The sequence below is a fragment of the Citrobacter sp. Cpo071 genome, assembly GCF_030332765.1.
In the GTDB taxonomy this organism is placed as follows: Bacteria; Pseudomonadota; Gammaproteobacteria; order Enterobacterales; family Enterobacteriaceae; genus Citrobacter; species Citrobacter portucalensis.
Map to the genome: position 1 here is coordinate 1 of NZ_JAOWHE010000070.1, position 57,671 is coordinate 57,671.

The window sequence follows — 57,671 nt, forward strand, 5'->3', positions numbered from 1 at the left end:
GAGCTGCGCGCCGGGGTTATCAGCGATGAAAACCGGCAGTGGCTGGCCGGGTGCGGCCTGACGCCGGAACAGATGGCGGCGCAGATGGAGCCGCTGCCGGTCCCGGAAAGGACGCTTCATCTGTACCACTGCGACCACCGGGGCCTGCCGCTGGCGCTGATACGCCAGGACGGCGCCATCAGCTGGCGCGCGGAGTATGACGAATGGGGCAACGTGCTGCGGGAGGATAATCCACATAATCTGCAACAGCTTATCCGCCTGCCGGGCCAGCAGTATGACGACGAATCCGGACTGCACTACAACCGCCACCGGTACTACAATCCGGGACTGGGGCGGTATATCACCCAGGACCCGATAGGGCTGATGGGGGGGTGGCATTTATATCAGTATTCTTTTAATCCAATTCAATTTATAGATCCACTAGGCTTGGCTCAAATTTGTACAAGACCCCTTAAAGGTTCGCGAGGTTTCAGGACAAATGGCATGACAGGTCTCGACCTTGGTATTTTCCATGCACACATATTCTTTGATGATGGTACTAATATCGGCTATGGTGGTGATAGTGGGGTATTTAGTGAACCTAAAACTAATGATTATACCTGTAACAAAGAAAAATATAACGATGAAATAATGAAAAAAGCAGTCGATATAGTCAAAAATGAACCAGATAACTTATTATTTCCGAAAGGAAGTAAACAATATGAAAATGATAACTATGGTTTTATAGTAAATAACTGTCAAGACTTTGTAAGCGATGTTCTGGATGAATACAACAACATAGAAAGTGCGAAACAATGAGCCGTTTTCTGGTAAGAATTTTTATCGTTGATATTTTTATATTATCAATTCAGGCTGCATTGCTACTTTACCATCCATTTCGCTCGCAAAAAAATGATGTAATATCTGATTTAATTATTCACTTAACGTTTACTATAAAAAATGATACTGTCTTATTTCTAAATCCGCCCTTATTAATTTTTTTATATTACGCACTATTTTTTTAACAAATAAAACTGGTGGATTGATACTGAGATTATTCGTACCAGGGATTTTAAATTTCATTACTCTGTATTGTTTTTCTTGGATTGAAATGCTTCTGTTAATAACCAATGACGTTAGGGTATAGCAGTACGAATACAGTCACCTCCGTGAGGATGATTTTAGTTAAATGGACATGCCCCGTATTAGCACCTAGCGGGACAACTGGAGGAGTACCTACAGGATAGGAAAGTTCATCTATACCACTGCGACCACCGGGGCCTATCGCTGGCGTTGGTCAACGCGAAGGGGAAAGTGGACTGGTCGGCAGAATATGATGCTTGGAGTAATGTGCTGCGTGAGAATAATCCACACAATCTGACGCAGCTCATCCGTCTGCCGGGACTGCAGTATGACGACGAATCCGGACTACACTACAACCGTCACCGGTACTACAATTCGGGACAGAGACGGTATATCACCCAAGATCCGATTGGACTGGAGGGCGGATAGAACCTATGTTCATACCCGCTAAATCCTATTAAGAATTAAGGAAAATATGGTTTAGACGAAAAAATCATCTCCAACTACAATCCTTCGTAATGGGCTTTACAGATGATTACTTATCTACAATTGTAACAACCCACAAGGAATGACACATTTCCCTAGAGATATGGAACATCTTTTGCCTGTCATCCCGTCTAAGCCTCCGTATCATTAGGCGGCGAATTAATCGGGTACGGGTCAATGACATTCAGAGATTTTGAGGCGGAAGAAAAGCTCTTCCAGCGGCGTGTATTGGTGGCCTTTGGCCTGGTAGTCATCTGTTTTGGCATCCTGATTTACAATCTGTATAACTTACAAATCTGTCAGCACCAGTATTACACCACCCGGTCGAATGCAAACGACATCAAAATGCTGCCCGTCGCCCCAACGCGTGGCATGATTTACGATCGCAACGGCATCCCGCTGGTGCGCAACGTTACCTGGTACGATATTTCCGTTACGCCGTATAAAATCAGCGATATGAATGCGTTACTCCAGCAGCTCACGCCGATCGTTGACCTCACACCTGATGACATAGACCAGTTTCGCCATGAGCTGAAAGCCAGCAGCCGCTATCGTCCTGTGGTGCTAAAAAATGCGCTAACCGATGTCGAAATCGCCCGTTTTTCGGTAAACCAGTTTCATTTTAGCGGCGTCAACATCAATAGTTACGAAGACCGCCAGTATCCCTATGGCGCGGCGCTGGCGCATGTCCTGGGTTATGTTTCAAAAATCAATGACAACGACCTGAAAGCACTGGTTCAAAAGGGCCTGGCGGAGAACTACGCCGCCGATCACAACATCGGTAAGCAAGGTATTGAGCGCTATTACGAAAACGAACTGCATGGAAAAACCGGCTATCAGGAGGTGGAAGTAGATAACCACGGACGCATCGTACGCCTGATCAAAGATGTGCCGCCCGTTGCCGGAAAAGATATCCATCTGACGCTGGATTTACATTTACAGCAATACATTGAGAGCTTGTTGGCTGGCCAGCGTGCCGCCGTTTTGGTTGAAGATCCACACGACGGTTCCGTACTGGCGATGGTCTCAAACCCCAGCTATGACCCTAATCCGTTTGTCAAAGGCATCAGCTATCAGGACTATAACAAGTTACTCCAGGATAAAGACCTGCCATTAATCAACCGCGTCACGCAGGGATTGTACCCTCCCGCTTCAACGGTCAAACCGTATATGGCTATGTCGGCATTACTGAACGGGGTAATCACGCCGCAGACCAGTTTCTTCGGCGCCCCTACCTGGACGCTACCCGGCACCGAACGACATTACCGTGACTGGAAAAAAACGGGCCACGGTATGCTGGATGTCACCAAAGCGATAGAAGAGTCTGCCGATACGTTCTTCTATCAGGTGGCGTATATGATGGGGATCGACCGGATTAACAGCATGCTCAGCCAGTTTGGTTACGGTAAACCGACCGGCATCGATCTTGATGAGGAGTATAACGGCCTGCTCCCGAGCCGCGAATGGAAGCAAAAAGTGCACAAAAAAGCCTGGTATCAGGGGGACACTATTTCAGTTGGCATCGGTCAGGGCTACTGGATTGCCACACCTATCCAGATGGTAAAAGCCATGGTCGCACTGATTAACAACGGCAAGGTTATCGTCCCTCACCTGCTGCTCGATGAAGAGAGCGGCAAAACCATCACGCCGTATCAGGCTCCAGAAGCACCGTCACAAATCGCCTCAGCCTCATCGCCCTACTGGGGACTGGTGCGTCAGGCGATGTTCGGCATGGCGAATGAACCAAATGGTACAGGTTATAAGTTCTTTCACACCGCGCCATACGGCATTGCGGCAAAAAGCGGCACCTCGCAGGTCTTTAGCCTTAAAGAAAATCAGACCTACAATGCGAAGATGATCCCTGTCCGCTTGCGCGACCACGTGTTCTATACCGCATTTGCACCCTATAAGAACCCGAAGGTCGCGGTGGCGTTAATTCTGGAAAACGGCGGCAGCGATGGTGTCACCGCCGCGCCGGTTATGCGTCAAATCATGGATCATCTGTTTGCCCCGCAGGACAATACGGTACAAACAGTGACGACTGAACAATCAGGACCGATAGCGGTATCGCCATCGAATACCGATATCAAAAATACTTTCGCAAGTATTCGGTAAGGCACAGCATCGCCATCGCCTGTCCGTAAGGCATGGAGGTCCGAGGGATGTTGCGGTAGAAATCGAGATTGTGTCCCATCCCGGTACCAAACGAGGTGTGCAGCAGTTCACCTTCCGGTGAAATATGCTGCACAATGCCGCGAATGGCTTTTTCGGCTACCGGCGCATACTCTTGCCCAACATAGCGTTTACGTACTGCTTTGAGGATCCCATAGGCAAATCCGGCAGTTGCCGATGCTTCCAGATACGACTGCGGGTCGTCCAGCAAGGTATGCCACAACCCACTTTCATCCTGGCATTTCGCCAGCGCCGCGATTTGCGCGTTCAGGACCTGTACCAGATAGCGGTGAACAGCATTGCTTTCCGGGAAATCAAGTAATTCGAGGAAGTCCGGGATCACGATAGTTAACCAACTGTTGCCACGCGCCCAGCGGGCATTAGCAAAGTTATGATTTCCTTCATAGCTCCAGCCGTGGAACCACAGCCCCGTTTCTTTATCCATCAGGTTTTGCACGTGCAGCAGGAACTGATACGTTGCCTCTTCGATGTAGTCCGGGCGATTGAGTAGCTTGCCAATCTTCGCCAGCGGTAAAACCGTCATCATCAGCGTGTCATCCCACATCTGTTGATGGTTTTCTTCCGCCAGCGTGATGTGTTGCATACCACCAAATTCGGTACGCGGCATCTCATGCATTGCCCACTCAGCCCAGCTGTCGAGCCACGGCAGATACGCTGGATTACGCGTCTCTTCATAGCGATACGCCAACGTTAAAAATGGCGCCATGGTGTTCACGTTTTTAGTGGTTGCACCTTCAGCAAAGCGATCGGCAAACCAGCTATCGATGATATCGCGCATCGTTTCATCGCCGGTTTGCAGATAGTACTGATACATCCCGTACAGGCCGACGCCGTGTGTCCACTCCCATCCCGCCCAGCCTTTAGTATCAATTACGCGTCCATCGTCCAGACGCAGCAAGAACTCGCCGGTTTCGTCATGAATATTGACCAGGTTATGCGTCACCTTTTTGATCAGCGTTTTTAATTCATCCCTGGCAATAAAATGTTCTGGCTGGCGCAATAACGGGCTATGTTTAACCGGGTAAACAATCATTTACTAAACCTCTGTCAATGTCGGATTCAATGCTGTGACCTGCCCCTGTTACGGCGCAGCAGCTTTTTTGGAGGCCCCGCAATCCTCGCTTTGACAATGGGCATCCTTATAGGGTCACAGTAAAAGCTAACAGGAAGTGAAACCTTTCTATTTCTGCCAGAAGGATTCGTGAAATGGCAAGAATACAAAGAGTCCGGCAACGTACGTCACTTATTTTATAAAACGGCGTTTCTATTTAATTGAATGAGAGACTGGAATGTTGAAGCAACCAGCAGTTTCAACTGCTGGTCTGAATGACGGAGGGTGTTAACGGTAGTTCACAATCACCTGATTGCTCTGAATGCGTAACGCGGGGATCAGGCGACCACCGCCGGGGACCTCCCAGACAAAATGCATCGGTTCAATGGCCGGAACGTTATTGAACCCGTTGGTGGTCCCACTTTGCCCGTCCAGTTCGACACAACGGGACTGAGAACATAAACGCACCCGCAAACCTGCGGGCGTTGGGCCATTCAGCTCATAGCGCCAGGCCACCAGCGTCATCAAGCCTGAGACCGGCTGGCTGGGAACCAAAGGATCAGACGAGGCTGACTGGCCACGGTGATTTAAGGTGATCCCCATGCCACTTGCCTGCCAGGCCCCTTCTCCGGCGGCCTGCGCCACCAGAGGAAAAAACAACAACCACAGTAACTTACGCATTATTTACCTCCAATGGTCGCCGTCATGCGGATATGGCGGTTATCGGAAAGCTCCATATTCGATAACACCACCAACTGCGGGATGCTGCGGCGTAAAAACCGCGCCAGTAACGGACGTAACGCGTGATTAACCAGCAAGACCGGCGGCGCGCCCAACATTTCCTGCCGGGACAGCGCTTCCTGAGTCTGGGCCAGCAGTCGGTCTGCAAGCCCAGGCTCCAGGCCGCCGCCCCCCTGCAGCGCTTGCAGCAGCAAACGCTCGAGCGGAGTATCAAGACCGATAACCTGAACCTCTTCATTACCCGGGAACCACTGCTGAGTGATGGCGCGTCCTAACGCAACACGGACGACCGCGGTAAGCTCATGCGGATCGTTTTGCAGCGGCGCATGTTCCGCCAGCGTTTCAAGAATGGTGCGCATATCGCGAATCGGTACTTTCTCGTCCAGCAAGTTCTGCAGCACTTTATGCAGCGTGGTGAGCGTCACAACGCCCGGCACCAGATCTTCCGTCAGCTTTGGCATCTCCTGCGACACTCGATCCAGTAACTGCTGCGCTTCCTGACGGCCAAACAGCTCAGCGGCGAACTGCCCAATCAGGTGGTTTAGATGCGTAGCGACAACAGTACTGGCTTCAACCACCGTAAAGCCCTGAATCTGCGCCTGTTCCTTCAATGCGCTTTCAATCCAGATAGCGTCCAGTCCGAACGCCGGATCGACCGTTTTCTCACCCGGCAGCGACCCGGCGGCAGTACCCGGGTTAATGGCCAGCCAGCGTCCCGGATAGGCGTCACCGCTGCCAATTTCTACCCCTTTCATCAAAATTCGATAGCGGGCTGGCTGCAGATCCATATTGTCTCGAATGTGTACCACCGGCGGCAGGAAGCCCATATCCTGGGCAAATTTCTTACGAATACTGCGAATTCGCCCCAGTAACTCGCCATCCTGCTGAAAATCCACCATTGGGATCAGGCGGTAACCTACCTCCATGCCCAGCGAATCTTCCAACTGCACGTCGTTCCACGTGGCTTCCACCACGGAGTTGTTTTCCGGCATTTTCACCGGCTGCGGTTCATCTGGCGCTTTTCGCTCACGACCGCGCATCCACCATGCCAGAGCCAACAATGCGGCAGTAAACATCAGAAACACCAGGTTCGGCATGCCCGGAACCAGACCCAAAAGTCCAAGTACCGCCGCACTGAGCAACATGACGCTGGGGTTGCTGAACAGTTGGGTCACCATCTGTTCGCCTACGTCCTGGTCGGTACTCACGCGGGTCACGATAACACCCGCCGCGGTAGAGATAACCAGCGCAGGAATTTGTGCCACCAGCCCGTCACCGATGGTCAGCAGGGTATAACTTTCCGCAGCGCTGCCCATGCTCATACCATGTTGCAACACCCCAACTAACAGACCGCCGACCACGTTGATTACCATGATCAAAATACCAGCGATGGCATCTCCACGGACGAATTTACTCGCACCGTCCATTGAGCCGTAAAAATCCGCTTCCTGGGTCACTTCCGAGCGTCGTTTTTTAGCTTCATCTTCGCCAATCAGACCGGCATTTAAATCTGCATCAATCGCCATCTGCTTGCCGGGCATACCATCCAGAACGAAGCGCGCGCCAACCTCGGCGATACGCCCTGCACCTTTGGTGATTACCATAAAGTTAATGATGACGAGAATCACGAAGACCACGATGCCGATCGCGAAGTTACCGCCCACCAGGAAGTGGCCGAAGGCTTCAACCACCTTCCCCGCCGCCGCCGCGCCGGTGTGTCCTTCCATTAAAATGATACGGGTAGACGCGACGTTCAGCGCCAGACGTAATAATGTGGTAAACAGCAAAATCGTCGGGAATGCGGCAAACTCCAGTGTACGCTGGGTGAACATCGCCACCAGCAGCACCATGATCGACAGCGCAATGTTAAATGTGAACAGCAAATCGAGGACGAAAGCCGGCAGCGGCAGCACCATCATCGACAAAATCAGCAGGATGAGGATCGGTCCGGCAAGGATTTGCCATTGCGTGGATTTCAGGTTGCTGGGCAGACGCAGCATCGCGACCAGATTAGCCATCAGTATTCTTCTCGTTCATGAAATCCAGTGCTTCTGGCACCGGAAGGTTTTCAGGTTGTGGTGGACGTTTGCCGCCAGCCAGACGCCAGCGTTTTAGCTGCCATACCCATGCCAGTACTTCGGCAACGGCGGCGTATAATTGCCCCGGTATTTGCTGACCAATTTCAGCATGGCGATAGAGCGCACGCGCCAGTGGCGGCGCTTCTAATGTCGGGACACGGTGCTCTGCGCCAATTTCACGAATGCGCAACGCAACCAGCCCGGCCCCTTTCGCAACAACTTTCGGCGCACTCATTTTGTTCTCGTCATACTTCAACACCACTGAGTAGTGCGTAGGGTTAGTGACAATAACGTCTGCTTTCGGCACATCCGCCATCATGCGACGCTGAGCGGCCGCGCGCTGCATTTGACGAATTTTGCCTTTAACGTGCGGGTCACCTTCGCTTTGCTTAAATTCATCGCGGATATCCTGACGCGACATACGTAGCTTTTTCACATGGCTATAGATCTGGAAAAAGACGTCAAACCCCACCATCGGAATAACGCCAAGTACCACCAGTAGTGCACACATACCGACTAAATCCAGGGCGTTGCCCATCGCCGTAATCGGTGACTCCGCCATCAGACGCATCATCGCTGGCCAGTTATGCCAGAGATAAAATCCGGCCACGCTTCCCACTAACGTGGACTTCAGTATCGCTTTGAGCAGTTCTGCGCCGGTTTGCGCGGAAAACATGCGCTTAATGCCCGGCAACGGATTCAGCTTAGAGAATTTGGGTTGCAGGGATTTACCGCTGAAAATCAAGCCGCCAAGCATCACCGGGGAAATTAAAGCCACCAGAACGACGCCGGTAATCAACGGCAACAGCGCAATCATCGCGTCTTTAATCAGCAGGATGATTTGGCTGAGGATCAGATTCGGGTCGTTAACCATACTGTGGTCAAAACGTAATCCGGCCGACAGCATGCCAGCCAGCCTGCGGGCAAGCGACTCCCCACCAATCCAGATAATGCACACACCCACCAGCAAAATAAGCAGTGAGGTTAGCTCTTTGGATCGGGGGATCTGCCCTTCTTCCCGCGCTTTTTCAAGTCGGTGGGGTGTGGGGGCTTCTGTTTTGTCGTCGTCGCTTTCTTCTGCCACGCATCAGACCCTGGATAGAGATATAGGCGAGAATGATGCCAGAACAGCTATCCAGCAATGGGAAGAGTAAGCGGTAAAAAAGACGGGATTTATGGCTTTAAGCTGAATTGCGTGTAAGCCGGATGAGAGGCCCACGCCTCACATCCGGCAAATACGCATCAGAACCCGAGGCTATCCAGCAGGTCGTCAACCTGATCCTGACTTGCCACTACACCGGCTTTCGAGGCGTCAACCTGCGGGCCGTTAAGCAAGCTTTCGTTTTCACGTTTTGGACGAGCGCCCTGTTCCGGAATGTTTTCCAACAGAACCATCAGCAGCTGACGTTCAATTTCCTGGATAACATCCATCATGCGCTTGATGACCTGACCGGTGAGATCCTGGAAATCCTGCGCCATCATGATGTCCAGCAACTGGGCATTGGTAAAGCTGGTATGTCCAGGCACATCACCAAGGAACTGACGGGTATCGGTGACCAGTTCACGAGCATCGGACAGTTCGATCGGATTTTCGAACCATTCATCCCAGCGTTTAGTCAGGTCTTTGGCCCCTTTTTCCATCGCGTCCTGATGCGGCTGCGAAGCTTCTACGCTGTTTAGCGCGCGCTCTGCCGCCTGCGCGGTCATCTGTACAACATAATCGAGACGATCGCGGGCATCAGGAATCGCTTCTGCCGCTTCGGCAATGGCCTGATCCAGCCCCAGTTCACGCAGGCTGTCGCGCAGCATTCGGGTCAAACTGCCGATGCGCGCGATGATGTCCCCTGCAGAGTGTTCGTCAGCAGGTTTAATTTGTGGTTGCATCATCATCACACCCTCACATGCCCAGTTTCTCAAAGATTTTATTCAGTTTTTCTTCCAGCGTCGCCGCCGTGAACGGTTTCACGACATAGCCACTGGCACCTGCCTGTGCTGCCGCAATGATGTTCTCTTTTTTCGCTTCTGCCGTGACCATCAGCACCGGCAGAGAAGCCATCCCGCCATCGGCACGGATGGTTTTCAGCAGTTCCAGTCCATCCATGTTCGGCATGTTCCAGTCAGAAATAACAAAACCGAATCCCCCAGCCTGCAGCTTGTTCAGCGCATCCACGCCGTCTTCAGCCTCTTCAACATTGTTGAATCCCAGCTCTTTAAGCAGGTTACGCACGATGCGACGCATGGTGGAAAAGTCATCCACAACCAAAAACTTAAGCTCTTTATCCGCCATAAAAATAAACTCCTGATTCAAATACGTATTGCCTGTCCGGCACTAATTTTCACCAGCATTTGCTGGCTCACCTGGCTAAGATCGACCACTTCGCTTACGCCACCCATATTGATGGCCTCGCGCGGCATGCCGAACACCACACAACTTGCTTCGTTTTGCGCAATGGTCCAGGCTCCCGCCTGATTCATCGCTAACATTCCGGCTGCGCCATCGTTGCCCATACCGGTCAGGATCACCCCGACGGCATTGCGCCCCGCATGTTTCGCCACCGAATGGAACAGCACATCCACTGAGGGCCGATGCCGATTAACCGGCGGACCGTCATGAATTTTGATTTGATAGTTCGCGCCACTGCGCGCCAGTTCCATATGCTTGTCGCCCGGCGCGATATACGCATGCCCCGGGAGTACGCGCTCTCCGTCTTCTGCCTCTTTCACGGTTATCTGGCACAGTTTGTTCAGACGTTCGGCAAATGAACGGGTAAACCCCGGCGGCATATGCTGGGTAATAAGAATACCGGGGCTTGAAAGTGGCAATGGCTGGAGTACATGGCGAATTGCCTCTGTTCCTCCGGTTGACGCCCCAATCACCAGCAGCTTTTCCGAACTGAGTAACGGCCCTGCTTTCAAGGTCGTCGGTGCCGCCATGGGCTTATGGGCCGCCAGTTTTGCGCGCGATGCGGTGCGGATCTTTTCAGCAATCATCTCGCTATACGCCAGCATCCCTTCGCGGATCCCCAGTTGCGGTTTGGTGACAAAATCAATCGCCCCCAGTTCCAAGGCCCGCAGCGTGACCTCTGAACCTTTGCCGGTCAGTGAAGAAACCATCACCACAGGCATTGGACGCAGGCGCATCAACTTCTCCAGGAAGTCGAGGCCGTCCATGCGCGGCATTTCCACGTCCAGCGTCAGGACGTCGGGATTGTATTTTTTGATTAAATCCCGGGCGACCAACGGATCCGGCGCCGTCGCCACCATTTCCATATCACTGTGGCTGTTAATAATTTCGGTCATGATTTGACGCATCAATGCAGAATCATCTACCGACAACACCCTGATTTTACTCATGCTTTATCCTTACCTGGCGCATGCGCATACACGGTCTGTCCACGCAGGCTAAACTCGCGCACAAGGTTGCTAAAGTTTTCTGAATGACCTGCAAACAGCAGCCCGTCAGGTTTAAGAAGTGGAACAAAACGGTGCAAAATGTCCTGTTGTGTCGTTTTATCGAAATAGATCATCACGTTACGACAAAATATGGCATCAAAAGGGCCAGGCACGTTGTACTGCTTATCCAGTAAGTTCACGCTGGAAAATTCAACATGACCTGCCAGTTCCTGCCTAACGCGTACCAGTCCTTCATGCGGCCCGGTGCCGCGCATGAAATAACGCTGCAACTGCTGGGGTGACAGCGTCTTTAGCTCATCGAGGCGGTAAATGCCGTTTCTGGCCTTTTCCAGCACTTCGGTATCAATGTCGCTGGCAAAAACGCGCCAGCGGCCCGGTGCCATACCTAAGGTATCGGCAAGCGTAATCGCAATGCTGTAGGGTTCTTCTCCGGTTGACGCCGCCGCGCTCCAGACGCGGTATTCACCGCTGCGCCGACGAGCGTGATCTGACAGCACCGGAAAATGATGCCCTTCGCGAAAAAACGCGGTCAGGTTGGTAGTCAGGGAGTTAATAAAAGCCTGCCACTCAGCACTGTTCTGGTTAGCTTCCAGCATGCTGAGATAGCGACCAAAGTCATCCAGCCCCAGGGTACGCAGTCGACGAACCAGGCGGTTATAAACCATGTCCCGCTTATGGTCGGCCAGTACGATCCCCGCACGCTGGTAGATTAATTGACATATCCGACGAAAATGCGCGTCAGACAGCGCGAGGCGCTGTGTCATCTGTAACAATAATGACGTTTGCCCGGAGGGCAGAGATGATGTCATAGCGCCTTCTCAATCACATTCAGGATACAACGGGCGCAACCTGAGGCTGCGCCAACTCTTGTTTTGCTACGGTTTGCTCTTCAAGTTTAAAAAATGCGACACAAGCAGAAAGATGATCGGCCTGCGTGGCAAGTTGTCCGGCGGCGGATGCGGCTTCTTCCACCAGACCGGCGTTTTGCTGCGTCACGGAGTCCATCTGGCTGACGGCCTGCGCCACCTGCTCAATGCCTCTGCGCTGTTCATCGGATGCCGAGGCAATTTCGCCCATGATGTCGTTAACCCGGGTCACCGAACTGACTATTTCCGTCATAGTGCGCGACGCCATATCCACCAGCTGCGAGCCCTGATGCACCCGGGTGACAGATTCCTCAATCAGTCCCTTAATTTCTTTCGCCGCCTGTGCGCTACGGCTTGCCAGATTGCGCACCTCACCAGCGACGACGGCAAAACCACGCCCTTGCTCCCCCGCCCTGGCGGCCTCTACCGCGGCATTCAACGCCAGGATGTTGGTCTGGAAGGCAATGCTGTCAATCACGCCGATGATGTCGCCGATTTTCTGCGAGCTGGCAGAAATCTCATGCATGGTGCTGGCGACCCGGGACGTCTGCTCGCCACCTTTATGCGCTGTGTCTGCCGCACTTTTGGCGATTCCTGACGCCTGGCGCGCATTATCAGCGTTCTGGCCGACGGTGGCGGTCAGTTGCTCCATGCTGGCCGCCGTTTGCGCCAACGCGGCCGCCTGCTGTTCGGTTCGCGAAGATAAATCGTTATTGCCCATCGCAATTTCTGAAATACCGCTATGCATGGCAGAGCTGCCCTGACGAACGTCACTTACCGTTTCGCGTAACGCCTTTTGCATCTTCTGCAGGCTGGCAAAAATGGCCGAGATCTCATTGCGCCCATAAACCGCTATCGGTCGTGCCAAGTTCCCCGCGGCAATACTGTCGAAATGGCTGCCAATAATCGCCAGCGGCTGAACGATCATCTTGCGCGACCAGAACAGCGCACCGCTGGTGAGCAGTGCCGCCAGTACCACCATGGTGGCGAAAATCACCCCCGACATATGGTAATTTCGCTGGCTCTGATCGCCTGCCGTTTGTAACACGCTGTCGATGTTGCTCTGCCAGGCATTCACATTCGCATCAAAAGCATCCTGAGCCGCCTGCACCGGCGCGGTCAGAAAATCTGACAACTGATTATTTTCAAGCCAGGTGGCCTGATGCGCGAGAGCGCTGTGCCACTGGCTGAAACTATTCTCCGTTGCGCCAAACAGCGCCTTCCCTTGCTCCGTCGAATCCGACGTCGCCATAAAGCGTTTAAACATCAACTCAGACTGCGCCAGGCTATCGCGCGCGAGGGTCATCAGCGTTTTGATGTCCTCTGGCGGATAGCTCAGGGCGGTCAGCGTCCCTGCCTTATTAAGGGCCGTACTGGCCTGTAATAACACAGCGCGGGTTTGGGCCAGCGCAGCGCGTTGCTGATTACTCCGTTCGACCTGATTCAGGTTCTGAAAACCGTCCCGAAATGCCCAGAAGGACAAGCCATTACTGCCAATCTGCAAAACACCGCAGAGGATTAAAATCAAAAACAGCGTGGTCGAAATTCGAATACGATTAAACATCAACGCTCCCATCGGGCGGCACTGGCCGCGGTTTAACTATCAGTCAAAATGTTTCCCAATTCGTATCTTGTTCAATGCTCTGGCGCGGATAGGATGCGCTCGGGGCTGCTGGTAATCGTGTATCGCGTGGTTTTGTCGAGGCCGGACGTGACGCAAGACGGAAAGTCGATACCGACTGCGTTAAGCGACTGGCCTGTTCTTCAAGAGCGGCCGCTGCGGCAGCTGACTCCTGTACCAAAGAGGCGTTCTGCTGCGTAACGCGATCCATTTCAGAGACCGCGAGCGCAACCTGATCAATCCCCCGGCTTTGCTCATCAGATGCCGAGGCAATCTCGCCCATAATGTCGGTCACCCGCGTCACGGCATTGACGATGTCGTTCATTGTTTCGCCGGCGCTTTCTACCAGTACGGAACCGGTATCAACCCGGGAAACGGAATCCTCAATTAATGCTTTGATCTCTTTCGCCGCCTGCGCACTGCGACTTGCCAGATTACGCACTTCACCCGCCACCACGGCAAAGCCGCGGCCTTGCTCACCGGCGCGTGCTGCTTCAACTGCCGCGTTCAGTGCGAGAATGTTGGTCTGAAAGGCAATGCCATCAATGACGCTGATGATGTCGGCGATTTTCTTCGAGCTATCGGCGATTTCGTGCATGGTGTTCACCACGCTATCAACCACTTTGCCGCCATGCTGCGCGGTATCGGACGCGCTTTTCGCCAGTTGCGAGGCCTGACGCGCGTTGTCCGCGTTTTGCTTCACGGTTGCGGTCAGCTGTTCCATGCTGGCAGCGGTCTCTTCCAGTGCAGACGCCTGCTGTTCCGTACGAGATGAAAGGTCAGTGTTTCCGCTGGCAATTTCGCTGGTACCGGAATAAATCGCATCAGAGCCTTCACGCACCAGAGTGACGGTTTCCGTCAGCGAGCGCTGCATATGATCAACCGTACTGGCCAGCTCGCCGATTTCGTTACGGCCACTAACGGCGAGAGTTGCGGTCAGGTTACCGCTGGCGATTTCCCGGATATGGGCAATGACACGGGACAGAGGATTAAGCAGGGTATGACGGATGCCATACCAGACCACCACCAGAATCAGCACCAGCACCACGGCCAGCACGCCAAGCTGCCATTGGGCGAAATGGTAATCCCGCGCGCTTTGATTAAATGCCTGGACGTAAAGCTTTTCGCTAACGCTGGCGTACTTGCCCAGCGCCTCGCCGAGCGCGTTTTGCATTCCCTGCGTAGGCTGCGCGAAGTAGGCGTCCATATTGCCGCTTTCCAGAAACTGAACCAGTTCTGCCAGGGCCGCATGGTACTGCTGATATTTTTCCTCAACGTTGCCGCTGGCTTCTGCCATTTCCGGCAACGGTGTGATGTTTTTAAATTTTGCGTAATGCGTTTCAGCCTGCGCCAGCGATGCTTTCGCATTCTTCAGCAGATCGTTTTTGGCGCTGCTTTGCTGGTTAGATGCATCCATCATCATGCGCGCAGAAGAACGGCTTAAATTGATTCGTGTCTGCAGCATCAGATCCCATGTTGAGGTGAGTTCACTTTGCTGCTGTCGAAGATCGTTAGAAATAACAAAACTTTGCTGATTCTGCTGCAATGAAGAAAACAACAGACCACCGGAAACAAGCTGTAGCAGTGCGAAAACCCCCAGCACCATCATCAGCATTGTGACAACGCGGATACGGTTAAACATAAGGCACCTTCCTGAAAACGAGTTATCAACGTTATCGGCACTCGCTGAGATAACTTTACGTTTGCGAAAAGGAAATCCTGAAGGGATGTGAAGCCTGGCGAGGGGAAGATAAAACGGGTGTGCAGCAACCACAAATCATTCACATAAAAACACCATAATTATCATGTAAATAACATTTATTTTCATCGGTGAGCACGGTCAGAATGGCCGAAATACGCATTTTTATGTGATTGAGATCACACATACGCATCGTAAATACCACAACAAAACGGATAAAAAATTAAAAAAAGTTGTATCCATTTACGCTTTAATCCAATTTATATGATGAATACCTCGTTACCACTTAATAAGTATAAAAAATGAGTAACCGATCAATAAATGTTAAATCCTTACTGAGGGCTTTTTAGTGGCAAATGCAAACAAACTCACGTTGTTTATCGTGATCTTCATGCTGGCGGGGATCCTGTCGGGTGCGGTGATCCACTCTTATGCCTCCCCCGGCGTCGTGACCGCCTGGGCCGATAACATTACGCTTCTTACCGACATCTTTTTACGCCTGATTAAAATGGTGATCGCGCCTTTAGTATTCAGCACCCTGACCGTTGGTATTATGCGCCTGGGAGAAACGTCCACCATCGGTCGCGTGGGCGGCAAAGCGATGATCTGGTTTATCAGCTCTTCTATACTGTCTATCCTGGTCGGTCTGTTTGTGGTTTCCCTTGAGCAACCCGGCAGCGGGTTGAACCTGGCGATCCCGCTGGAAGCCACCGACACCGGCCTGGCCGTGGGCGGCATGAGCCTGAAAGGTTTTCTGACGCATACCATTCCAACCAGCATCGCCGAAGCGATGGCTAACAATGAGATCCTGCAAATTGTGGTGTTCTCAATGTTTTTCGGTATTGGTGGCGCATCCCTTGGTGAGAAATTCAACGCCCCACTGGTTGCGGCGCTGGATGTGGTTTCCCATATTATGCTCAAAGTGACCGGCTACGTGATGTACGTTGCGCCGCTGGCTATTTTTGCCGCCATCTCTTCCGTCATCTCCACCCAGGGGCTGGGGATCCTGCTTAACTATGCGTCGTTTATCGGCGGCTACTATGTGGCGATTTTGCTGACCTGCCTGGTTCTGCTGGCTGTGGGTTATATCATGCTGAAAAAAGAGGTATTTCGCCTGGTGAGCATGCTGAAAGACCCGGTTTTGGTCGCATTCACCACCAGCAGTTCCGAAGCCGCTTATCCGAAAACGCTGGAGCAATTAACTAAATTTGGCTGCTCACCCAACATCGTGTCATTCGTGCTGCCTATCGGTTATTCGTTTAACCTGGTCGGTTCTATGGTCTATTGTTCATTTGCCTCCATGTTTATCGCGCAGGCCTATAACATCCACCTCTCCTTCGCAGAAATCACCGTCCTGATGCTGACGCTGATGCTGGCGTCCAAAGGGATTGCCGGTGTGCCGCGTTCAGCACTGGTAGTGCTGGCTGCAACCATCCCGAGCTTTAATATTCCGGTCGCCGGGATCCTGTTACTGATGGGAATTGACCACTTCCTGGATATGGGACGTTCAGCAATCAACGTATTAGGTAACGGGATTGCAACGGCGATGCTGGCGCAGGATGAAGGTTTACTGGAAGAAGAACAGGAGCTGGTTGAGCGGGAAGCGTAAGAGGGAAATCTGCCGGATGCGCTACGCTAATCCGGCCTGCAACAACAATCATTGTAGGCCGGATGAGTTATGGCGATTATGCGACGTGGGAAGCGGCAATATCCAGTAGCGCCATTTCTTCGCTGTTCAGCAGCTTCTCAATGTTGACCAGAATCAGCATCCGGTCACCCAGCGCACCCAATCCCGTCAAATATTCCGTCGACAGCGTGACCGCAAATTCCGGTGCCGGACGGATTTGATCCGTTGTCAGCGACAGCACATCCGAGACGCCATCTACCACAATTCCAACCACCCGCTGACCCAGATTAAGCACAATCACCACGGTGTTTTCGTTGTAATCCACATCGCTCTGGCTAAATTTCACGCGCAGGTCGACGATAGGCACAATCACACCACGCAGGTTTGTGACGCCTTTGATAAACGCAGGCGTGTTAGCGATGCGCGTCACCTGATCATAACCACGGATTTCCTGCACTTTCAGGATATCGATACCGTACTCTTCATCCCCCAGCGTAAACACGAGGAATTCCTGACCTGACGGTTCGCCGGCCAGTTTAGTTACATTACTCATACCGGTCATATAATTCCCTTCTCACTCAATCAGGCGGCTGTGATCGCCACACGTTGTTCGCGGTTTAACCCCTGCAATGCAGAGACATCGACAATCAGCGCGACGCTGCCGTCGCCGAGGATCGTTGCAGCAGAAATACCTGGCACTTTGCGGTAGTTGCTTTCCAGGTTTTTGACCACTACCTGGTGTTGGCCAATTAACTGATCGACCAGCAGCGCATAGCGACGCCCTGCACTTTGTAAAATGACCACTATGCCCTGAGTCGCTTCAGTTTTAGCGCCTTCAACCTCAAAGACTTTCCACAACTCAACCAGCGGTAAATATTCGCCACGCACTTCCAGAACGCGCTCTCCTCCGGCCAGCGGATGGAGATCCTCTTCGCGCGGTTGCAGCGATTCCATAACGGCATTCAGTGGCAGAATGAAGACCTCATCGGCCACACGCACGGACATCCCGTCGAGGATCGCCAGCGTCAGCGGCAGCAGAATGCGAATAGTGGTCCCCTGTCCCTGTTTAGACTGAATCTCAACATGGCCGCCCATCTCCTGGATATTTCGCTTCACCACATCCATACCCACGCCGCGTCCGGAAACATCCGTCACCTGTTCGGCGGTCGAAAAGCCTGGAGCGAAGATCAGCATACCCACTTCGTCATCGCTCATGTTTTCGTGGATCGGCATGCCCTGAGAGACAGCTTTAGCCAGGATACGTTCGCGGTTCAGGCCAGCGCCATCATCGGTCACTTCAATACAAATATTCCCGCCCTGATGCTCCGCGGAAAGCGTCAGGTTGCCGATTGGGCTTTTGCCGGATTCAAGGCGTTTTTCCGGCAGTTCGATACCATGGTCGAGGCTGTTACGCACCAGGTGCGTCAACGGATCGATGATGCGTTCAATCAGGCTCTTATCGAGTTCGGTTGAACTACCTACCTGCGTCAGCTCGACCTGTTTACCCAGCTTACCGGCCAGATCGCGCACCAGACGAGGGAAACGGCTGAACACGTACTCCATTGGCATCATACGAATCGACATCACCGACTCTTGCAAATCGCGGGCGTTACGTTGTAACTGACCCATGCTGGTGATGAGATCGCCATGATTGACAGGATCCAGTTCGTTAGAGCGCTGGGCCAGCATCGACTGGGTGATTACCAACTCACCGACCAGGTTAATAAGCTGATCAACCTTTTCAACCGCTACGCGGATACTGGTCGACTCGCTGGCGCGGGCGGGTTTTTCACGTTCCGCGCGGCTATGTGGTGCTTCACTGGCGGTAGCTTTCACCGCAGGTGCCACAGCAACCGGCTGCGGTTCAGTGACAACAGCCACCTCTTCAGCTTCAACTGCCACAGGCGCTGCGCTGACGGTTTCGAATTCAATTTGGTCAGCTTCAATGACAAAGCAAAGCACCGCGATGATGTCATCTTCTGCGAGGTTGCCATCAAGCGTTGCTGATAACGTGTCGCTTCCTTTTACCACATCGGTTAAGGTCGCCAGATTCCCCAATTCCTCTTCCAGCAGATCGACTTCACTGGGTTTCAGGCGCGAGAGAGTAATGCGTTTCTTGATCTCTTCACTGGCGGGTTCAGGCTTTGCAACCGCCTCTTCCTGCATCGTGGCGCTGTCAACAACGCTAAGTTTTGCTGAGTTAACAACTGCCGGTGCGGTTTCACCTTTCGCTTCGAGCGCTAACTGCCGTAACGCCTGGCAGATGTACTCAAAACTGTCGGCATCAGGCTCCACTGAGCTTTTATAGGCGTCGAGCTGTTCCTGCATAATATCTTTCGTTTCCAAAAACAGGTTGATAATGTCGGCATTGAGCTGCATCTCGCCACGCCGCGCTTCATCCAGCAGGTTTTCCATCAGATGGGTCGTTTCCTGCAAAATGGTAAAGCCGAAGGTGCCCGCCCCGCCTTTAATCGAGTGCGCTGCACGAAAAATGGCATTCAGCTGTTCGGAATCCGGGGCTTCAGGAACCAAATCAAGCAGGTGTTGCTCCATATCAGCCAACAGTTCGTCAGCTTCATCAAAAAATGTCTGATAAAAATCGCTAATATCCATGCTCACGCTATCACCTCGGATTGGCTGGTGGCGATGTGGGAACGCTTACCGGCGGGAGTTCCGCTGGCCGTTGTAAGACACTTACCGGCTCATTCTGGCTTTCAGCGTTTTCATGCAAAATGGCCTCTTCTGCCTGCTTATTGAGAACCAGCAGGCTAATACGGCGGTTGATAGCGTCTTCAGGACCGCGATCGCTCAGACGCATCGTGGCGGCCATACCTACCACACGTAATACTTTTCCATCATCCAGACCGCCGCTAACCAGCTCGCGACGCGATGCATTTGCGCGATCGGCAGACAATTCCCAGTTGCTGTACCCTTTCTCACCATTCGCGTAAGGGTAATCATCCGTGTGACCGGAAAGGCTGATCCGGTTAGGGATCCCGTTGAGCACTGGAGCAATCGCGCGCAGGATATCGCGCATGTACGGCTCAACTTCAGCGCTACCGGTCTTAAACATCGGTCGATTCTGGCTGTCGATAATCTGTATCCGCAGCCCTTCCTGAACTAAATCAATCTTTAAATGCGGACGCAGCGCTCGCAGTTTGGGATCGGATTCAATCAGTTGATCGAGATCGCCGCGAAGTTTGCTCAAGCGGCTCTGTTCCATACGTTTTCTCAGGTCATCAATATTCGGCTGCTTGTTCACCTCGCCCTGCTGCTGGGTGTAATCATCCCCGCCGCCTGGAATCGGGCTTTGGCTATTCGAAATACGATTTCCCCCGGTCACTGCGGTGGCCAGCGGTGTACGGAAATATTCGGCAATCTGGATCAATTCTTTAGGGCTGGAAATAGAAATGAGCCACATCACCAGAAAGAAGGCCATCATTGCGGTCATAAAATCGGCGTAGGCGATTTTCCACGAGCCATGCGCCCCACCACCGTGATTCTTATGTTTGCGTCGCTTTACAACGATAATGGGATGGGCCTGATTTTTCATGCGTCCTCGGTCGTCTGTTGCGCAGTTGGATTTCTCACCGCACGAACATGTTCTTCCAGTTCGATAAACGAAGGACGTTCGCTGGAGTACAGTGTCTTACGACCAAATTCAACGGCAATCGGCGGCGCGTAACCATTCAGATTGGAGAGCAGCGTTATCTTCACGCACTGCATCATTTTGGTTGTTTCAGCGCTTTTCTGGCGCAGAACGCTGGCAAGCGGAGAAATAAATCCATAGGCCAGCAAAATACCGAGGAATGTTCCCACCATCGCATGCGCAATCAACGCACCCAGCTCTGCTGCCGGGCGATCGGCAGAAGCCAGCGCATGCACAACACCCATAACGGCCGCGACGATCCCGAATGCCGGTAGTGAGTCGCCGACCATCGCCAGACTATTCGCCGGGACTTCAGCCTCACTCTCATGAGTCTCAATTTCTTCGTCCATCAGCGCTTCAATTTCAAACGTATTCATGTTGCCACTGATGATCAGGCGCAGATAATCGACAATAAAATCAAGCATTACCGCATCCGCAAGAATGCGCGGATAGCTGGCGAAGATTTCACTTTCTTTTGGGTTTTCGATGTCGCGCTCAAGCGAGAACATGCCCTGTTGACGTGACTTAGCCATCAGGCGATACAAGAGCGCCAGCAGATCCATATACATCGCTTTGGTGTATTTCGAACGACGGAAAAGCAACGGGATCGCTTTCATCGTCCCTTTGATGGCTTTCCCGTTATTGCCGACGATGAATGCCCCAATACCCGCACCACCGATAATCACCAGCTCAGCCGGTTGATAGAGTGCCCCAAGGTGTCCGCCGGTCATCATGTAACCGCCGAAAACTGTACCAATAACAACCAGGTAACCTAATAAGATAAGCACGACATCATCCTTTCGCAATTGACTATGACAGGATGCGCAGTCGGGCAATTAACGTAAGGTCAGGACAAAAAAAAGCAGCGGTAATCGCTTACCGCTGCTGGAGTGTTCATCCACACCGTATCAGTTAAACAGCCTGTTCGATCTGTTCATCCAGCAGTTGTGGAATAATATCGGCAGCATTCTGGGAAAGTTTACGTCTTTTTACGGCCCGTGATGGCGGTTGGCATAAACTACAGGCAAAGCTGCCTGCGGGTTGATGTGCGTGGGTGATAAAATTCCCACCGCAGCAATTGCATTGGGACAACTCCAGCAATCCGCTGTCGACAAATCGCACCAGCGTCCACGCGCGGGTTAACGCCAACAATGGCCCTTCTTCAGGCTGCGGACACTGCTCAAGATATAACCGATACGCCTTGATCACGGCATCCACGCCGCTACAGAGACCCGTTTTGAGCAGGAATTGCCATGCATTGCAAAACATCGACGCATGAATATTTTGTTCCCACGTCATAAACCAGTCGGTGGAAAACGGGAGCATCCCTTTTGGCGGAGGACTACCGCGTAATTCTTTGTACAGCTTGATTAATCGACCACGGCTTAATTGCGTTTCGCTTTCCAGCATTTGCAAACGGGCGCCCAATGTGATTAATTCCATTGCTAACTGGATATCACGCGCTTCCTGAACAATGCTTTTTTCGCTCATCATCAAGCCCTTTTCTTACGTGCTGCATCATCGATGTCGCTTAACAGGCGTGTTGAAAGCATGATACCGGTATGAATTTGCTGAAGATCGTCAACGCGGGAGTCTTGCGTCAGGCGAGTAACAGTCTGGTGATCGTCGAAACGGAAATGACATACCAGTTGGTTTGTTTCGGCCAGTTTGACCATTTGAGGAAGTGTTAATGTTGCCAACGTGTCCGCCATTTCCTCGCTGATACCAAGGCGAAACATCGCAGATGCTTTGTCCTGAACGATCAAACGCTGTGCAAGCAATAAATATGACAAATTGATGTCATAGATGTGTTTCAGCAACTCGGATGTATGCATTATTTGCATCCATAATAACCAACATTGTTTTCATGCGGTAAAACCGCACCCCGTGATGTCGCCGGGAAGGCCCGGTAAAAAAAAGCAAAAGGTCAAATACATAGCAGCGTGACGACACTTACGCGTTGTCTAAACATTCCCTTTTAAGAAGGCAGCGTCCCTTACAAGCTCACATCAATTCTTACAAATGTCTAAGATTTTTCCTAATTCGACGCAACTCTACCCGCCGTCAGTTACACATACAACGGAGGTATGCCGCGAATTTAAAGAATATGTGATCAAGATCACATAAACCAGCCAAACACTTAACATAAATCCATCAGCGCAGCTTTTACTTTGCTTATTTTTTAATCCGCAATCATCTATTTCAATTCCTGATGTACGAATATTCTTGCAATAAAACCGAATAGTATTTTGTTCACATCCGTTAATATCACGCCGTGAAATAGCGAGCTGGATCACATATTTAACTCAAAAAACTTTTTTAATTAAATTCTTTAGAAACAATAAGTTAAATATTTAGAGTGATTAATTAATACCGCGATGTGACGACCTTGCAAATGTTAATATATGTTTAATTTTTATTAACACATTGTTTTCATTAGCGGTGGGTTTCACTTAAGTAACCTGAACATATCTGCAACTAATATGAATCGATTATTCTATTTATAAGAATAATTAATGAATAATCATGATGACATTCACACTATCGAGGCGGGAAACGTTGCAGTATGGGGTAAGCTGAGTAAAGCTGAAAAGCCCTCTCATAATTCTTGAAAAAAAGGAGCGAGTTATGAGCTATTCGCACATTCTTGTTGCTGTTGCCGCCACCCCTGAAAGTCAGCAGTTGTTAGACAAGGCGGTTTCTATCGCTCGCCCTGTCAACGCCCGAATTAGCCTGATTACGCTGGTCTCAGACCCCGAACTGTATAACCAGTTTGCTGCCCCCATGCTGGAAGACCTGCGTGAAGTGATGCAGGAAGAGACTCAGGATTTTATCGACAAACTTAGCAAAGAAGCAGAATACCCCATTGAGCATACCTTTATTACCTATGGGGCTCTGAATGAACATATCCTGGATGTGTGCCGCAAACACGCCATTGATCTGGTCATTTACGGCAACCATAACCACAGTTTTTTTTCGCGCGCTTCCTGTTCAGCGAAAAGCGTGATTCATACCAGCCAGGTGGACGTTCTTCTGGTTCCGCTAGCTGGAGATTAATCCACAGTGCCACGACTTCATGCGAGTTTAGAACAGGAAGAGATATTGTCTGGCAGTTGGCATTGACTCCGACGCGGCGTGACCGTTTTAAGATCGCAAATGAACGTCGCCTGCCAGTTGTCGATATCGTTTTTAACGATAGTCTCAAGCATTTCCGCGTGACGCGAGATACGTTCGGTAAGTGGCATCGTCAGCGCCTGGTTTAATGCGCCTGCCACTTCATCCCGGTCATAAGGATTAACAATAAGCGCGGAGGTTAGCTCGTTCGCCGCCCCGGCAAATTGCGATAAAACCAGCACGCCAGGGTTAGCAGGATCCTGTGCGGCCACAAACTCTTTCGCCACCAGGTTCATACCATCGCGCAACGGGGTCACCAACCCTACATCAGAGTAGCGGAAGATCTTCATCAGCAATTTACGATCAAAATACTGGTTCAGATAGTAAAGCGGCGTCCAGCCCAGTTGCCCATATTTGCCGTTGATTCGCCCTGCCTCTGTTTCCAGTTGGTGGCGAATATCCTGATAGGCCTGCACCTCTTCGCGCGAGGTCGGTGCTATCTGCGTATAGCGAATTTTACCGTGGTGCTGCGGATAATGTTCCAGTAAGGCCTCATAGGCCTGAAAGCGCTCCGGCAAGCCTTTGGAGTAATCCAGACGCTCCACGGAGAAAATATTCTGCACATTTTTAAGCTCCGCTTTTAGCTGTGCCAGTTTTGGCGGCAGCGGACCGGACGCCTGTCGTGCAATCTCATCCGGTTCAATACCGATGGGATAAACCTGAGTACGAAACGCTTTTCCCCATGCCAGGTGCTGCTTATCTTTATGCGTGGTCACCCGAGTCTGGGCTGCGAGACAGTCCAGAAAAGCCTGACGATCGTTTTCGGTCTGGAAACCAAGCAAATCAAAATCACACATTTGCTCAAGTAGCGCCAGATGCGGCGGGAGCGCATTAAAAATTTCCGGCGTCGGAAAAGGAATATGCAGGAAAAAACCGATGCGATTGCGCACGCCGCGCTTACGTAGCTCGCAGGCAAACGGCAACAGATGGTAATCATGAACCCAAATAATGTCGTCATCGCCAAGCAACGGCAGAAGTTTATCTACCAGTAAGGCATTAACCCGTTGGTAACCTTCCCAGGCAGAGCGCTGAAACTGAACTAAATCCAGTCGATAGTGAAACGCGGGCCATAAAACCGCATTTGAAAACTGGCAGTAATACTCTTCGTAATCTTGCTCACTCAAATTAAACGAGGCCCAGGTGATATTGCCACGGGTGACCTTTTTTAACGGTTTATCCTCATTACCTGTATCACCACTCCAGCCAAACCATAAACCACCAGCAGCTTTTAACGCGCCCAGTACACCGACCGCGAGCCCACCCGCGCTCCCTTTGTCATCTGGTGAGGCGATACGATTAGATACTACGACTAAACGACTCATAGCCACCTCTTCTGTTATTCGTTGCTTTCGGTTCTTGCTGCGAAGAGTTATTTTTCTCCAGCCAGTGCCAGACATCCCTGACACCATCCAGACGCCATGTTGCCTGCGTCGGCCCGCTCCCTACCTTTACAGAAATACCGCCAGCGCGGTTAACTACAGCAAACCCTGTTTCATCTGTCAGATCATCACCGAAAAACACAGGGATCCGGCCAGCAAAAGGCGCTTCCTGCATAAATGCAGCTATCGCGTCGCCTTTATTACTGCCCTTAGGCTTTATTTCCACGACACATTTTCCGTGCTGCAGAGCAAGCTGCGGCCATCTGCGCGTGATGCGTTCAGCCAGCGTAACCAGCGCCGCTTCGTGTTCGGGTGCCTGGCGATAATGCAACGCGAAGGCCATGCCTTTGGTTTCAAGTGTTGTCCCCGGTAACGTCACCAACGCTGCGTGTAATAACGCCCCGGCTTCACGTTCGATACCTTCAGGCAGGTTTACTATGTGCGTTTGACCATTGATGTCACGGCGTTCTGCCCCATGCACTCCGGCAAGCGGAAAACGAAACGGAGTAGTGAGTGCGTCAAGCTCAACCATTGAGCGCCCTGAAATCAATGCCAGCGCATCCGCATTCTGCGTCGCTAACCGATGTAGACATTGCAGGATTGTCTTCGGGACAACGACCTGGTCGGGAAAAGGTTTAATCTCAGCAAGTGTCCCATCGAGATCAAAAAAGTAAGCACAGTTTGCAGATTGTTCAGGGGGTAAAGTCAGTGATGCTGTCACCCGGTTATCCTCCTCATCATGGTCAGAACGCCACGCGGATCGCGGCGTATAGATGATGTATGACGGATATAAGTATAGACAGTGTGACCATGCTCGCCATTTGAAAAAACAATCGCCAGCCGGGTAGCGGCTGGCGACGGGCAGAGGCTAGACTAAAAAGTTGGGGTTTAAATCATCAAACGGTACGCTTCGCTTTTTGCTTATAACGGTCGAAGATCACCGCCGCCAGCAGGATGAGGCCACGAACCACATACTGCGCGAACGGAGAGATATTCAGCAGGTTCATCGCATTCTCAACCGTCCCCAGGATCAACACCCCGGCCACCACATATGAGATTTTTCCGATGCCGCCTTTAAGCGAAACGCCCCCTAACACGCAGGCTGAAATCACGATCAACTCATAACCGATTGAGGTCATTGGCTGGCCGCTGGTCATACGCGATGCGAGGATAATCCCGGCAATGGCGGATACCAGACCGGAAAGAATAAAGATAATAATCTTGGTACGAACAACCGGAACCCCAGCCAGGCGCGCCGCCTCTTCATTGCCCCCAATGGCCAGCGTATTACGCCCAAACGTGGTTTTGTTCAGCAGTAAGCCAAAGACAATGAAACAAACGACCGTGATCCAAATAGGCGCCGGCAGACCAAACCAGTTAGCATAGCCGAGTGTGAAGAAACGCTCGTCTTCAATCCCGACTGCCTTACCGTCGGAGATAATATAGGCCAGACCACGTACAATCTGCATTGTCGCAAGAGTAGTGATCAGGGCGTTAATTTTTAACCGCGCAATCACGAACCCATTCACCAGACCACACAGAATACCGAGCAGCAGCCCGGCAGCCACGCCAATCCACAGACTTTCGGTCATGTTAATGACTACGGCAGTGGTAACACCAGCACAGGCAATTACAGACGCGACAGACAGGTCGAAATCACCGGATGCCAGGCAAAACAGCATCCCGCAGGCAACCATACCCGACATTGATACCGCCAGCCCTAACCCCTTCATGTTGATGAAAGTAGCAAAGTTTGGCACAAAGAGGGAACAAACCAGGAACAGCACGGCGAACACCACCAGCATGCCATATTGGTCCCAAATGCGGCCCAGATTTAGCGCCGACTTCGTTGCGCCAGAACCCGATGTAGAAACGGAAGACATCATACTCTCCTTATTCAGGCTACAGCCTGGCTGACTTTAGGCATAGCAAGGCTCAACGCCTGGCGCTCATCCGCCTGTTCATGAAGTAACTCACCGGCAATTTCGCCTTCTCTCATCACCACAATACGGTCGGCGACACCGAGCACTTCTGGCAGGTCACTGGAAGCAAACAACACGGCCACACCGCGCGCTGCGAGGGCATAAATCACGTTGTAAATTTCATGTTTGGCGCCCACATCAATGCCGCGTGTAGGCTCATCCAACAAAATCACTTTCATCTCTTCCGATAACCAACGACCGAGAATAGCCTTCTGTTGATTACCGCCGGAGAGGTTCATGATCAGTTGCTCTGCACCCGGCGTTTTGATGTTGAGTGAACGAATATGGTGATCGGCATTGGTCTCTTCCCAGCCGTTGTTGATCACGCATCCCCCCAGAACATGCTTACGCCGTGCACTAATGTTGATGTTGTTGCGCACTGAATGGACCGGAATGATCCCTTCAGCTTTGCGATCCTCCGGGCACAGCATCATCCCCGCTTCAATGGCATGGCTTGGTTTACGGATATCGATAGGTTGTTCATCAATAAATACCTGGCCCGCCGTGATACGCGTACCACCGAACAGCCCTTTCATTAATTCGCTACGCCCGGCCCCCACCAGGCCAAACAGCCCGACAATTTCACCGCTTCGCACGGATAAGCTGATTGGCGTACGCACGCCTGGAGCTTTGACTTCATGCAGCCGCAGACGCTCTGTGCCATACGGTCTGGATTTCCAGCCATAGATATCCCCGAGGTCGCGCCCGACCATCGCCTGCACCAGTGCATCGTGATCGACCTGCTGCATGTCCGTGAACGTTTTGACGTAATGACCATCTTTAAACACGGTGATGGCATCGCTGAGAGCAAAAATCTCCTCCATACGGTGTGAAACGTACAGAATGATGCGTCCTTCGTTGCGCAGCTCACGGATGACGCGAAACAGATTCTCAATCTCGCGAGCCGACAGGGAGCTGGTTGGTTCATCAAAGGCGATAATTTTGGCGTTTCGCGCCAGCGCTTTTGCAATCTCCACCATCTGCCACTGGCCAATGGAGAGGTATTTCAGTGGGGTATCGGGATCGATATCCATCCCCAGATGCTTCAGCTGGATTCCTGCTTCATAGTTCAGCAGCGAGCGGTTCACAATCCCGCCTTTGTGCGGTAACTGCCCTAAATAAATATTCTCGGCAACGGTCATTTCCGGGACGAGATGCAGTTCCTGATAAATAATGGCGACACCGGCGTTGAGTGCGGCAGTGGTATCCGCGAACGAAACTTCCTGTCCGCGGATCGTCAGAGATCCCGTTGTTGGCGCATAGTTACCGCTGAGAATTTTTAAGAGTGTTGATTTCCCGGCGCCATTTTCGCCCATCAGCGCATGCACCTGTCCGGCATAGCAGTCGAAACTGATATCCGTCAGCGCCTTAACGCCCGGGAACGTTTTGCCAATGCCGCGAAATGAGAGATACGGGGTAGACTGTTGCATAACGTCTCCGTGAGTCAGGATTTTACCGGCCTGGAAAACCGCCGGGCGTAGGCCCGGTAAGCACAGCGCCACCGGGCATTGCGCCGGAAGGCAGCTTCGCCTAATCCGGCCTACAACATCGCAGCACTTCTGTTACTTACCGCCTAAGCCTTTCTTCGCCAGCTCTTCTTTGAAGTTATCGCGGGTAATCAGCACCACATCTGTCACTTCAGTGAATGCCGGTGGCTCTGCACCTTTCGTTACCCAGTTGTAGAGCATTTCACTGGATTTGTAGCCGTGCACGTCCGGGCTTGGCAGCAGTGAACCGTAGAACCCGGTCGCTTCGCCTTTTGACAGTTCGCTCACCGCGTCAACGCCGTTGATCCCGATACCAATCACGTTTGGTGCTTTGAAGCCCTGCCCCTCGGTCGCACGTACGCCACCCAGCACGGTGTTGTCGTTCATGCCGACAATCAGCCAGTTTTTGACTTCAGGATGCTGAACCAGCATGGAGTTGGCGGCGTCAAATGCGCCGGGGATGTCATTCGATTTTGTTGGGACCTGGTAAATCTGTTTTTCCGGGAAGCCTGCGGCTTTAAGCGCTTCCATTGAACCAGAAGTACGACGACGTGCGGTATCCAGTTCGTTGGCGGTAATGGCCATTACGGCGGTGGATTTCACATCCCAACCGCGTTTTTGCATCTCTTTGTACAGCTCCTGGCCCTGGCGTTCACCAATTTTGGTTGCCGCCATCATCACCAGCGGCACGGTATCCATCGGCTTACCCTTAGCGTTGGCAAACTGGTCGTCGACGGCAATGACTTTCATATCGTAGCCACGCGCCTTAGCCATAATGGCTGGCCCCAGTTTTGGATCTGGCGTGCAAATCACAAACCCTTTTGCTCCACTTGCAGCCAGGCTGTCGATGGCGTTAAGGGTTTTCTCACCATCCGGAACGGCAATTTTAATCACCTCAAAACCAAGGTCTTTACCGGCTTTATCGGCAAATTTCCATTCAGTCTGGAACCACGGTTCTTCCGGCTGTTTGACCAGGAAACCGAGCTTCATGGATTCAGCGATAGCGGATTGTGACATAATGGCAGCCAGACCGATGGCAGCCAGCGCTTTAGTGAATTTGTGCATGGTTAACTCCAGCTTTAACGTTCTTTTATGTAGGGTAAAATCAGACGATTTTTTGTAATTCGGACGTAAAACAAGGCATTACCTTTTATTGATAAGATCAATGCCAGTGCTGAGAGTATTTTTAGCGGGAAATTGATTCTCCATAAGAGAGCGGCATCACACCACAGAATTACAGTAATTGCGTACATAAATTCAGCGGGAAATGACATAAAAAAACGCGGTTTTGTCGACGGGAAAAAAGAGGGATAGCAGATTAGTCCATAACGTCAGCCAACGAATCCTTGTTCCCGAATACCGAAGCATTCGGGAAAATGATTACCATCGGTAATAAATGTGGTCAGCGTGATCGCGAACCGGAATGTCATCTCCCAATAGACGCGCCGCAAGCGTGAAAGCAAAATCGAAAATATGCCCTAACCCTTTACCGCTAATCAGGTTGCCATCTTCCACAACTGGCGCGTCGATATATTCCCCATCCGTGACGTTTTGCCACAGATCCCCCGAACACACGTAGCGACGCCCCTTCAGCAGGCCATTGCCACCCAGCACACGCGCAGCCGCAGAACACACCGGGCAAATGAGTTTTCCCGCCTCGTCATGGCGAGCGATAAACTGGATGACAGCCTCACTGGCGGCAAGGTTAACGCTGCCCTGCGGCCCGCCGGGTAACACAACGGCATCATAAAGATCCGTCTGACGCGCAGCCAGCGTGCTGTCCGTCACCATCGGCACGTCATGGTAGCTCACCACCGCCCGGGACTCAGCGCAGGCCACTGTTTCAACTTTGATCTGCAGGCGGCGCAGAATATCAATGGTAACAATGGCTTCCGCCTCTTCAAAACCAGGTGCCAGTAGCACGGCAACCTTTTTCATACACACTCCTCGATTTTTCCAAATACACCAAACAATAAATGTCGAATCATTCAGGCGCTTAACTTTATTAATTTCCACAAAACTGATCTGGCGCAAAAAAAATTAGCCAGCAGATAGCGTTCACAGACGCGGGTCAATGGTGAAATTTCTTCATCCGAAGACCAGATAATCATCTGGCGACAGACAATACCTGATTGTGAAATTCCATTTCGTGACATGAAACATCATTTCATTATCAAAATTTCACTTTAATGCTATAAATATCAATCTGTTATATTCACATCATTTATATGCACAAGCGGAAAAATCACTAATATTGCTATGACAATATGTAAAAAATCATAAATACGCAGATTTAAGGATTTTCTTATGTCGGGACTGGAGTTATGCTGAATCTCGATCGGGAGCGAATATAATTCGTGATCACTAAAGGACCGGCGGAACGGATTTATTCTGCTAACAGTTTTAATTGTACGTAGTGGTGAGGTGTAGCGGCAGCCCGTTGCACTGACGTTAGTAACGTACATCCCCCTTTCTGGAAATAAGGATATTGATATGGCTGCAGTTGGAATTGTTCATAAACTTAACACGCAAATGAACCTCGAGTTCTACGCATCGAATCTTTACCTGCATCTCAGTGAATGGTGCTACGAACACAGCCTGACTGGCACCGCAACCTTTCTACGCACCCAGGCGCAAGGTAACGTGACTCAAATGATGCGTATGTTTAATTTTATGAAAAGTGCCGGGGCTAACCCTATCGTCAAGGCTATCGATGTTCCGGGTGATGAACTAACTTCCCTTGAAGAACTGTTTCAGAAAACGCTGGATGAATACCAACAGCGCTACAGCAAGCTATCACGCTTAACCAATGAAGCAGAAGCCTTGAATGATGCAACAACCATTGATTTTCTTCACGATCTGGAAAAAGAGCAGCAGCAGGATGGCGTGCTGTTACAGACGATTCTTGATGAAGTCCGCAGCGCTAAACGTGCGGGACTGTGCATGGCGCAAACCGATAAGCACCTGCTGAACGTCGTGAACTATCAACATCACTAATCTTCAATTTTCATCGTGTTAATGCCGGATAACGATGCGACGCACCTTATCCGGCTGGTGCTTAATTTTCTCTACGCCCACGCCTCTCATTCTGCGAGGCGCAAAAAAACCTTTCTAAAACCTGAAACAACGGTTTATTTTAGTGAGATTCATTCTGCGGCGTGAATTTCAACTCGATCAAGGCAACCGCTTTTTGTATTGCGCGCATAGTGACCGGATCGGCACCTGCAGGATGGCTGGAAAAGTCGATGCTTTTCAGCTGGCTGGACATTTTCTCCCGAACTTCTACTGGGGCAATAACATCAAGAACATCCAGAATCTGCTTGATAACCAGCTGACAGGCAACAACGTCCGAGAGCAGTTCCTGATCGACATTCAGTGTTTGGGACATAGTGAGCTCCTTATAGAAAGGTCGTCATAGTACCCATTCAACGAACGAAACGATAGCCGCGCATGCCTTCCGAATGCGCTGAAAATAAAAATAGTTCCAGTCAGTTTCTTTTGAGATGGCAAGCACAACATGAGTGAACATTTAGCGGTTGAGAACAAACGCGGTCTATCCCCGGCTGCATTACTTGTTGCCGGGGCTTTCTTTATGGAGTTTATTGACGGCACGGTGATTGCCACCGCACTGCCCGACATGGCGAAAAGTTTTGGCGTGCAGGCAGTTGACCTGAACATAGGTATCAGCGCCTATCTGATCACCCTCGCGGTACTGATCCCCGCCAGCGGCTGGATTGCGGATCGCTTCGGCGCCAGAAAGGTGTTTACCCTTGCACTGGCGATATTTACTCTCGCCTCGGTTTTATGCGGTTTGTCCGAAAACCTTGAGAGCTTTGTCGCCATGCGAATCTTACAGGGTGTAGGTGGTGCGCTAATGGTTCCGGTTGGCCGACTCGCGGTATTGCGAACTACGCCTAAACATCAGTTGATCACCGCTATTGCGACCCTGACCTGGCCCGCGTTAGTCGCACCCATCATTGGCCCTCCCCTTGGCGGATTCATTACCAGCTATGCCAACTGGCGCTGGATCTTCTTCATTAATGTACCGCTCGGAATACTGGCGATTGCGCTGGCGCTACGTTTTATCCCGGATATTCATGACGACGAGCGCCGCCCATTTGATATAACGGGATTTATCGCAACCTCTGTTGCGATGGTGAGCCTAGTGTATGCCATGGAGTTACTGGGAACCCAAAAGCCTCAGGGCTGGCTGACCGCCGGACTTTTGGCGCTAGGAACAGTGACCTTTATGTTTGCCCTGCATCATTTTCATCGCACCGCCTGGCCAATGATTCGCCTTGATGCCATGAACGTGCCTACTTTTCGCGTCACCATGTATGGCGGATCGCTGTTTCGTGCCTCTATCAGCGCCGTGCCGTTTCTGCTGCCGTTAATGTTTCAGGTAGGTTTTGGCATGAACGCTTTTCACGCGGGTTCGCTGGTACTGGCGGTATTTGTCGGCAATCTGACGATTAAACCTGCCACCACACCGTTGATACGCTGGCTGGGCTTTAAGAAACTGCTGTTGATTAACGGTGCACTTAACGTTCTGGCGTTGCTGGCCTGTGCATTAATTACGCCGCAGACCCCCGTGTGGGTTATTTTGCTGGTGTTGTATCTGGGCGGTGTGTTCCGCTCAATTCAGTTTACCGGCGTCAGCACGCTTGCCTTCGCGGACGTCCCCGCGGCACAAATGAGCTACGCTAATACGCTGTTCAGTACGGCGACACAATTAGCAGTGGGATTGGGCATTTCTTTAGCCGCTATTGGCATCCGCATTGGTGATGTGGTCAGTGAAAGGCTGGCATTGGGCAATATTCCGGGGATCAGTTTCCGGCTGGCCTTTGTCGCTATTGCCATTATTTGTCTGGTAGGTATGGTGGATACGCTGCGGCTCACCCGTGATGCAGGAAGCGCAGTATCGAACAGGAACAGGTAGCCCGGAGGGTGAACGCCGCCGGGCCAACAGGATTTAGCCAATCACCTCGCGTACAAACGCTTCGATTGCTTTGTCCTGGCAGTTTTCAAAGAAGCACTGCTGGAAGCGCGGGCCTGATACAGCGGTTTTCACCAGTTCAGGATCGATCGCGCTCAGCGTGTCCAGATAATTTTCTTTTACCACAGCCGCTTTCACCTGATTCAGAATACCGGCGTTACGCACCTGCGGCTCTTTACGCTCCGGTGGGTAGCCTTCACCGTTACGCCCGGTGAACGCTTTTTCAAACATATAGCGCACATTCAGCTCAGCACCCCAGCCAAAACCTTTGGCGAATGCCAGAGAAAGCGCGTTGCCGTTGTTGATCTGAGAGAACAAGAACGCATCTGCAGGATCAAGGCAATAACCACACACCACACCCGGATGGATATTCAGTGACATCATTGCCCCCTGGCCCGTACCGCAACCTGTAACAACAAAGTCTACAGCTTTGGAATTAAGCAGGATGCTGGCCATAATGCCTAAATGGATGTAGGTCAGATGATGATCATTTTCGTCGCTCATCCCAACGTTATAGACCGGAAAACCTTTCTCATCCGCAACGGCCTTAAGCTCGTTATGGATGATGGCGTTTTTGCTTGCCTGGCTGTTTTCCATCATCAATGCAATTTTCATTCTGTACTCTCCTGAATGCGCTGCGGTAGCCCGCTGAAAGTCATAACATTCAGCCACATTACTATTTTGCAATCGCACTTTCAAATTTAATGAAATTTAGTTTTAAAAAACAAAGTTGCGCTCACATTCCTGTCTGAACAGTTCAGAATCACCTCAAACAAATGACCTCGTTGTGATTAATCGCAGGTGATCTTCGGGCTATTCAAGCCATTGATGAGGGTCTCTGTATGCCATGATAGTGTATCTTCGAACTTTCAGAGCGATCTCATGAAGACTTTTATCCTGGCACTTTTGCCGCTCATGCTGACAGGATGCACAATTACAAAACAGGCACAGGTCAGCGAAGCCAGCGCCATCACTGGTGTGGTTCGCCTGACTTATAATCAGGCCATGTTACAAACAGCGCGTACCGATGACTACGTTACCCAAGGGACAGCCACCAAAGAGTGTCAGCGTCTGGGCTATGCCAGCGCAGAAGCGTTTGGTCAGCCGGTGTCAACCTGTAGCGTGTATGCAGGCTCTCTGTGCTTAAATACCAAAATTACACTCGCCTGGCAGTGTCATGGTGTCGCGGTGCCCCAATCACCTTCTTTCAATTATTAATATTTCCGACCAGCTCATTTTTGCTGGTCTTTTACCACTTTATTATTTATATCCTCCGTTTAATATCGTTAATGCGTTTTATTCCCATTCGCATTTTTAATAAATAAATTTATTATTTTACCTTTTGCAAATAATTAAATAACAAATTATAGTGGCGCCACGTCAATATATAATAACGTTTGTGGAGCAGAACCATGCTGAAAACAGAAATGATCGACCAACTGAATGAGCAAATGAATCTTGAATTATATTCATCTCTGCTCTACCAACAGATGAGCGCGTGGTGCAGCTATCACAGCTTCGAAGGTGCTGCCGCGTTTTTGCGCCGTCACGCCCAGGAAGAGATGACGCACATGCAGCGTCTGTTCGACTACCTGACCGATACCGGCAGCTTGCCGCGTATTAATACCGTTTCTTCACCCTTTGCTGAATATGCTTCTCTGGATGAACTGTTCCGTGTTACTTACGAACACGAGCAGCTAATCACCCAGAAAATTAATGAGCTGGCACACGCGGCAATGACCCACCAGGATTATCCAACCTTTAATTTCCTGCAATGGTATGTTGCCGAGCAGCATGAAGAAGAGAAATTATTTAAATCTGTTATTGATAAGCTGTCGCTGGCAGGAAAAAGCGGCGAAGGTCTTTATTTCATCGACAAAGAACTGGCTACGCTTGATACACAGAATTAATATTTTAGGGTAATGAAGGCAACCCGCCATCATTACCCCTTGAAATCAGTGACGGCAGATCTTGCTTTCGTGCGTAGAGAAGCCGTCTTCTTTTGCAATAAACTTTCCCTTCGCCGCTAAAAACGCCACCAACTCGCCTGCCGTCATATCCGCCGCAGAACAAGTGTGAAAACGCGCCTGCTCGCCGAAACGTGCCGTAATCGCCGCTTCAAGGCTGGCATTTGAATACTGCTCACCAGATTCAATCATCATGTTAAGCACTTCGTGACCGTGAATAGATTCCATAATACCTCCTTAATAAAGTCCGTAGCCTAATATGAACCGCACATCGTCGCTTTGCGCTAACGCAGGTTTATCAGCAGATAAATGTCATTTGTTATACATCTTAATGATCACAACATCGTAAACATTAATGTACAGTCATTGTAACGGTGATTTGACGAAAATAGCGTTTTGCCTTAATCTGCGCCGCAGATATAACCATTGATTATCTCTGGGACAGAGGAAAGCGTGAAAAACAGAACCCTGGGTAGTATTTTTATCGTGGCGGGAACCACGATTGGTGCCGGTATGTTGGCAATGCCACTGGCTGCGGCAGGCGTGGGGTTTAGCGTCACGCTGGTATTGTTAGTCAGTCTTTGGGCGTTGATGTGCTACACCGCGCTGCTGCTGCTTGAAGTGTATCAACATGTCCCGGCAGACACCGGGCTGGGTACGCTGGCAAAACGTTATCTTGGTCGTTACGGACAATGGGTAACGGGCTTTAGCATGATGTTTTTAATGTATGCTCTGACGGCGGCGTACATCAGTGGTGCAGGTGAACTGCTGGCCTCCAGCATCAGCGACTGGACCGGAACAAATATATCCCCGACAACAGGCGTACTGCTGTTCACCTTTGTTGCCGGTGGCGTGGTTTGTGTTGGGACCTCGCTGGTCGATCTGTTCAACCGTCTGCTATTCAGTGCCAAGATAATCTTCCTGGTGGCGATGCTGGCTCTGTTAATGCCGCATATTCATAAAGTGAACCTGCTTACGCTGCCGCTGCAACAGGGGTTGGCGCTCTCCGCAATCCCGGTCATCTTCACCTCGTTCGGTTTTCACGGCAGTGTTCCCAGTATCGTCAGCTATATGAACGGTAACATCCGTAAACTGCGTTGGGTGTTTATTACGGGTAGCGCCATTCCTCTGGTCGCCTATATCTTCTGGCAACTGGCGACGCTTGGTAGCATTAACTCGACAACATTCATGGGGCTTTTAGCCAATCACGCAGGCTTAAACGGCTTATTGCAGGCATTGCGTGAAGTCGTGGCTTCGCCGCACGTCGAACTGGCGGTGCATCTGTTTGCTGACCTCGCACTGGCAACCTCTTTCCTCGGCGTTGCATTGGGATTATTTGACTACCTGGCCGACCTCTTCCAGCGCCGCAATACCGTAGCGGGAAGAATGCAAACCGGCGCGGTGACATTCCTGCCGCCGCTGGCATTCGCGCTGTTCTATCCGCGTGGTTTTGTCATGGCATTAGGGTATGCGGGCGTTGCCCTGGCGGTGCTGGCGCTGCTCATTCCCTCGATGCTGGCCTGGCAGAGCAGAAAACATAATCCGCAGGCCAACTACCGCGTATCAGGCGGTGCTCCGGCGCTGGCGCTGGTATTTTTGTGCGGCATTGTGGTGATAGCAGTACAGTTTTCTATTGCAGCAGGATTACTACCAGAAGTGGGTTAAAACAAAGGGGCTTTCGCCCCTTTCTGTTAATGCAAACAGCACTGCTTATATTTCTTGCCGCTGCCACACGGACAAGGGTCATTGCGCCCTACTTTGGCATCCACTTTCACCGGTACTTTGACCGGCGTTTCCTGAGGATGCGCCATCCAGTAAGCATGCAGGTCCAGCGCAGCCAGGCGGATTGCATCCACGCTCTCTTCAAACGCTTCCGGCGTTAGTTTCTCAACCACCGCAAAGTTCTCTTCCGTACCGTGCAGCGCAATAGCTTCAAGTGCTGGTTTTAACGTGTCCGGTAACGCGGACCAGTCTGACAGTGCGACACCGCGCATATAACCAAAGCACCACTCTTCAACGATGGTCAGTTCATGCTCGTCAATTTCACGCAAACCAAACAGCGGCTCAAACTGCTCAGGATATTCATCCAGACGATCGGCCGTATCCGCCATATGTTGAAACGCCAGGTTCATGAAACGCGTCATTTCTTTTTCGGAGGACCAGCGAGGGACATACTGCGCGCCGCCCCAAATCGCGACCAGCCACTGCTCTGGTTCAATTTCATACGGTGAACTCAGCACCGCCGTCAGCAAACCATCCAGTTCTGACACATCCAGAATAGCCTTGTCTGTATTGTACTTAGTCAGTACATCATCCAGCCATTCCAGTTCGCTCTCGTTTAATGGTCCCGTTTTCATAACGCTTTTCCTTAGTCAAAAAATCTTGCCTGTGATCATCCTACATGGCTGGAGGGATAACAGATAAAAATGGGCATATGCGGCATATAGCTGCCGCCTGTTCAGGTTAACAGGAAACGAGGGGAATTCCGGAAGTTAACGCACAAAAGAGAACACTAAGCCGCCGGGCATCATACCGGGAAAACACAATAAAACCACCCGTAGGTGGTTTACTGTTGTTCAATACGGTTGAGCGTTGCGGTATAGCCCGTTTTCGCTACCGCGTTAAGTAACGTATCGGTTGGGAAACCTTCTGGCACAATCGCTTCTGCTTGTCGGGTTTTTAGGGAGGATTTTGCTTTAATCACACCGTCGGTTTCACGTAGAGCCTGATTGACCGAAATAACGCACAGCGAGCAGGTCATATTTTGTATATCCAGCACTACTTTTTGATTGGCCGCCTGAGCCCACAGCGGCAGCAACAAGCATGCAACTAATGTGAAGATTTTCATTCAAATACCTCATAAAACCAGGCAACGAGCGTTGGATAAAATAGCACCGGCAAAATCAACGCCAGCGCGCACCAGTAGAGAACGCGCGCTTGCTTCAACGTTAACCATCCGGAGCACCACAGCCGCCTGGAAAAATAGAGCCGCCAGAAGACGCGCAGTAATAAGCCCAATGACACCAGCATCAGGGGAATTCGCAAAAACTCAAACTGGGTGAAAACAGCAAAGCTCGCCGCCGAAATACCAAACAACAGATAGAGCAGCGGTCCAGCGCAGCATAAGCCCGCGGTGACGGCAGCCGCAGCGGCCGTCAACAGGGTGAGTCCCGCCCCTTTAGCGTTGTTCTGTGGCGACATAGCTGTAGGAGAACGCTTTAGGATCGTAGAAATTGATCGGGTCGCCATCGACTTCAGCGTAAGGATAGCCAAAGTTGTTCATGGCTCCCTGCTCCGTTGCCGGATACAGCTCGAAATCACGCCCGTAGTTAAATCCAACCCAGTTCATTTCCCAGTTACCAAACAGGTAAGTGTTTACCGCCTGGACATCGGCGTCCTGATGCGATTTTTTCTCTGCCAGACGCATTTTGGTCACATCAGCAGGATCGCACGGTAACCAGCCGTAACCGGCCAGATAGAATTCGGCGCGGCAATGTTGTCCGCCGCTCACATCGGCGACGCCTGCACTGTCTGCTTTGCCAAAAGCGCTTTTCGAGTAACGTTCGAGCTTATTGGCTTTGCCCAGACGGATGCCAAACAGTTCGCGCGCCGGAATGCCGCTGGCCCGCGCCAGAGCAACAAAAACGGAGCTCATGTCGGTGCATTTTCCTTTGAGCTTACCGCTTTTTAAGATCTCCGCCACATCCCCCGTGCCGCAGCCAATGACGTCGTTATCGCGCTCCATATGGCTACTCACCCATTCGTAAATCAGGCGCGCTTTTTTCAGCGGATCCTGCTCATTACCGGTAATTTTACGCGCGGTTTCCAGAACCTGCCCATCAACTGGGGTATGTGTCGTCGGCAGCAGGTACGGTTTTACATCCAGCGGATAAATAATCTGCTCCGGCGCTTGCCAGGTTTTCAGCGCGTCCTGCTTCAGCGGCTCCCAGTCGGCGGTTTCAATGTCGATATCAACGTTAATCAACAGTTCGCCCTGCGAGTCAGGCCAGGTGGCAAACAGCGTTTTCGCGCCATAAGTATTATTAGTGGTAACGTACGCATGCTTGTAGTTTCCGCTAAAGGCAAGCGCCGTCATTTGTTGAAACGCGGTATCTACCGGAAGCGGGATCCACAGTTTTACCACGCCGCTCGACCCCTTAGGAGGGTTAAGTTTATACGTCTGGGATAACACAAAGCGCCGACGCGCGACTGGTGCAACGGATGGCTCAGCGGCGTGAACCGTCTGGCTAATAACCGCAGGACCGACTAAACCGGCGGCGGAAAGGAGAACGCTATTTTTGAGAAATTGTCGACGTTGCATTGCTGTCTGTCCATGTTGTAAGAGTTGGGCTACGGCTAAGAAGGCAAAAACCGTATGCGATCATCACAGCAGACAGACGCTGACATAAAAAGGTGAGCCGATGGAGGTTATTCATCAATAACAGACCTGTTAACTGTGAATGAAATAAGAAACTGCGCGACAGATAGTAAGCCATAGGCAGGCAAAAAGTACAGCCGTGAGAGCGAGTTCAGAATATATAAACATTCGTTGCCAGCTTACGGGCTAACCCTCTGGCCCCTTCGCGCATAACCATATCGTGATTCCAGCGAAAAACAGGTGCCGCCAGCGGGGCAAGATAATTCATCCAGCGGATCGTGGTACGCACATTCCAGTCATATCTGACGATAGTTTCTGCACCACTTGCAGAAAAAGACCACACGCCTCGCCCTTCAACCGCGCCACTGGCTTGTCCTTCAAGCAGCGAGTAAGGTGCTATATTCAGTACGTTGATGTCAAAGGTTAAGCGATAAGGAAGCGCCCCTTTCCAGGTATAGCGATGCAGCGCCCCAATGCCCTGTAGATCGCCTTTCTTTAGCTCAACGATGCGTTCCAGACTTCCCCACCATTCCGGCCACTGGTCAGGATGGGAAAATATATCCCATACCTCCTGAATAGAAGCCTCAACCCGCCAGACGGTGGAAAACTGATAGTCAGCCATAATACAGACTCCTCAAGGCGAGAAGAAATTGGCGGGAAAACGGATGTTAATGACCATAGCATCCAGAAGCACGGTTTCTAATCGCTGCCCATCTGGCGCATAGCTGATCACTTTGGCAGGGAGTCCATGATAATTATCCAGCCAGACGTCATAACGATGTACTCCATCAACCGCCATTGTTCTAGGCCCAACCACAGATACGTGCATTGTCGCCCGTCCTGCAAGGTTTTCCTTACCAACAGTGGTTGTTGTCCCTTCGCGTTGCAGATGACGAATATTGCCCAACAACACGCCGATATCCGAGCGATCCACCCGATGACCGCGCTCATCCTGGATCAATGAATTAGTAGGTGACAGGTGCAAAATGGGCAACGTACCCGCACCAAATGGCCATAACGTCACTTTACCGCTGACAGGATTAAAGATAAGCACCGCACCTGAATGCGGTTGGGTAAAATCCATCCGCACATACCCAGGCTTTTGAAAGCTATAGCGAATAATTTTGCTTTCATCGGATGGCGACGAGGAGCGCATCATAACCTGATAAGACGTCAGGTTATTAAATGACTGTTGAGAAAACGCGATAGGATCCGTAGCCCTGGCATTCTGCGAAAAGATATCCCCTTCCTCCACCGAATATGCTGCACCACTAAAGGTAAGCAATGCTGCGAACATAACTATCGGAAAAGATGAAATGTTCATAGCAGCCCCCTGAATCAGCACTGTCTGCCAACAGAAGTAATCATCTGTTGGCTGTTTTTATTATAGTTCTTAACTGCGCGGCACTACTCTTCCGGACTTTTAAACACAGTATGGATAGCAGGTTTAAATTATTGGTTTTCTTTTCAGTTAAGATGACAACATAAAGCTATACTTTAATAGCCATGCTTTTTATAGGTATTAATCATGAAACTGCCATCGGTATTTTCATGCGCCGTTCTCATATTACTGCTGCTGGCGTCATCGTCTGCCACAGCCAGCGCGTTACAAAACCAGGCTGTCAGAGAGCAAGAGTTGAGCGAGGCACTTCGAGCTGGTAATGGCGTGATCATCATTGGCGGGACGGATGATTTTGTTTTCACGTTCAGGGCACGAAACCGAATCCACAGACAGCTGGCGATACAGGATGGCTTTGGCGATCCCATCCTGATGAATGGTTTCCAGGACCACAACTATAATCCCGCCCGCGATGGGTTTATCAACAACCCTGCCCGAGGGGGCTTTATGTTTAACGCGCCGATTCGGCGATAGATTGATTAGCAATAGTGAGTATATAGAGGGCAGTTTACGTTTCTGGCAGGTTGCTTGACGCAAGGTATCTATGCTTGTAAAAAACAGGCACAAAAAAACCACCCGTAGGTGGTTTCACGACACTGCTTATTGCTTTGATTATTCTGTTCTTTCCCATGGTACCCGGAGTGGGACTTGAACCCACACAGCGCGAACGCCGAGGGATTTTAAATCCCTTGTGTCTACCGATTCCACCATCCGGGCTCGGGAAGAAATTGGAGGCGCGTTCCGGAGTCGAACCGGACTAGACGGATTTGCAATCCGCTACATAACCGCTTTGCTAACGCGCCGAAATCTTCTGGCTTTACAGCCGACATCCGCTATTGCCGATGTCTTAAATTTGGAGCGGGAAACGAGACTCGAACTCGCGACCCCGACCTTGGCAAGGTCGTGCTCTACCAACTGAGCTATTCCCGCATCACCAAGTAACTTTGTTAATCACTTGATTTTGTTATCGTCTGGCAATCAGTGCTGCCGTTCGATGCGTTGCATTCTACTTACCTGACGCAATGAGTCAACGATATTTTTCACCACTGACGATCGTTTGCTGAAATTTGCGTCGAAACGATCACTGATCAAGCAAATCTCCACGTGCAGCGCTCAAATACTGGAACATTGACCACAAAGTCAGTATCGCGGCGACGAAGAAAAGTGCGATCCCAGCATACTCTACCCAGATATTTGGACGCCACAGCAGCCAGGCCAGCGCGGCCATTTGCGAAGTGGTTTTCACTTTACCGATCCAGGATACGGCTACGCTGCTGCGTTTACCCAGTTCGGCCATCCATTCACGCAGTGCAGAGATGATAATTTCACGCGCAATCATTGTTGCGGCAGGAAGCGTCACCCACCAGCTGTGGTAATGCTCTGTCACCAGGACCATCGCGATTGCCACCAGCACTTTATCAGCGACCGGATCGAGGAAGGCGCCAAAACGCGTGCTTTGGTTCCAGCGGCGTGCCAGAAAACCGTCAAACCAGTCAGTGACCGCTGCGATACAGAAGATCAGCGCACAAACAAAGGGAGCCCAGGTGAATGGCAGGTAAAAAGCCAATACAAAGAATGGGATCAGGATGACGCGAAACAGCGTGAGCAACGTAGGGATATTAAATTGCATATGACGGATAACTATCTGTTGTCAGTGAAATTACCCCTATGTTGCTACAGAGGGCCTAATGTTTCAACGAGTAGAAGATCTTTTCTGCCAGAGCTTGCGAAATACCCGGCACTTTTGCAATTTCTTCGATACTTGCGTTACGAAGACCTTGCAAACCTCCCATATATTTCAACAACATCTGGCGACGCTTTGGCCCGACACCTTCGATGGTCTCAAGCGTGCTGGTGCTTTTCACTTTCGCCCGCTTTTTACGATGCCCGCTAATCGCATGATCGTGAGATTCATCGCGGATATGCTGGATAACGTGCAATGCAGGCGAATCCGGCGGCAGGCTAAAGCCCTCACCTTCCGGCTCAAAGAACAGCGTTTCCAGGCCTGCTTTACGATCGGCCCCTTTTGCCACCCCCAGCAAGAGTGGGTGCTGTTTGTCCCAGGGAACATCCAGCTCAGCAAAAACGGCTTTCGCCTGCCCTAACTGACCTTTACCGCCGTCGATCAATATGACGTCCGGAATCTTACTTTCTTCAATCGCCTTACCATAACGCCGACGCAAAACCTGATTCATCGCCGCATAATCATCACCCGGCGTAATGCCGGTAATGTTGTAACGGCGATATTCTGCGCGCAGCGGGCCATTGGCATCAAAGACCACGCAGGAAGCTACCGTCTGTTCACCCATCGTATGGCTGATGTCGAAGCATTCCATACGCTTCACCGCAGGTAACTTCAATACCGATGCCAGCGCCGTCAGACGTTGCGTAATCGTCGACTGCTGAGAAAGTTTTGTGGTGAGCGCCACTGCCGCGTTGGTCCGCGCCAGCTTGAGATAACGTGCGCGATCTCCTCGCGGTTTCGTCTGCACGTTAATCTTCCTGCCGGCCAGTTCAGACAGAGAGTCTGCCAGCAGGGTTTTATCGCTAAGATTAAAATCGAGCAGGATCTCCCCGGGTAAGGTACGCATCTGGCTCCCCTGCAGATAAAACTGCCCGACAAAGGTTTCGACGACCTCACCGAGTTCCGTGCCACCGGGTACTTTCGGGAAATAGCTGCGGCTGCCCAGCACTTTACCCTGGCGAATAAACAGAACATGCACACAGGCCATACCTGCGTCAAACGCCACGCCAATGACGTCCAGATCGTCTCCGGTATTAGAGACAAACTGTTTTTCTGTCACGCGGCGTACGGCCTGAATTTGGTCACGAATGCGCGCAGCCTCTTCAAACTCGAGATTTTGGCTGGCCTTTTCCATGCGGGCGATCAGCTGCGTTAATACCTGATCGTCTTTTCCGGACAGGAACAGACGAACATACTCGACCTGCTGCGCATACTCTTCCTCACTCACCAGACCCGCGACACACGGACCGAGACAGCGGCCAATCTGATATTGCAGACAAGGCCGAGAACGGTTGCGATAAACGCTGTTTTCGCACTGGCGGATAGGGAATATTTTCTGCAACAGCGCCAGCGTTTCACGCACCGCATAACCGTTCGGGAACGGTCCAAAGTACTCGCCTTTGGCATGCTTTGCCCCGCGATGCATCGCCAGACGCGGGTGGGTATCGCCGCTAAGGAATATAAAAGGGTAGGATTTATCATCGCGCAGCAATACGTTATAGCGCGGCTGATACAGTTTGATGTAGTTGTGCTCAAGCAATAACGCTTCGGTTTCAGTGTGCGTTACCGTGACATCAATCTGCTGGATTTGCGCGACCAGCGCTTCGGTCTTGCGTGACGCAAGATTACTACGGAAGTAGCTGGAAAGCCTTTTTTTCAGGTCTTTCGCTTTCCCGACATAGATAACCGTCCCGGCGGTATCATACATACGATAGACACCGGGCTGACTGGTCACGGTTTTCAGGAACGCTTTGGCATCAAACTGATCGGTCACTGGCTTGTTAATGTCTCCGCATTACACAGGCCATGGCGAATTGCCAGGTGAGTCAGCTCTACATCGCCATGAATGTTTAATTTACTGAACATTCGATAGCGATAGCTGTTCACCGTTTTAGGACTAAGATTCAGTTGCTCTGAGATCTCATTGACCTTCTGACCTTTGGTGATCATCAGCATAATCTGCAACTCGCGTTCAGACAAACTGGCAAACGGGGTTTCCGTTTTCTCAGGCTCAATCTGGCTGAGCGCCATTTGCTGAGCGATATCGGAGGCAATATAACGCTGCCCGGAATAAACCGAACGAATCGCACTCACTACTTCCTGGGGGGCGGCGCCTTTGCTGAGATACCCTGCGGCACCTGCCTGCATAACTTTTGCAGGTAATGGGTTTTCGGTGTGTACCGTCAGCATGATCACTTTAATGTCTGCCGTGGAACGCGCAATTTTGCGGGTTGCTTCCAGACCGCCAATACCGGGCATATTCATATCCATCAGCACAACGTCAACGGAATTTGAGCGGCACCATTTTACCGCATCTTCACCGCAGCACGCTTCGCCGACAACTTTTATGCCTTTTATATCTTCCAGAATGCGTCGTATCCCTGCGCGCACCAGTTCGTGGTCATCAACAAGAAAAACGTTGATCAAAGGAATATCTCCAGAATAGGGATAACGCTACCGATAGTTAATCGGCCCTATGTTAACGGGTTTTATCTCAACTTTGAAATGTAAAAAACGCCCGACTTTCGATTTTGCTCTCGTTTTTGGAAATTAGATTGTACGACGAGTGGAAACTTTCAGTCCTGACAGCCTTCTGCCACGGTTATATCTGCATAGCTGTTTCAGAATAGTGACAAAAAATTCATATTCCCCCGCTGAATGCAAAATAGGCAGTCAAAGTTGTAACAATAATTAACGAGGAAAATACTCGAAATAAACAACATGTGGAGAAAATATATGCACTGCAACATGTTGTTTATTTTAATGTCCACAACATTGGTCCGCGCAAAAAACAACCACAGATATTTTTAGCCTCGCTTATGGTATACTCCGCCGCCTTAAGATTTGACATCGCACTTTTTCATTGAAACATAACGAGGAAAATAAATGAGTACGCCTGACTTTTCCACTGCTGAGAATAACCAGGAACTGGCCAACGAAGTCACCTGCCTGAAAGCCATGTTAACGCTGATGCTGCAGGCAATGGGTCAAGCCGATGCAGGCCGCGTGATTCTTAAAATGGAAAAACAGCTCGCGCTGATTGAAGATCAATCACAGGCGGCGGTATTTTCCAACACGGTTAAGCAAATTAAACAAGCTTACCGCCAGTAAAAAGAAACCGGCTGATAGCAATGCTCTCAGCCGGTTTTGCGTCTGACACTCAGAACGAAAATTTACTCAGATAAGCCCGGTTGCCGCGGCATAGCAGGCTATCTGCGTTTTGTTTGGTGCATTGAATTTCTTTTGCATATTCTTCTGGTGGAAGTTCACGGTATTTTCAGAAATAGACAGAATGATGGCTATCTCTGAAGAGGTCTTCCCCTCCGCCGTCCATTTCAATATTTCCTTTTCCCGCTTGCTAAAGCGCATTTCTGGCGCCATAACCATGTCATCTTCCAGCCGCGTCAGTACAGACAGGCTTTCCCGCACCAGAAGCTGCATCCTGAGCTCCACTTCATCGCTCGCAAGGCGACTGTTACGAATACTTGCACGCGATACAGATAAAAAACCCAACGCCCGATTAGGCAACATTAAGCATTGCGTCATCCCTTTGCGTAAACCGTGATTGCGTGCGGCGTCCCACAAAGGTTGCGCATCGCGAAACAGAGTATCGTTCCAGGGTAAATGCCCCTGACTGAAGTTTTCAGGTTTCAGCACCGGATCAATGGCGAAATAATTTTCGGACTGATAATGCGCCACCCATGCTTTGGGATAGGTCGTATGAAGAGACGTTTTAGGTCGGGTAAAAGGTACCGGATGACGAACACAGAGCGCGTAAAAATCGAACTCTAAGTGCTGCGTCTGTTGTTGTAATTCCGTATAGACATCCTCTGCCGTCGCCATTTCCTGAAAGCGTAACAGCATGCTCCGTCGCCAGGTGAAGAAATCATGATCCTGCATACTAAGTGGTAATGCCCCTGAGATTGATAATCATCCAAACATATGAAACAAGCTAACACATAAATGTATTTTATATATGCAAATTATCGGACAAATGAAGAATTACTTGAGTATTACTCAGCAGTGGAAGGAAGTAACAGATTCAAGCATTAATAATAAAGCAATAATTATAAATAGTTATGCGAACAGCACTCGCCAGAAACAATTCCGACGAGTGCTATATGCACTATTTATTGCATCAAAAACTTCTCAAGAAACTGACGGGTACGCGGCTGCTGCGGATGCGTGAATAAGGATTTTGCTGGTCCCTGCTCCACTATCCGTCCTTGATCCATAAATATCGCTCTATCGGCAACATCGCGAGCGAAGCTCATTTCATGCGTCACAATTACCATGGTGCGTTTTTCCTGCGCCAACTGGCGAATGGTATTCAGCACCTCGCCAACCAGTTCAGGGTCAAGCGCTGAGGTAGGTTCATCAAATAAAATAACCTCAGGTCGCATCGCCAGTGCCCGGGCAATCGCTACGCGCTGCTGCTGTCCGCCCGATAAACGCCGCGGATAGCTGGTTTCTTTACCTGCTAGCCCGACTTTCGCCAGCAATTCACGCGCACGAGCTGTCGCTTCAGCTTTTGGTTCACCTTTGACTATCACCGGCCCTTCAATAATGTTTTCCAGCACCGTCCGATGCGGGAACAAATTAAAGTTCTGAAACACAAAACCGACGTGCTGACGTAACTGACGAATCAGCCCTTTCTGCTGAGTCAACGAACGCGCGGTATCAATGGTAATCTCACCCACTTTAATAGTGCCCGCCTCCGGTTGCTCCAACAAATTAATGCTACGCAGCAGCGTGGTTTTGCCCGATCCGCTCGGCCCAATAATCGCTACTACTTCACCAGGTTTGACGTCAAGATCGATCCCATGCAGCACCGTTTGCCCATGAAATTTTTTGACCAGGTTTCTGACTTCGATAGCACTCATTTCGGCTCTCTCTCCTGGCGGTTCAGTTGTTCTTCAAAATAGTTTTGCAGTGCAGAAAGTACCGTCGCCATCACCCAGTAAATCAACGAGGCCGCCAGATACATCGTAAAGACTTCCAGCGTACGCGAGGTAATCAGCTGCGCCTGACGGAACAGTTCCGGTACCTGAATAGTGGCGGCCAAAGAGGTATCTTTCACCAGACTGATAAAGCTGTTGCTCAGCGGCGGCAACGCAACGCGCGCAGCCTGCGGCAGGATTGCCCGGCGCATGGTCTGCCAGCGCGTCATACCAATACTGGCACCTGCCTCCCACTGCCCTTTATCGATGGAAGAGATTGCCGCACGCAGAGTTTCCGCAGCGTAGGCCGCCGTATTCAGCGACAAGCCAATCATCGCCGCCGGGATGGGATCAAGCTCAATACCAAACTGTGGCAGACCGTAATAGATCATGAACAGCTGGGCAATCAGCGGTGTTCCGCGAAAAATAGAGATATAAAAACGCGCCAGCCAGCGCACAGGCAACAGCGGCGACAAACGCATCAGCGCCAGGATAAACCCCAGCACGAGGCCAAAAAACATCCCGCCGATACTCAGTTGCAGCGTAAAAACCGCGCCTTTGAGCAGATACGGCAGAGAATCAATTACCAGTTGGATACTTTCATGCATTAGCGTTTTTCGACCTGGTTGTTACACGTGAGGATGGTAGGCAAACAGTGCAGGTGCCCCACCGGTATGAATAAAGAGGATTGGTCCTTCGTCTTTAAAGCGCTTCTGGCTGATGCCGTCAATCAAACCCGCCATCGCCTTACCGGTATACACCGGATCCAACAAAATGCCTTCCAGTCGCGCCAGCAGTTTTACCGCCTCCATGCCCTCTTCGTTTGGCGTACCGTAGCCCGGCGCAAAATAATCATCCCATAACAGGATATCCGCCGAGGCCGTCAGTTCCAGTTCGCGGGCAATATCCTGCTGCAACGTTACAACTTTGGGCTTTTGATCGGCAACGCTGCGCGAGACGGTCACGCCGATCAGCTCGACGTCTGGCATCAGTTGTTCCAGGCCCACGGCCAGCCCGGCGTGCGTTCCCGCGCTGCCCGATGCCACCACAACAGAAGAAAGCGCAACGGCCCCTTCACACTGCTGGGCAATTTCCAGTGCGCTTTCCACATAACCCAATGCGCCCAGGGCGTTAGAACCGCCAACGGGGATCACATACGGGCGGAAGCCCTGTGCTTCAATGCGCGTCGCCAGTTCCTGAAGCTGCGCATTCGGGTCTGTCAGCGCATCGCACATTTCGATTTGCGTATTAAACAGGTCCAGCAGCAGACGGTTGCCATTGGTGAGATAGTTTTCCGCAGTAGTGCCAATCGGATTTTCCAACAGCGCCACGCAGTGCAGACCAAGCTTAGCCGCTACCGCCGCCGTCTGACGAACGTGGTTAGACTGGATGGCACCCGCGGTTATCAGCGTATCAGCGCCTTCACGCAGTGCGTCTGCGGCCAGGAATTCCAGCTTACGCAGCTTATTGCCACCCATGGCCATCGGCGTGACGTCATCGCGTTTGATGAAAATATCGCGCCCGAGATAGTCGGAGAAACGTGGAAGATATTCGAGCGGCGTTGGTGCGCCAATAAATTCCAGACGTGGAAAGCGCGTTAAGTTATGCAGCGGCATACAGCCTCCGGTATTCGTTGTTGTGATGTTCTTTTTATTATGCACGCTCAGGCGCAATGAAATAAAAAAAGGCGCTGTTAAAGGCGCCTTTTTTCATCGGATGCCGATTATTTCGTCACATCCGCTCCAAACCATTTTTCAGACAGAGCTTTCAGCGTACCGTCTTTCTGCATTTCAGCAATGGCCGCATCAACCGCTTTCAGCAGATCTTCATTGCCTTTGCGCAGCGCCACGCCGGACTCCTGGCGGGAGAATGCTTCACCGGTTACAGCCAGCGTATCCTTGGTTTTCTTGACCAGATCCAGCGCCGCCAGACGGTCAACCAGAATGGCGTCAATACGGCCTACGCGCAGGTCCTGGTATTTGGTCGGGTCATCATCATAGGTACGAATATCCACGCCCTGCACGTTCTGGCGCAGCCACTCTTCATAGTTGGTGCCCAGGCCAACGCCGACTTTTTTACCTTTCAGATCGGCAGCGGTCTTAATAACGCCTTCATTACCTTTCTTCACCAGCGCCTGAATACCAGAAACCGTATACGGGGTAGAGAAATCGTATTTTTTCTTACGTTCGTCAGAGATGGTCACCTGGTTGATGACCACGTCAATGCGCTTGGAATCAAGAGAGGCCAGCATACCGTCCCACTTGGTCGGCTTCAGGTTAGCTTTCACCCCAAGGTGCTTGGCCAGTTCCTCAGCGAACTCCACTTCGAAACCGGTCAGCTTGCCGTCATCGCCCTGAAAACTAAACGGGGGATAGGTCCCTTCCAGGCCCACCAGCAGCGTGCCGCGCTCTTTAACTTTATTTAACAGACCTTCATCTGCATAAGTCTTTACGCTCATTCCGGCGACAAGTGCAACAGCCATTACACCCATCAGAGCCTGACGTCCCAGAAGTGCTAATTTCATAGTTACCCCGAATATTGTCATTAGTGACTATCATTTATGACTACAGTGTAAAGCGTTTACTGTGTTCCACAAACACGACTCTGTTACACCTTATTCGTTTTTAATATATATCAGAACTGGCTGTCCAGGAGGATTTCTGCATATGTCCCATATGGGTATGGGCTTTGAACTGCTCATACTTACGTAAGGCGATGCGGTAATTGTTGGTGCTGGTTTCCGGCAGCCACGGGGCAAGGTTCTCGTCGAGGAACCCTTCCTGCAGCAGGTCATGAGAGATATTTTGTTCGGTCAGGTGATTCCCGAGGCGACGCAGACGGACAACGTATTCACGTACCGTGCCGTGACTCATTTCGGTCTGCTCAAATAAAAACTGTTTAAAACCGATAATGTCGAAAAAGTCGCTCTGCTCTTTGCAATGCAAATCACCGCAAAAACGACACAGTGCCACCCACTCTTTTTTCTCCTGCTCCCACTCGACTTCATCCAACAAAGTGTCCAGACGGGCGATGGCGATTTTATTCACAATTTGCCCACGACGAACCAGCGTGATCCGGTCGAGCAACTTAAAGCAATGGGCGCAATGCGTCTGGCTGTGTTTGAAATCTTTGAGGTAGCGGCTTAGAGGCCGTCTTTTTGATTGCTGCACCGTCATGAGAACTCCTGGTAGTCAATTCGTAATGCGGCATTGTTCAGGGGTATGATGTACCCCTATAGCTTACCCAGCTTGGTGCGTAGACGTTTGATGGCCTGACTGTGCAACTGGCTGACCCGTGATTCCCCGACTTCCAGTACCGCGCCAATCTCTTTCAGATTCAGCTCTTCCTGGTAGTACAGCGTTAACACTAGCTTTTCGCGCTCCGGCAACGCCTCGATCGCGTCCATCACGCGCTGGCGGAGGTTACCCTCAAGTAGTTGTTGTAACGGGTTTTCCTGCTGATGTTCTTCCGTCACCAGCTCAATACTATCGCCATGCTCTTCCCGCCACTCGTCATAAGAGAAAAGTTGGCTGTTATTGGTATCGAGCAACATCTGACGATACTCTTGCACAGGAATAGCCAGACGCGCCGCCACTTCGGTTTCCGTTGCGTTGCGCCCTAATTCCTGCTCCAGTTGTCCCATCGCCTGTGCCACTTCGCGAGCATTGCGCCGAACGCTACGCGGCACCCAATCCCGGCTACGTAGTTCGTCCAGCATAGCTCCACGAATACGCTGCACTGCGTAAGTGGTAAATGCCGTTCCTTGCAAAGCGTCATATCGGTCAACGGCATTCAATAACCCGATGCCGCCCGCTTGTAGCAGGTCATCCAGTTCTACGCTCGCCGGCAAACGCACCTGAAGGCGCAATGCTTCGTGACGCACCAACGGTACATAACGCTGCCACAGCGAGTGTTTATCCATTACACCTTCAGCGGTATACAGTGAATTCACGATAAACAGCCCTGCGTTAAATGAGTTATCGGCATGATTATCCGTTTCTGCAGGGGGTTCTATCGGAGGAATAAGGCTATAAAAGAAGGGTTATTTCACTTATGTAGCTGATGGCGTTATTTCGCATCGGAAATAATCAAACATAAATCAAATGGTTAGCTTGCGAGGGATGCGTTTTCACGCATCCCCGTTAAAATTATGTCAAGAGATGAATCATCGACAGGTCATCGCCCGTTCTGACGGTCTCGATGTGCTTTTGGAAGTTCTCATGTACAGTAGGATTATGCTGACTTAGCGAATGGAAGCTATAGACGATATTGATAGCATCCTCCTTCTCCAGGTATGTTCTCTCGTAGGCGCTCGCGGCAATCAGCATTTTAATAAAATAGTATTCAACACTTATCATGTATAGCGTACGAAGCGGGTCTACTTTCTTTTGATTAGGAAAGTTGTTTTCCCAAATTTTATACAAAATGAAATTTTTTAGATCGAATCCAGCTTCTTCCTGCTCTTCGTAAACTTTCCGCCATGTAGCCTCAAGTTTAGCGACCCCTTCTCCAACAGAGTGATGTTCTTCCAGGGACAATGTTCTCAAAAGACACTGGATATAATAGTTAAGTACTCCATTGGCACGGCTTACCGGGAGACTGCGGAAATAATCCTGAAGCAAGAGCACTAAAGCAACTTTAACATTTTTGTCAGCAGAAAATTTCGACAGTTCTTCTCGCATTTCACCTGACTGTATCTGCTCAAGTAGTGCGTGATAGACGGGTTCAATCTCAGCCAACGCGGTATTATCAACCGCCTTAAATTTCTCGATAAATAAAGTAAACTTGATCAGAGTATAAAAGCCTACGTTGATATCATGTCCAGCCTGATCCACCAGGCTTAAGCAAAAAAGATTCAGCAACTTTTGTTGTTGAGAAAGTGCTGGCATAGTATTAGCTTTAGGCTTAACGATACTTTTTTCATTCAAAATCATTGCATGGGGATCTGTTAATATAATACTTGTAACTTCAGGACATGATAAACTCAGCGCTTTTCTCACATCGTTTTTATAAATGCGCTCAATACGTGGGAATGTTTTACAGGTAGTACTTAGCGCCTGGGCTCCCAATGTTTTTTGTACCTGACACAGACTATCCTCGGTAAGGTATGGGCAGTTTCCTGTATCATCCGCAAGCTTAATCATCCCCCACTGCGTAATATCTTTTTTAAGCAGAATAATATTCTCTTTGGCAATATTCTTGATGATCTCATTTTTACTGGAGACATATTTATTCACCGTTGCCTTATCCAGATGTATATTCCAGCCTTTACAGCAATGATCGCGACATTGCGTGCCAGTGCACTGAAACGTAGTCACAAAATTGGGTTCAGTAACGGTAATTTCTTGCATTCTTCAGACTCCAGTATAGAAAAAAGGCAGCTTTCGCTGCCTTTATTGTCTCTGACTACTATGTAACCCAATCGGTGGATTAACGCAGTAAAGAGAGTACGTTTTGCGTGGTCTGGTTAGCTTGTGCCAGTACAGATGTACCTGCCTGCTGCAGGATCTGTGCACGAGACATGTTAGACACTTCGGTCGCGTAGTCGGAGTCTTCGATACGGCTACGGGCAGAAGACAGGTTGTTAACGGTGTTACCCAGGTTGGTCACTGCAGATTCAAAACGGTTCTGCACCGCACCCAAGGAGCTACGGAATTTGTCTACATCAGACAGAGCAGCATCAATTTTCTTCAGCGGGTCAAGGCTGATGTCTGGGGTTAAAGTGGTTGTACCTTTAGTAGCAGCACCCGTAGTGCTGTTAAAGCTAACATCTTTAAAGGTACCATCAGCCAATTTAACAGCAAATTTAGTATCTTTTGTGGTTGCATCTTTATAGGAAATTAAGCTTTCATCCGCCCCCAAGCCAGTTCCGCTATATGCTACATCTTTCTGAATTTTGGTTACTTCATTAGCTGCGGTACCTGCTACAGTTGCAGCATCAGTAGCTGCAGTACCTGTCAGTTTTGTAGTGTTATAACTGACGGTACCTGTTTTATTATCAACGGTCGCAGAATAGTAATCTGCACCGTCTTTAATAACGTATCCGCCGCCAGCTGCTGGGTCTTTAAACAGTTTTGGAGTCCCCCCCCAAGTTACAGCAGTACCTGAGTCAGGTTTCATTACGCCGGCGCCAACAGTAACATCGCCGCTTACAGTTGTACCTTTAGAAACAGTGGTAGCGATCTTAGTGACATCCAGATCGTTCAGTTTCAGCGTTTCGCTGTTGATTTTTTTCAGATCGATGGTGATAGTTTCACCATCTTTTGCCCCAACCTGAATAGTCAGTTGACCATCCTGGTTCAGAACTTTTTTACCGTTGAAGTCGGTTTGCTCGGAAACACGGTTGATTTCTGCCAGGCGCTGATTAATTTCGTCCTGGATAGAAGTCAGGTCAGACTCAGAGTTAGAGCCGTTCGCTGCCTGTACGGACAGTTCACGAACGCGCTGCAGGTTGTTATTGATTTCAGACAGCGCGCCTTCAGTGGTCTGGGCAACAGAGATACCGTCATTGGCGTTACGGGAAGCCTGAGTCAGACCTTTGATATTAGCGGTGAAACGGTTTGCAATCGCCTGACCAGCAGCATCGTCTTTCGCGCTGTTGATACGCAGACCAGAAGACAGACGTTCGATAGCGGAGCCCAGAGCGGACTGAGATTTGTTCAGGTTGTTTTGGGTCAACAGCGACAGGCTGTTTGTATTGATGACTTGTGCCATGATCTTTTCCTTATCAATTACAACTCGATGTTATTGGGCTGTTGCCCACGGTTTCTGACCGTAACCCATGTATCGGCACCTTAAATTCGAACTTTAGAAAATTTTTAGTTTCCGTCGTTTTTTTTCTTAGCCCGCGAAATACCCTCTATATGCCCCACTATTCTGCGCATTATTTTCACAAAACTATCATTAAACTTTGCGCGCAAATTGCCGATAACCCGCTTAACAATTGTTTGCAATCACAAGGAATCGGGCATGGCTTCATTTACATCATTAGGCGTAGGCTCAGGCTTACCACTGGACACGTTGCTAAACAACCTGACTATTGCTGAGAAAAAACGTTTAAATCCAATTACTCAGCAACAGACCGACAATACCGCCCGCCTGACGGCCTACGGTACGCTTAAGAGTGCGCTGGAAAAATTCCAGACGGCCAATACCGCGTTAAATAAACCGGAGCTGTTCAGAAGCAGTAATGTCACCAGCAGTACCGAAGATCTGAAAGTCACCACGGAAGCCGGTGCGGCACCGGGTATTTATACCATCAGCGTCACGCAACTGGCGCAGGCGCAATCTCTGAGTACCAAATCAGTTGCTTCAAACAAAGAGGCTCTGGGTGATGGTTCTGGTACTCGTACTATTAAAATTGAACAGCCGGGTCGGAAAGAGCCGCTAGAGATTAAACTCTCGCAAGATAAGACCACGCTGGATGATATCAGCAAGGCAATTAACGATACCGACAGCGGTATCTCCGCCAGTATCGTTAAGGTGAAAGATGGCGAGTTCAAACTGGTGCTGACTGCAGCAGAAGGTCTGGACAGCAAGATGACCATCTCCGTTGACGGCGACAGTAAGCTGAACGATCTGCTGGCCTACGACAGTAAGACCGGTACTGGAAAAATGACCGAGCTGGTTCAGGCCCAAAACTCCAAGCTCACGATGAACGGTATCGATATTGAACGTCAGAGTAACAAAGTCACCGATGCCCCGCAGGGCGTGACGCTGGAACTGACCAAAAAAGTCACCGACGCGCGCGTCACCGTCACGAAAAGCAATGAGAAAGCCACGGAAGCAATTAAAGGCTGGGTCGATGCCTATAACTCACTGATCGATACCTTTAATACGCTGACCAAATATAAAGCCGTAGACGCAGGTGCAGAGGGTCAGGACAAAGATAACGGCGCGCTGGTCGGTGATAGCGTGGTGCGTACCATTCAGACCGGTATTCGCGCGCAGTTTGCCAACTCTGGTAGCGAAGGTGCCTTTAAGACGCTGAATGAAATTGGCATCAAGCAGGATGGCAAAACCGGCAAGATGACCATCGATGATACCAAACTGAAAAAAGCGCTGGACGAAAACACCGCCTCAGTTCGCGAACTGCTGGCGGGCGACGGCAAGGAAACCGGCATCACCACCAAAATTGCCGCTGAAGTAAAAAGCTATCTCGCTGATGACGGCATTATCGACAATGCGCAAGACAGCATTAACGCCACGCTGAAAAAGCTGACCAAACAGTATCTGTCAGTTAGCGCCAGCATTGATGACATGGTTGCGCGCTATACGGCGCAGTTTACCCAGCTCGATAGCATGATGAGCAAGCTGAATAACACCAGTACCTATCTGGGCCAACAATTTACAGCGATGAATAAATCCTGATAACACGAGGTAAGCATGTATACCGCGAGCGGTACCAAAGCCTATGCACAGGTCAGTGTGGAAAGCGCCGTGATGAGCGCCAGTCCGCATCAGCTGATTGAAATGTTGTTTGATGGCGCGAACAGCGCCCTGGTGCGCGCTCGCCTGTTTATGCAACAGGGCGATATCGTCGCCAAAGGTGAGGCCTTAAGCAAAGCCATTAACATTATCGACAATGGTCTGAAAGCCGGCCTGGATCAGGAAACTGGCGGTGAAATCGCTACTAACCTGTCCTCGTTGTATGACTATATGATCCGCCGTTTACTGCAAGCTAACTTGCGTAATGATTGTCAGGCCATTGAAGAAGTCGAAGAGTTACTCGGCAACATTGCAGATGCCTGGAAACAGATCTCACCGAAAGCGTCGTCCCAGGAGTCTCGTTAATGACCTCAGCCGTGGAGTTTATCAACCGTTGGCAGCGCATCGCGCTACTCAGTCACTCGCTGTTGGAACTGGCGCAGCGCGGTGAATGGGACCTTTTACTGGAACAGGAAGTTACCTATCTGCAAAGTATTGAAGTGGTCATGGAAGAGCAAACTCCACCGGGCATTACGCGAAGTATTCAGGACTTAGTGGCCGGGTATATTAAGCAAACGCTGGATAACGAACAACTGCTCAAAACGTTGTTGCAGCAGCGCCTGGATGAGCTCAGCAACCTCATCGGCCAGTCGACACGCCAAAAGACGCTGAATAACGCCTATGGTCGTCTTTCCGGCATGCTGCTGGTACCCGACGCCCCCACCTCGCCACAATAATTTCCCGTCTCGTCTGAATTATCTTCCATACTCCAGAGGTCGGCCAAACGACTTCTGGAGCACGGAAGATGAAAAATCCCACGTTATTGCAGTACTTCCACTGGTATTACCCTGATGGCGGTCAACTCTGGCCTGAGCTTGCCGAACGCGCAGGCGGACTCAATGATATCGGCATCAATATGGTATGGCTGCCCCCCGCCTATAAAGGCGCGTCCGGCGGCTATTCCGTTGGCTATGATTCCTACGATCTGTTTGACCTGGGCGAATTCGACCAAAAGGGAACCGTCGCCACCAAATACGGCGATAAAAACCAGCTGCTGGCGGCGATTGACGCACTTAAGCACAATGATATTGCCGTACTGCTGGACGTGGTGGTTAACCACAAAATGGGCGCTGATGAGAAAGAAAAGATCCGCGTCCAGCGCGTTAACGCCGAAGATCGCACGCAAATAGATGATGAGATTATCGAATGTGAGGGCTGGACGCGCTATACCTTCCCTGCCCGCGCAGGCCAGTACTCGCAATTCATTTGGGATTTTAAATGCTTCAGCGGCATTGACCATATCGAGAACCC

59 protein-coding genes, 3 tRNA genes and 1 pseudogene (1 of these 63 running past the window's edge) are annotated in these 57,671 nt (G+C 50.6%); 17 read left to right on the forward strand and 46 right to left on the reverse strand.

The window, feature by feature from the left end:
* From OGY09_RS05995 to mrdA2, 3 genes and pseudogenes are all read left to right on the forward strand, one after another.
* Positions 1–798 (forward strand): RHS repeat-associated core domain-containing protein (locus OGY09_RS05995; RefSeq protein ID WP_286590099.1); only part of this gene is annotated, 798 nt, incomplete at its 5' end.
* A gap of 414 nt (positions 799–1,212) precedes the next feature.
* Positions 1,213–1,491: pseudogene (locus tag OGY09_RS06000) on the forward strand (RHS repeat-associated core domain-containing protein); the annotation flags it as partial.
* Between the two features lie 234 nt (positions 1,492–1,725).
* Positions 1,726–3,663 carry a peptidoglycan DD-transpeptidase MrdA2 gene (gene mrdA2, locus OGY09_RS06005; protein WP_032943793.1) on the forward strand — a complete coding sequence of 646 codons (1,938 nt, stop codon included), beginning with the start codon at positions 1,726–1,728 and terminating at the stop codon, positions 3,661–3,663.
* Here the strand turns inward: mrdA2 and bglB are convergent.
* The 10 genes from bglB to tar all read right to left on the reverse strand — a co-directional run bounded on the left by bglB (position 3,635) and on the right by tar (position 15,154).
* Complete coding sequence (gene bglB, locus OGY09_RS06010) at positions 3,635–4,774, reverse strand: beta-galactosidase BglB (RefSeq protein ID WP_032943794.1); 1,140 nt, start codon at positions 4,772–4,774, stop codon at positions 3,635–3,637. The two genes, mrdA2 and bglB, sit on opposite strands and share 29 nt — an antisense overlap.
* Before the next feature lie 306 nt (positions 4,775–5,080).
* Positions 5,081–5,473, reverse strand: coding sequence for a flagellar protein FlhE (flhE, locus tag OGY09_RS06015; RefSeq protein WP_003833862.1), 393 nt, complete (start codon positions 5,471–5,473; stop codon positions 5,081–5,083).
* Positions 5,473–7,551 carry a flagellar biosynthesis protein FlhA gene (gene flhA, locus OGY09_RS06020; protein WP_032943795.1) on the reverse strand — a complete coding sequence of 693 codons (2,079 nt, stop codon included), beginning with the start codon at positions 7,549–7,551 and terminating at the stop codon, positions 5,473–5,475. The genes flhE and flhA overlap by 1 nt, the downstream gene beginning before the upstream one ends.
* Positions 7,544–8,695 carry a flagellar biosynthesis protein FlhB gene (gene flhB, locus OGY09_RS06025; RefSeq protein WP_275399203.1) on the reverse strand — a complete coding sequence of 384 codons (1,152 nt, stop codon included), beginning with the start codon at positions 8,693–8,695 and terminating at the stop codon, positions 7,544–7,546. The genes flhA and flhB overlap by 8 nt, the downstream gene beginning before the upstream one ends.
* A 158-nt stretch (positions 8,696–8,853) precedes the next feature.
* Positions 8,854–9,498 carry a protein phosphatase CheZ gene (gene cheZ / locus OGY09_RS06030; protein ID WP_003034659.1) on the reverse strand — a complete coding sequence of 215 codons (645 nt, stop codon included), beginning with the start codon at positions 9,496–9,498 and terminating at the stop codon, positions 8,854–8,856.
* 10 nt (positions 9,499–9,508) lie between these two features.
* Positions 9,509–9,898 carry a chemotaxis response regulator CheY gene (gene cheY, locus OGY09_RS06035; RefSeq protein WP_003034656.1) on the reverse strand — a complete coding sequence of 130 codons (390 nt, stop codon included), beginning with the start codon at positions 9,896–9,898 and terminating at the stop codon, positions 9,509–9,511.
* Positions 9,899–9,915: 17 nt separating this feature from the next.
* The gene (locus tag OGY09_RS06040; RefSeq protein WP_003833872.1) at positions 9,916–10,965 is read right to left on the reverse strand and encodes a protein-glutamate methylesterase/protein-glutamine glutaminase; all 1,050 of its coding nucleotides are present in this window, start codon (positions 10,963–10,965) and stop codon (positions 9,916–9,918) included.
* Positions 10,962–11,834 (reverse strand): protein-glutamate O-methyltransferase CheR, encoded by an 873-nt coding sequence (gene cheR, locus OGY09_RS06045; protein ID WP_032943796.1) that lies wholly within the window; start codon positions 11,832–11,834, stop codon positions 10,962–10,964. Before cheR ends, OGY09_RS06040 begins: the two co-directional genes overlap by 4 nt.
* Positions 11,835–11,853: 19 nt before the next feature.
* Entirely contained in the window at positions 11,854–13,455 is a 1,602-nt protein-coding gene (gene tap / locus OGY09_RS06050; protein ID WP_032943797.1) for a methyl-accepting chemotaxis protein IV, read from the reverse strand.
* 43 nt (positions 13,456–13,498) lie between these two features.
* Positions 13,499–15,154, reverse strand: a complete 1,656-nt coding sequence (tar, locus tag OGY09_RS06055; RefSeq protein ID WP_032943798.1) for a methyl-accepting chemotaxis protein II — start codon at positions 15,152–15,154, stop codon at positions 13,499–13,501.
* Positions 15,155–15,560: 406 nt separating this feature from the next.
* Here tar and OGY09_RS06060 point away from each other — a divergent pair, with 406 nt between their 5' ends.
* Positions 15,561–16,820, forward strand: a complete 1,260-nt coding sequence (locus OGY09_RS06060; protein ID WP_150388540.1) for a dicarboxylate/amino acid:cation symporter — start codon at positions 15,561–15,563, stop codon at positions 16,818–16,820.
* A gap of 76 nt (positions 16,821–16,896) precedes the next feature.
* Here OGY09_RS06060 and cheW read toward each other — a convergent pair whose 3' ends face one another.
* From cheW to flhD, 6 genes are all read right to left on the reverse strand, one after another.
* Entirely contained in the window at positions 16,897–17,400 is a 504-nt protein-coding gene (cheW, locus tag OGY09_RS06065; protein ID WP_003034638.1) for a chemotaxis protein CheW, read from the reverse strand.
* 20 nt (positions 17,401–17,420) lie between these two features.
* Positions 17,421–19,457: a chemotaxis protein CheA gene (gene cheA, locus OGY09_RS06070; protein WP_032943801.1), complete on the reverse strand. Its 2,037-nt coding sequence runs from the start codon at positions 19,455–19,457 to the stop codon at positions 17,421–17,423.
* 4 nt (positions 19,458–19,461) lie between these two features.
* A complete protein-coding gene (motB, locus tag OGY09_RS06075) occupies positions 19,462–20,391 on the reverse strand; it encodes a flagellar motor protein MotB (RefSeq protein ID WP_003034631.1) in 930 nt (309 codons plus the stop codon).
* Positions 20,388–21,275, reverse strand: a complete 888-nt coding sequence (gene motA, locus OGY09_RS06080) for a flagellar motor stator protein MotA (RefSeq protein ID WP_003034628.1) — start codon at positions 21,273–21,275, stop codon at positions 20,388–20,390. Before motA ends, motB begins: the two co-directional genes overlap by 4 nt.
* Positions 21,276–21,399: 124 nt before the next feature.
* The gene (flhC, locus tag OGY09_RS06085; protein ID WP_008785071.1) at positions 21,400–21,984 is read right to left on the reverse strand and encodes a flagellar transcriptional regulator FlhC; all 585 of its coding nucleotides are present in this window, start codon (positions 21,982–21,984) and stop codon (positions 21,400–21,402) included.
* Positions 21,981–22,322: a flagellar transcriptional regulator FlhD gene (gene flhD / locus OGY09_RS06090; RefSeq protein WP_003034622.1), complete on the reverse strand. Its 342-nt coding sequence runs from the start codon at positions 22,320–22,322 to the stop codon at positions 21,981–21,983. The genes flhC and flhD overlap by 4 nt, the downstream gene beginning before the upstream one ends.
* Before the next feature lie 793 nt (positions 22,323–23,115).
* Between flhD and uspC the strand changes: the two genes are divergently transcribed.
* Positions 23,116–23,544, forward strand: a complete 429-nt coding sequence (gene uspC / locus OGY09_RS06095) for a universal stress protein UspC (protein WP_032943802.1) — start codon at positions 23,116–23,118, stop codon at positions 23,542–23,544.
* 17 nt (positions 23,545–23,561) lie between these two features.
* Here the strand turns inward: uspC and otsA are convergent, their stop codons facing one another.
* From otsA to OGY09_RS06125, 6 genes are all read right to left on the reverse strand, one after another.
* Positions 23,562–24,983, reverse strand: coding sequence for an alpha,alpha-trehalose-phosphate synthase (gene otsA / locus OGY09_RS06100; protein ID WP_032943805.1), 1,422 nt, complete (start codon positions 24,981–24,983; stop codon positions 23,562–23,564).
* Positions 24,958–25,761 (reverse strand): trehalose-phosphatase, encoded by an 804-nt coding sequence (gene otsB / locus OGY09_RS06105; protein WP_032943806.1) that lies wholly within the window; start codon positions 25,759–25,761, stop codon positions 24,958–24,960. The genes otsA and otsB overlap by 26 nt, the downstream gene beginning before the upstream one ends.
* A 175-nt stretch (positions 25,762–25,936) precedes the next feature.
* A complete protein-coding gene (gene araH, locus OGY09_RS06110; RefSeq protein WP_008785075.1) occupies positions 25,937–26,923 on the reverse strand; it encodes an L-arabinose ABC transporter permease AraH in 987 nt (328 codons plus the stop codon).
* Positions 26,924–26,937: 14 nt separating this feature from the next.
* Positions 26,938–28,452: an arabinose ABC transporter ATP-binding protein AraG gene (gene araG, locus OGY09_RS06115; protein WP_003839135.1), complete on the reverse strand. Its 1,515-nt coding sequence runs from the start codon at positions 28,450–28,452 to the stop codon at positions 26,938–26,940.
* A 132-nt stretch (positions 28,453–28,584) separates the two neighbouring features.
* Positions 28,585–29,574, reverse strand: coding sequence for an arabinose ABC transporter substrate-binding protein (locus tag OGY09_RS06120; RefSeq protein ID WP_003833897.1), 990 nt, complete (start codon positions 29,572–29,574; stop codon positions 28,585–28,587).
* A 315-nt stretch (positions 29,575–29,889) separates the two neighbouring features.
* Positions 29,890–30,447: a DJ-1/PfpI family protein gene (locus tag OGY09_RS06125; protein WP_032943808.1), complete on the reverse strand. Its 558-nt coding sequence runs from the start codon at positions 30,445–30,447 to the stop codon at positions 29,890–29,892.
* Positions 30,448–31,002: 555 nt separating this feature from the next.
* Between OGY09_RS06125 and OGY09_RS06130 the strand changes: the two genes are divergently transcribed.
* Positions 31,003–31,506, forward strand: coding sequence for a non-heme ferritin-like protein (locus OGY09_RS06130; RefSeq protein WP_003034597.1), 504 nt, complete (start codon positions 31,003–31,005; stop codon positions 31,504–31,506).
* Between the two features lie 139 nt (positions 31,507–31,645).
* Here OGY09_RS06130 and OGY09_RS06135 read toward each other — a convergent pair whose 3' ends face one another.
* On the reverse strand, positions 31,646–31,897 hold the full coding sequence (locus tag OGY09_RS06135; protein ID WP_032943809.1) for a DUF2766 family protein: 252 nt from the start codon (positions 31,895–31,897) through the stop codon (positions 31,646–31,648).
* A gap of 129 nt (positions 31,898–32,026) precedes the next feature.
* On the opposite strand from OGY09_RS06135, the gene OGY09_RS06140 reads away from it, so the two are divergent.
* Positions 32,027–33,448, forward strand: coding sequence for an MFS transporter (locus tag OGY09_RS06140; RefSeq protein WP_032943811.1), 1,422 nt, complete (start codon positions 32,027–32,029; stop codon positions 33,446–33,448).
* A 33-nt stretch (positions 33,449–33,481) separates the two neighbouring features.
* Here OGY09_RS06140 and OGY09_RS06145 read toward each other — a convergent pair whose 3' ends face one another.
* Complete coding sequence (locus OGY09_RS06145) at positions 33,482–34,120, reverse strand: RpiB/LacA/LacB family sugar-phosphate isomerase (protein ID WP_032943812.1); 639 nt, start codon at positions 34,118–34,120, stop codon at positions 33,482–33,484.
* 267 nt (positions 34,121–34,387) lie between these two features.
* On the opposite strand from OGY09_RS06145, the gene yecR reads away from it, so the two are divergent.
* Together yecR and ftnA are read left to right on the forward strand one after the other, a co-directional pair.
* Positions 34,388–34,723 (forward strand): YecR family lipoprotein, encoded by a 336-nt coding sequence (gene yecR / locus OGY09_RS06150; RefSeq protein ID WP_008785081.1) that lies wholly within the window; start codon positions 34,388–34,390, stop codon positions 34,721–34,723.
* 194 nt (positions 34,724–34,917) lie between these two features.
* Complete coding sequence (gene ftnA / locus OGY09_RS06155; protein ID WP_003034588.1) at positions 34,918–35,415, forward strand: non-heme ferritin; 498 nt, start codon at positions 34,918–34,920, stop codon at positions 35,413–35,415.
* 45 nt (positions 35,416–35,460) lie between these two features.
* On the opposite strand, the gene OGY09_RS06160 is transcribed toward ftnA, so the two are convergent.
* Positions 35,461–35,700 carry a YecH family metal-binding protein gene (locus OGY09_RS06160; RefSeq protein WP_003034586.1) on the reverse strand — a complete coding sequence of 80 codons (240 nt, stop codon included), beginning with the start codon at positions 35,698–35,700 and terminating at the stop codon, positions 35,461–35,463.
* A 225-nt stretch (positions 35,701–35,925) separates the two neighbouring features.
* On the opposite strand from OGY09_RS06160, the gene tyrP reads away from it, so the two are divergent.
* The gene (gene tyrP / locus OGY09_RS06165) at positions 35,926–37,137 is read left to right on the forward strand and encodes a tyrosine transporter TyrP (protein WP_032943814.1); all 1,212 of its coding nucleotides are present in this window, start codon (positions 35,926–35,928) and stop codon (positions 37,135–37,137) included.
* A 26-nt stretch (positions 37,138–37,163) separates the two neighbouring features.
* Here the strand turns inward: tyrP and OGY09_RS06170 are convergent, their stop codons facing one another.
* The 6 genes from OGY09_RS06170 to OGY09_RS06195 all read right to left on the reverse strand — a co-directional run bounded on the left by OGY09_RS06170 (position 37,164) and on the right by OGY09_RS06195 (position 41,174).
* Entirely contained in the window at positions 37,164–37,829 is a 666-nt protein-coding gene (locus tag OGY09_RS06170) for a YecA/YgfB family protein (protein WP_003034581.1), read from the reverse strand.
* Positions 37,830–38,038: 209 nt separating this feature from the next.
* On the reverse strand, positions 38,039–38,320 hold the full coding sequence (locus OGY09_RS06175) for a heavy-metal-associated domain-containing protein (protein ID WP_003833910.1): 282 nt from the start codon (positions 38,318–38,320) through the stop codon (positions 38,039–38,041).
* Positions 38,317–38,673, reverse strand: coding sequence for a mercuric transporter MerT family protein (locus OGY09_RS06180; RefSeq protein ID WP_032943815.1), 357 nt, complete (start codon positions 38,671–38,673; stop codon positions 38,317–38,319). Before OGY09_RS06180 ends, OGY09_RS06175 begins: the two co-directional genes overlap by 4 nt.
* The gene (locus OGY09_RS06185; protein ID WP_032943816.1) at positions 38,651–39,793 is read right to left on the reverse strand and encodes a transglutaminase-like domain-containing protein; all 1,143 of its coding nucleotides are present in this window, start codon (positions 39,791–39,793) and stop codon (positions 38,651–38,653) included. The genes OGY09_RS06180 and OGY09_RS06185 overlap by 23 nt, the downstream gene beginning before the upstream one ends.
* Before the next feature lie 208 nt (positions 39,794–40,001).
* Positions 40,002–40,472, reverse strand: a complete 471-nt coding sequence (locus OGY09_RS06190) for an SRPBCC family protein (protein WP_032943818.1) — start codon at positions 40,470–40,472, stop codon at positions 40,002–40,004.
* A 12-nt stretch (positions 40,473–40,484) separates the two neighbouring features.
* The gene (locus OGY09_RS06195) at positions 40,485–41,174 is read right to left on the reverse strand and encodes a LolA family protein (protein WP_032943820.1); all 690 of its coding nucleotides are present in this window, start codon (positions 41,172–41,174) and stop codon (positions 40,485–40,487) included.
* Between the two features lie 204 nt (positions 41,175–41,378).
* Between OGY09_RS06195 and OGY09_RS06200 the strand changes: the two genes are divergently transcribed.
* Positions 41,379–41,723, forward strand: coding sequence for a hypothetical protein (locus OGY09_RS06200; protein ID WP_032943821.1), 345 nt, complete (start codon positions 41,379–41,381; stop codon positions 41,721–41,723).
* A 156-nt stretch (positions 41,724–41,879) separates the two neighbouring features.
* Here the strand turns inward: OGY09_RS06200 and OGY09_RS06205 are convergent.
* From OGY09_RS06205 to uvrY, 6 genes are all read right to left on the reverse strand, one after another.
* A tRNA-Leu gene (locus OGY09_RS06205) sits at positions 41,880–41,966 on the reverse strand.
* Positions 41,967–41,978: 12 nt separating this feature from the next.
* Positions 41,979–42,052 (reverse strand) — tRNA-Cys (locus tag OGY09_RS06210).
* A 51-nt stretch (positions 42,053–42,103) separates the two neighbouring features.
* Positions 42,104–42,179: transfer RNA gene (locus OGY09_RS06215), tRNA-Gly, on the reverse strand.
* A 151-nt stretch (positions 42,180–42,330) separates the two neighbouring features.
* Positions 42,331–42,879 (reverse strand): CDP-diacylglycerol--glycerol-3-phosphate 3-phosphatidyltransferase, encoded by a 549-nt coding sequence (pgsA, locus tag OGY09_RS06220; protein WP_003030490.1) that lies wholly within the window; start codon positions 42,877–42,879, stop codon positions 42,331–42,333.
* Between the two features lie 55 nt (positions 42,880–42,934).
* Positions 42,935–44,767, reverse strand: a complete 1,833-nt coding sequence (gene uvrC, locus OGY09_RS06225; protein ID WP_003834021.1) for an excinuclease ABC subunit UvrC — start codon at positions 44,765–44,767, stop codon at positions 42,935–42,937.
* The gene (gene uvrY / locus OGY09_RS06230) at positions 44,764–45,420 is read right to left on the reverse strand and encodes a UvrY/SirA/GacA family response regulator transcription factor (protein WP_006684079.1); all 657 of its coding nucleotides are present in this window, start codon (positions 45,418–45,420) and stop codon (positions 44,764–44,766) included. The genes uvrC and uvrY overlap by 4 nt, the downstream gene beginning before the upstream one ends.
* A 296-nt stretch (positions 45,421–45,716) precedes the next feature.
* Between uvrY and OGY09_RS25370 the strand changes: the two genes are divergently transcribed.
* The gene (locus OGY09_RS25370; protein WP_418219448.1) at positions 45,717–45,860 is read left to right on the forward strand and encodes a hypothetical protein; all 144 of its coding nucleotides are present in this window, start codon (positions 45,717–45,719) and stop codon (positions 45,858–45,860) included.
* A 19-nt stretch (positions 45,861–45,879) separates the two neighbouring features.
* Entirely contained in the window at positions 45,880–46,104 is a 225-nt protein-coding gene (locus tag OGY09_RS06235; protein WP_003030482.1) for a DUF2594 family protein, read from the forward strand.
* A gap of 66 nt (positions 46,105–46,170) precedes the next feature.
* On the opposite strand, the gene sdiA is transcribed toward OGY09_RS06235, so the two are convergent.
* The 9 genes from sdiA to OGY09_RS06280 form a co-directional block, all read right to left on the reverse strand.
* Positions 46,171–46,893: a quorum-sensing transcriptional regulator SdiA gene (sdiA, locus tag OGY09_RS06240; RefSeq protein WP_008785095.1), complete on the reverse strand. Its 723-nt coding sequence runs from the start codon at positions 46,891–46,893 to the stop codon at positions 46,171–46,173.
* Positions 46,894–47,123: 230 nt separating this feature from the next.
* Complete coding sequence (gene tcyN / locus OGY09_RS06245) at positions 47,124–47,876, reverse strand: L-cystine ABC transporter ATP-binding protein TcyN (protein WP_003030477.1); 753 nt, start codon at positions 47,874–47,876, stop codon at positions 47,124–47,126.
* Entirely contained in the window at positions 47,873–48,541 is a 669-nt protein-coding gene (gene tcyL / locus OGY09_RS06250; protein WP_003030474.1) for a cystine ABC transporter permease, read from the reverse strand. The genes tcyN and tcyL overlap by 4 nt, the downstream gene beginning before the upstream one ends.
* A 21-nt stretch (positions 48,542–48,562) precedes the next feature.
* On the reverse strand, positions 48,563–49,549 hold the full coding sequence (gene dcyD, locus OGY09_RS06255) for a D-cysteine desulfhydrase (protein WP_032943823.1): 987 nt from the start codon (positions 49,547–49,549) through the stop codon (positions 48,563–48,565).
* Between the two features lie 107 nt (positions 49,550–49,656).
* Positions 49,657–50,457, reverse strand: coding sequence for a cystine ABC transporter substrate-binding protein (gene tcyJ / locus OGY09_RS06260; protein ID WP_003030469.1), 801 nt, complete (start codon positions 50,455–50,457; stop codon positions 49,657–49,659).
* Between the two features lie 100 nt (positions 50,458–50,557).
* Positions 50,558–51,109, reverse strand: a complete 552-nt coding sequence (gene fliZ, locus OGY09_RS06265) for a flagella biosynthesis regulatory protein FliZ (protein WP_032943824.1) — start codon at positions 51,107–51,109, stop codon at positions 50,558–50,560.
* Positions 51,110–51,165: 56 nt separating this feature from the next.
* A complete protein-coding gene (locus OGY09_RS06270) occupies positions 51,166–51,885 on the reverse strand; it encodes an RNA polymerase sigma factor FliA (protein ID WP_003030465.1) in 720 nt (239 codons plus the stop codon).
* A gap of 196 nt (positions 51,886–52,081) precedes the next feature.
* On the reverse strand, positions 52,082–53,284 hold the full coding sequence (gene fliB / locus OGY09_RS06275; protein ID WP_032943826.1) for a flagellin lysine-N-methylase: 1,203 nt from the start codon (positions 53,282–53,284) through the stop codon (positions 52,082–52,084).
* A gap of 79 nt (positions 53,285–53,363) precedes the next feature.
* A complete protein-coding gene (locus OGY09_RS06280; RefSeq protein WP_032943827.1) occupies positions 53,364–54,647 on the reverse strand; it encodes a flagellin FliC in 1,284 nt (427 codons plus the stop codon).
* 255 nt (positions 54,648–54,902) lie between these two features.
* Here OGY09_RS06280 and fliD point away from each other — a divergent pair, with 255 nt between their 5' ends.
* From fliD to amyA, 4 genes are all read left to right on the forward strand, one after another.
* Positions 54,903–56,303, forward strand: a complete 1,401-nt coding sequence (fliD, locus tag OGY09_RS06285; RefSeq protein WP_032943828.1) for a flagellar filament capping protein FliD — start codon at positions 54,903–54,905, stop codon at positions 56,301–56,303.
* A 15-nt stretch (positions 56,304–56,318) separates the two neighbouring features.
* Positions 56,319–56,726 (forward strand): flagellar export chaperone FliS, encoded by a 408-nt coding sequence (gene fliS, locus OGY09_RS06290; RefSeq protein WP_032943829.1) that lies wholly within the window; start codon positions 56,319–56,321, stop codon positions 56,724–56,726.
* The gene (gene fliT / locus OGY09_RS06295) at positions 56,726–57,097 is read left to right on the forward strand and encodes a flagella biosynthesis regulatory protein FliT (protein ID WP_008785101.1); all 372 of its coding nucleotides are present in this window, start codon (positions 56,726–56,728) and stop codon (positions 57,095–57,097) included. The genes fliS and fliT overlap by 1 nt, the downstream gene beginning before the upstream one ends.
* 68 nt (positions 57,098–57,165) lie before the next feature.
* Positions 57,166–57,671 carry the 5' portion of an alpha-amylase gene (amyA, locus tag OGY09_RS06300; protein WP_032943830.1) on the forward strand. Its footprint extends 982 nt past the window's final position, so the window shows 506 of its 1,488 coding nt (coding positions 1–506); it begins with the start codon at positions 57,166–57,168; its stop codon lies off the right edge, out of view.

Bases quoted from the DNA above. Each gene is read 5' to 3' on its own strand.
- OGY09_RS06040 (WP_003833872.1), bottom strand. From the start codon at position 10,965: ATGAGTAAAATCAGGGTGTTGTCGGTAGATGATTCTGCATTGATGCGT.
- tap (WP_032943797.1), bottom strand. From the start codon at position 13,455: ATGTTTAATCGTATTCGAATTTCGACCACGCTGTTTTTGATTTTAATC.
- araG (WP_003839135.1), bottom strand. From the start codon at position 28,452: ATGCAACAGTCTACCCCGTATCTCTCATTTCGCGGCATTGGCAAAACG.
- OGY09_RS06160 (WP_003034586.1), bottom strand. From the start codon at position 35,700: ATGGAATCTATTCACGGTCACGAAGTGCTTAACATGATGATTGAATCT.
- cheR (WP_032943796.1), bottom strand. From the start codon at position 11,834: ATGACATCATCTCTGCCCTCCGGGCAAACGTCATTATTGTTACAGATG.
- fliB (WP_032943826.1), bottom strand. From the start codon at position 53,284: ATGCAAGAAATTACCGTTACTGAACCCAATTTTGTGACTACGTTTCAG.
- OGY09_RS06280 (WP_032943827.1), bottom strand. From the start codon at position 54,647: ATGGCACAAGTCATCAATACAAACAGCCTGTCGCTGTTGACCCAAAAC.
- OGY09_RS06120 (WP_003833897.1), bottom strand. From the start codon at position 29,574: ATGCACAAATTCACTAAAGCGCTGGCTGCCATCGGTCTGGCTGCCATT.
- tcyL (WP_003030474.1), bottom strand. From the start codon at position 48,541: ATGCATGAAAGTATCCAACTGGTAATTGATTCTCTGCCGTATCTGCTC.
- ftnA (WP_003034588.1), top strand. From the start codon at position 34,918: ATGCTGAAAACAGAAATGATCGACCAACTGAATGAGCAAATGAATCTT.
- motB (WP_003034631.1), bottom strand. From the start codon at position 20,391: ATGAAAAATCAGGCCCATCCCATTATCGTTGTAAAGCGACGCAAACAT.
- OGY09_RS06180 (WP_032943815.1), bottom strand. From the start codon at position 38,673: ATGTCGCCACAGAACAACGCTAAAGGGGCGGGACTCACCCTGTTGACG.
- fliZ (WP_032943824.1), bottom strand. From the start codon at position 51,109: ATGACGGTGCAGCAATCAAAAAGACGGCCTCTAAGCCGCTACCTCAAA.
- OGY09_RS06140 (WP_032943811.1), top strand. From the start codon at position 32,027: ATGAGTGAACATTTAGCGGTTGAGAACAAACGCGGTCTATCCCCGGCT.
- bglB (WP_032943794.1), bottom strand. From the start codon at position 4,774: ATGATTGTTTACCCGGTTAAACATAGCCCGTTATTGCGCCAGCCAGAA.
- OGY09_RS06135 (WP_032943809.1), bottom strand. From the start codon at position 31,897: ATGTCCCAAACACTGAATGTCGATCAGGAACTGCTCTCGGACGTTGTT.
- flhA (WP_032943795.1), bottom strand. From the start codon at position 7,551: ATGGCTAATCTGGTCGCGATGCTGCGTCTGCCCAGCAACCTGAAATCC.
- OGY09_RS06145 (WP_032943812.1), bottom strand. From the start codon at position 34,120: ATGAAAATTGCATTGATGATGGAAAACAGCCAGGCAAGCAAAAACGCC.
- OGY09_RS06170 (WP_003034581.1), bottom strand. From the start codon at position 37,829: ATGAAAACGGGACCATTAAACGAGAGCGAACTGGAATGGCTGGATGAT.
- sdiA (WP_008785095.1), bottom strand. From the start codon at position 46,893: ATGCAGGATCATGATTTCTTCACCTGGCGACGGAGCATGCTGTTACGC.
- OGY09_RS06130 (WP_003034597.1), top strand. From the start codon at position 31,003: ATGGCTGCAGTTGGAATTGTTCATAAACTTAACACGCAAATGAACCTC.
- OGY09_RS06235 (WP_003030482.1), top strand. From the start codon at position 45,880: ATGAGTACGCCTGACTTTTCCACTGCTGAGAATAACCAGGAACTGGCC.
- otsA (WP_032943805.1), bottom strand. From the start codon at position 24,983: ATGAGTCGTTTAGTCGTAGTATCTAATCGTATCGCCTCACCAGATGAC.
- OGY09_RS06175 (WP_003833910.1), bottom strand. From the start codon at position 38,320: ATGAAAATCTTCACATTAGTTGCATGCTTGTTGCTGCCGCTGTGGGCT.
- flhE (WP_003833862.1), bottom strand. From the start codon at position 5,473: ATGCGTAAGTTACTGTGGTTGTTGTTTTTTCCTCTGGTGGCGCAGGCC.
- tcyN (WP_003030477.1), bottom strand. From the start codon at position 47,876: ATGAGTGCTATCGAAGTCAGAAACCTGGTCAAAAAATTTCATGGGCAA.
- OGY09_RS06185 (WP_032943816.1), bottom strand. From the start codon at position 39,793: ATGCAACGTCGACAATTTCTCAAAAATAGCGTTCTCCTTTCCGCCGCC.
- OGY09_RS06125 (WP_032943808.1), bottom strand. From the start codon at position 30,447: ATGAAAAAGGTTGCCGTGCTACTGGCACCTGGTTTTGAAGAGGCGGAA.
- cheZ (WP_003034659.1), bottom strand. From the start codon at position 9,498: ATGATGCAACCACAAATTAAACCTGCTGACGAACACTCTGCAGGGGAC.
- tcyJ (WP_003030469.1), bottom strand. From the start codon at position 50,457: ATGAAATTAGCACTTCTGGGACGTCAGGCTCTGATGGGTGTAATGGCT.
- pgsA (WP_003030490.1), bottom strand. From the start codon at position 42,879: ATGCAATTTAATATCCCTACGTTGCTCACGCTGTTTCGCGTCATCCTG.
- uspC (WP_032943802.1), top strand. From the start codon at position 23,116: ATGAGCTATTCGCACATTCTTGTTGCTGTTGCCGCCACCCCTGAAAGT.
- cheW (WP_003034638.1), bottom strand. From the start codon at position 17,400: ATGACCGGTATGAGTAATGTAACTAAACTGGCCGGCGAACCGTCAGGT.
- fliT (WP_008785101.1), top strand. From the start codon at position 56,726: ATGACCTCAGCCGTGGAGTTTATCAACCGTTGGCAGCGCATCGCGCTA.
- yecR (WP_008785081.1), top strand. From the start codon at position 34,388: ATGAAGACTTTTATCCTGGCACTTTTGCCGCTCATGCTGACAGGATGC.
- fliS (WP_032943829.1), top strand. From the start codon at position 56,319: ATGTATACCGCGAGCGGTACCAAAGCCTATGCACAGGTCAGTGTGGAA.
- tar (WP_032943798.1), bottom strand. From the start codon at position 15,154: ATGTTTAACCGTATCCGCGTTGTCACAATGCTGATGATGGTGCTGGGG.
- OGY09_RS06200 (WP_032943821.1), top strand. From the start codon at position 41,379: ATGAAACTGCCATCGGTATTTTCATGCGCCGTTCTCATATTACTGCTG.
- OGY09_RS06190 (WP_032943818.1), bottom strand. From the start codon at position 40,472: ATGGCTGACTATCAGTTTTCCACCGTCTGGCGGGTTGAGGCTTCTATT.
- flhD (WP_003034622.1), bottom strand. From the start codon at position 22,322: ATGCATACATCCGAGTTGCTGAAACACATCTATGACATCAATTTGTCA.
- cheY (WP_003034656.1), bottom strand. From the start codon at position 9,898: ATGGCGGATAAAGAGCTTAAGTTTTTGGTTGTGGATGACTTTTCCACC.
- OGY09_RS06195 (WP_032943820.1), bottom strand. From the start codon at position 41,174: ATGAACATTTCATCTTTTCCGATAGTTATGTTCGCAGCATTGCTTACC.
- fliD (WP_032943828.1), top strand. From the start codon at position 54,903: ATGGCTTCATTTACATCATTAGGCGTAGGCTCAGGCTTACCACTGGAC.
- mrdA2 (WP_032943793.1), top strand. From the start codon at position 1,726: ATGACATTCAGAGATTTTGAGGCGGAAGAAAAGCTCTTCCAGCGGCGT.
- araH (WP_008785075.1), bottom strand. From the start codon at position 26,923: ATGTCTTCCGTTTCTACATCGGGTTCTGGCGCAACGAAGTCGGCGCTA.
- dcyD (WP_032943823.1), bottom strand. From the start codon at position 49,549: ATGCCGCTGCATAACTTAACGCGCTTTCCACGTCTGGAATTTATTGGC.